Below are 54,473 nucleotides of genomic sequence, written 5' to 3' on the forward strand. Positions count from 1 at the left end.
GTGGCTCCCTGTCGCCCATCGTCCAAGCCCTGCTGATGCTGCTCCTACAGAAGGGTGGCGGCGGGTTGAGCGATATCCTCGGCGGCGGCAGGGGAGCGCCCGAGGAGCGCGAGCAGGGCCGGCGCGGTCCCCCCGAACCCTACGACGACGCTGACCAGGGCGGCTTCAACCAAGACCGCGACCGGGGCGGCTATAGCAGCGGATCGGGGGGATCATCGCCTGAAGGCGATTTCAGCGATCTGTCGGGGATGCTCGATGGACCCGGCGGTGGTCAGGGCTACCAGGGCTCTCGCGATCAGGGACATTCATCCGGCGCGGGGCCCTATAGCCGCCCCGATCAGGACCAGGGCGATGAACTCGGTGGGTTCGATGGGTTGTTCGACCGGCTTCATCGCGGCGGCCTCGGCGACGCCATCGGTTCCTGGATCGGGCATGGACAGAACCAGCCGGTGGAGCCCAACCGGCTCGCCGATGCGCTCGGCTCAGACACCGTGAACACGCTGCAGAGCCGCACCGGCCTGTCCCGCGACGATCTGCTGTCGCAGCTTGCTCAGGCACTTCCCGGCGTCATCGACGGTCTGACACCGCAGGGGCGTAAGCCCGATCCAGAAGAGCGTCGCGGCTGGTAGCGCGGCCTCAGGCCCGGCGGCTCGCAAGGCTGCCCGGCTTGGCGGGCTGGCAGTTGGCACAGTAGAAGGTCGAGCGCCCCGATTGCACGATCCGCGCGACGGTGCCGCCGCAGCCTTTCGCCGTACAGGGCTCGCCCGTGCGGTCGTAGACCCGGAACGCATGCTGGAACGAACCCGACCCGCCATCGGTATGGGCATAGTCGCGCAGGGTGGACCCGCCGGCAGCGACGGCCTCGGTGAGCACATCGCGGATCATTCGCGCCAGCAATCGTGCCTTCACCGTCGGCCGCCCATCCTCCTTTGCCAGGGTTCCCGCTGGCAATTCGGGATGCAACCCGGCACGGTGAAGCGCTTCGCAGACATAGATGTTGCCGAGACCGGCGATCAGCCGCTGATCGAGGAGTGCCGCCTTCAAGGGCGTAATCTTGTTACGGAAGAGGAGCGCCAGGCTTTCCGGGCTCATGGCTTCGCTCAGCGGCTCGATCCCTATCGCGGCGAAATGCCTGCAGCCGGCAAGGTTCAGGGTCGGCACGAGGTCCATGAAGCCGAAGCGGCGCGCGTCGTTATAGGTGACGGTGGCTCCGTTCGACATCGCCATCACCACGTGGTCGTGCTTGGCGTTGCCGAGCGCCCCTTCGAGGTAGAAATCTCCTGGCGAGACGTTGCGACCATCCGGCAACGCCACGTCGAATCGCCCACTCATGCCGAGATGCAGGATCAGTGTCTCCCCGGTGTCGAGGCCGGCGGTAAGGTACTTCGCCCGTCGCGCGAGATCGGTCACCGAGGCGCCTTCGAGCCGCTGGGCGAAGCGCTCGGGGAAGGGAAACCGCAGGTTCGGCCGGCGCAGGGTCACACGCGAGAATCGTGCGCCCACCATCGCGGGGGAAAGCCCGCGACGGACGGTTTCGACTTCGGGCAGTTCTGGCATGGAGGGGGGCGAGGCTCTGGATCGTGGGATGGTGCCTGCATGACGAGGGCCGGCATCTGCCGCCGATCGTCATGCACCTGTCTAACCCGGCACATGGCGATCCTGGCCGGCTTTCGCTATGACGCTCGCGCAAGAGGATGGTGACATGAGTTCGGCCGAGCGTTCGAAGGACGAGACCAGCACGCATTTCGGGTTCGAGCAGGTTGCGCTCGACGAGAAGCAGGGGCGTGTCGACGACGTGTTCCGCTCCGTGGCGAAGCGCTACGACCTGATGAACGACCTGATGTCGGGCGGGCTTCACCGCGCCTGGAAATCGCATCTCATCTCGATGCTGCGGCCGCCGCGCAACCGACCTTTCCACCATCTCGACGTGGCCGGCGGCACCGCCGACATCGCCTTTCGCTGCCTGGAGGCGGGTGGCCCCGAGACCCATGTCACGGTGCTCGACATCAACGAGGCGATGCTGCGCGTCGGCGCCGAGCGGGCCGGCCACCGCTATGACGGTCGGATCGATTTCGTCACCGCCAATGCCGAGTCGCTGCCCCTGCCGAATGAGGCCTTCGACGCCTACACCATCGCCTTCGGCATCCGGAACGTCCCCCGGATCGACCTCGCCCTCGCCGAGGCGCGCCGCGTCCTGAAGCCCGGCGGACGCTTCCTGTGCCTGGAATTCTCCAAGGTCGATCTGCCGGTCCTCGACCGGATCTATGACGCCTATTCGTTCCACGTGATCCCGCGCCTGGGCGCCAGCGTGGCCGGCGACGCGGAATCCTATCGCTACCTCGTGGAATCCATCCGCAAGTTCCCCAGTCCGGGTCGCTTTGCCGGCATGATAGAGGAGGCCGGGTTCAAGCACGTCACCCACCGGCCCCTGTCCGGCGGGATCGTGGCGATCCATTCCGGCTGGAAGATCTCGTGACGCCGGATCGATCTGCTCAAATCGGTGCCTTAATGCACCACCTCAGGATGAGGGGCATGGGTGGACTGAAGCGGCGTTTAGCCTTGAACGCCCGCCTTGAAAGCACTCCATGCTAGGCGCCATCGTCTACCTCATCCGCGGCGCCGGGGTCGGCTTCGTGCTGGCGCGCGAAGGTGGGCTGTCTTTCATCGACCCCACCGAATTGCCGCCGCACCTGCGCTTCGCCCTGAAGCTCGGGCGAATGTTCGAACGTCCGGGCCTCGGCGCCGGGGCGGGGCCGCTGCAGCGCGCTCTGACCCGGCTCGGCCCCTCCTACGTCAAGTTCGGCCAGTTCCTGGCGACGCGGCCCGACATCGTCGGCATGAACGCCGCCCTCGATCTCGAGAAGCTGCAGGACCGGGTGCCGCCTTTCCCGCAGGAACAGGCGATCCGCGTGGTCGAGGCCGCGTTCGGCAAGCCGGTGCGCGAACTGTTCCTGTCCTTCAGCGAGCCCGTGGCCGCTGCCTCCATCGCCCAGGTCCATAAGGCCCAAATCCTCGATGCGAACGGCGTCGAGCGGGTGCTGGCGGTGAAGATAATGCGGCCGGGCGTGCGCGAGCGGTTTCAGCGCGATCTCCAAGTCATGCGGTTCATGGCCCGCGTGGTCCATGCCCTGTCGCCGAAGGCCGAGCGCCTGCGCCCGCGCGACGTGGTCGAGATCCTCGCCCGCTCGGTGATGATGGAGATGGATTTCCGGCTCGAAGCCGCGGCCATGTCCGAGCTCGCCCAGAACACCAAGGACGACACCGATTTTCGCGTGCCGAAGCCCGAATGGGAGCTGACCGCGCGGGACGTCCTGTCGAGCGAATGGATCGAGGGCATCCGCCTCAACGACCGCGCCGCCATCGTCGCCGCCGGCCATGACCCCAAGGCGCTTGGCCTCGCGGTCATCCAGTCCTTCCTGCGGCAGGCGATCCGCGACGGTTTCTTCCACGCCGACATGCATCCCGGCAACCTGTTCGTCGATGCGAGCGGCACGCTGGTTGCGGTGGATTTCGGCATCATGGGCCGGCTCGGCATCATGGAACGGCGCTTCCTCGCCGAGATCCTGCTCGGCTTCATCCTGCGCGACTACAAGCGCGTGGCGCAGGTGCATTTCGAGGCCGGCTACGTGCCGGCACACCACTCGGTGGAGGATTTCGCCCAGGCCATCCGTGCCATCGGCGAGCCGATTCACCAGCGCAGGGCCGACGAGATCTCGATGGCCAAGGTGCTGACCCTGCTCTTCGACATCACCGCTCTGTTCGACATGAGCACGCGCACAGAGCTGGTGATGCTGCAGAAGACCATGGTGGTGGTGGAGGGCGTCGCCCGTTCCCTCGATCCGCAGCTCGACATGTGGACCGGGGCGGAGCCGGTGGTGCGCTCCTGGATCGCGCGCAATCTCGGGCCTCTCGGGCGAATCGAGGGTGCGGGACGCGCCGCCCTGACCCTGTCCGACGTCGTCACCGACCTGCCCGATCTCGCCCAGCGCCTGCGCCGTATCCTCGTGCGTCTCGACGAAAGCGGAACCGGCGACCGCAAGGCGCTGGAGAGCATCGCCCGCAAGGAGCGCCGCCGGGCGCTCTGGTCCACGGCTGCGCTCTGGGCCATCGCGGCAGGGGCACTGGTGATGGCGTTCCGGTAGGACCGTAATGAACGGGATGGCGAGCATGTCGCTGTTCGTCGTTCCGTGCCGGACCCGTCCGCGGTGGACGATCACGACGAGCGGGAGTAGCCCTCCATCATGACCCTCCCCCTCCAGAACCGACGCATTCTGCTGATCATCGGTGGCGGCATCGCCGCCTACAAGTCGTTGGACCTGATCCGTCGCCTGCGCGAGCGCGGGGCGCGGGTGCGCCCGCTGCTCACGGCAGGTGCGCAAGAATTCGTGACCCCCCTCGCTGCCGCTGCCCTCGCCGGGGAGCGCGCCCATACCGACCTGTTCGACCGGGCGGAGGAAGCCGATATCGGCCATATCAAGCTGGCGCGCGATGCGGATGCCATCGTGGTCGCGCCCGCCACTGCGAACCTGATGGCGCGGATGGCGAGTGGCGATGCGTCGGACCTCGCCTCTACGGTTCTCCTGGCGACGACGCTGCCGATCCTGATCGCTCCGGCGATGAATGTCCGCATGTGGCAGCATCCGGCGACGCGACGGAACCTCGCGACCCTGAAGGCCGACGGTGTCCGGGTGGTCGGACCCAATGACGGCGCCATGGCCGAAGCCGAATTCGGGCCGGGCCGCCTCGCCGAACCCCTGGAAATCGCCGACGCGGTCGAAGCTCTGCTCGGTGACCACGCGAAAGCGACCTTGGCGACGGTCAGCGGATTCGGCTTCCTCGCGGGCCGGTTGCCGCAGAAGCCCCTCGCCGGCCGGCACGTCCTCGTCACCTCCGGCCCGACGCACGAACCGATCGACCCGGTGCGCTATCTCGCCAACCGTTCGTCCGGGCGGCAGGGCCACGCCATCGCCGCGGCCGCCGCAGAGGCGGGCGCGGAGGTGACGCTGATCTCCGGTCCCGTGGCGATCGCCGATCCGAAGGGCGTCACGGTGGTGCGCGTGGAAACCGCGCGGGAGATGCTGGCGGCGGTGGAGGCCGCCCTCCCGGCCGACCTCGCCATCTTCGCCGCGGCGGTGGGTGACTGGCGCCCTGCGCAGGACCGCGCGTCCAAGATCAAGAAGGATGGCGCGGCCGTGCCGCCCCTCGCCCTCGTGGAGAATCCGGACATTCTCGCGACCATCGCCAACCGCAGCGAGGGGCGCCCGACCCTGGTGGTCGGCTTTGCTGCCGAAACCGATTCGGTGATCGCCCATGCCCGCGCGAAGATCGCCCGCAAGGGCTGCGACCTGCTCGTCGCCAACGACGTCTCCGCCGAGGGCGGCGTCATGGGCGGCACTGCCAACACCATCCATCTGCTCGACCGGGAGGGCGGGCTGGAGACATGGCCGACCCTCGACAAGGACGAGGTCGGGCGACGGCTGGTGGAGCGCTTCGCCGCACGGCTCGCATCGTGATGCGGATCGATCTCGCTTATGCGACGTTAAGACTTGACGAACCCTTCGCACCGCATCATGTGGTCGCAACCGCCTTCGCTCGGCACCTGCTCGGCTCGGTGGATCACAGGAACTTTCGAACCCAATGCCCAGCGACAGTAGTCGATGGACCGCGCCGACTTCGGCCGACAGCGTGTTGAGCGCCTGATCGCTTGATCGGGTTCATCCGCGATCGGCCCTGACGGCCGGTCGAACGAGGTGAGCCCATGACCTTCCAGACCCTTGCTTTCCGCCGTGCCCGCTCGCGCGCCGCCTCCCCGTCCCGCGACAACAGCGTGGCGTTGATCCTCGTGGTGATGATGACACTGGTCTTCGGGCCCGTCATCGGCATGCATCTCGTGGCGGCCTTCGCCCCCTCCTCGCTTCCCTCGACGTTGATGACGCGCTCGACCGGCGGGGCACTTCCGCCGGGCTGAGTCCGGCGGCTACAGCACTCCTCCTAGGATTGCGGTGGAATGGCTGCCGGATCCATGTGCATCAGCTCCCAGACATGACCGTCGAGGTCCTGGAACGAGCAGCCATACATGAAGCCGTAATCCGTGTTCGGCTTCCAAGGCTTGGCGCCGGCCGCCAGCGCCTTGGCCAGGGTATCGTCGACCTCCTGACGGGATTCGCAGGAGAGACAGGTCAGCACTTCGGTGGCCTTCGTCGCGTCGCTGATGTCGCCGGTGATGAAGTCCCGAAAGCGCGGTTCCGTCAACAGCATCACGAAGATGCTGTCCGACACCACCATGCAAGCCGCGGTCTCATCGGTGAAGGCCGGGTTGAAGGTGAAGCCGAGGGCACCGAAGAACGTCTTTGAGGCTTCGAGATCCTTCACCGGCAGATTGATGAAGATCACCCGCATGTCTGACGCTCCTTGGTTTGGACATGAATGGAGAACCGGCGTGCCGAGCCGCTCAGACGGCTTCCTGCTGCCGGTCGGCGAGAGCCGCTTCCTCCGCCTGCATCTTGCGGAAGGCGGGGCGATCCTTGATCCGTGCGACATAGGCTACGATCACGGGCTCTTCCGGGACGAGTTTGAACGCGGTCATCCAGGCGAGTGCGGCACCCCAGAGGATATCGGCGGCGCTGAACCGTTCGCCCAGAAGATACGGCCCCGTCGCCAGACCCGCGACGAGGCTATCGAGAACCGAGTCGAAACTGCCATAGGGTGACATCGCCATGGGGCCTGGCTCTCTCTCCAGAGCGCGGTCGATCACCGCGGGCTCGAAGCACGATCCGTAGAGGATCATCCAGCGCAGATAGGGCCCGCGCAGCGGGTCTCCGATCGGCGGCGCGAGGCCCTTCTCGGCGAACTCGTCGGCCAGGTAGAGATAGATGGCCGGCTGCTCGGTGATGACCGCATCCCCGTGCCGGATGGCGGGGACCTTGCCAAGGGGATTGATCGCCAGATAGGCGGCCTCGCGCTGCTCCCCCGCCCGCATATTGAGAACGTGTAGGCGATAGGGCGCCTGAAGCTCTTCCAGCAGGATCCGGACGCCGGAAGAGCGCGTGTTGGGTGAATGATAGAGCGTAATCTCGGAGGTCATATACCCGGCTTCGGTTGCGAATCGTGGAAGGACATTCTCGCTTATGCGCAGTCCCGGTCAAACGTCGTTTCATCGCCGGGCAGAAAAAGACAAGGACCCGACCATCGTGCCGTTACCGAACCGGTTGTATCGGGGCGCCCCGTTTGACTGTCAAAGTCATGGATGGTCCGCCCGTATCCGGATACTATACTTGGTGTCAGGTCTCAGCTTGTCCCGATCAGGGTGGTCCATCGGAAACGTCGGTTGCAGAATCGAAGGTTCAGCAGCATCGGCGGGACGGACATTCGCGTCGGTCGCGTTGACGGAATGCCGGGGCGTGTCTATAGAGCGCGCTTCGCCGACAGGCCGCGTTTACGCAGCCCGTCGGCTTCGCCATTGCCCGAACAACCTTCGCGCGTAGACCGACACACCAAGCCCGCGGGCTCGTCGGCATCGCCCTACATGAACGAGGATGCCCCATGGCCAACACCGTGTCGGCCAAGAAAATGACCCGCAAGATCGCGAAGCGGACCGCTGTGAACCGCTCGCGCCGCAGCCGTATGCGTACCTTCCTCCGCAAGGTCGAAGAGGCGATTGCCGGCGGCGACCAGACCGTTGCGCTGACCGCCCTGCGGGCAGCCGAGCCCGAGATCATGCGGGCCGCTCAGCACGGCATCGTTCATAAGAACAACGCCTCCCGGAAGGTTTCGCGCCTCGCGGCGCGGGTCAAGGCTCTCGCAGCCTGATCCCTCTCTTCCTTGGATGACGCGAAAGAAGCCCGGCCTCAGTGCCGGGCTTCTTTCGTTTCAGGCTCCGGTTTCTCGTCCCAGTTCCGCTGCTCCCGCAGCGAGAGCCTGCCGGATTTTTCGTCGCGGGCGCCGGCCATCTCTGACCGGCCCGTCTAGTTGGTTGAGGCTCCAATCCGAGTCGAACCGTTAACCCTACTGGCGAATCTGGCATGTTGCGGAGTCTAGAGGGGCTGTGTAGATTAATGATCTCTCGCCAAAAGCGAGAAAATTCACACTTAATTCAAACCTATCCGAATCGTCCGCAAGACTTCGGACGGTTCTGGACTCGGCGCGGATCAGCGAGACTCTCGCGGCATCTCACACTGCTTTCCCCGCAACCCCCGTTGTTAGGAGAACCGTAGCTTATTGTTGATAGGGTCTCCTCATTGGCAAAAGCCTGCGGTGGGGGTGTTGACTCCGCCGGATCTCTATGGGTTCCGCGAATTCCTTGCGGGGCGTGATCTCAGTCAAGTGTGCGTACGTTCCGGGCGGCGGCTTCCGTCCTCGGCGCGAGGAGAGCGATGATGCATGTCGATGGTAGCGTGGCGGGCAACGCCGAGACCGGCATGGGTGGCGCAAGCGGATCGGACACGGTTGCGGCCTGGGCTCGCGTGAAGCGGCGCCTGCGGGCGGAACTGGGCGAGGACGTTTTCGCCAGCTGGTTCGCGCGTCTCGAACTGGTCGAAGTGGTGTCCGGCACCGCTCGTCTCAGCGTGCCGACTCGGTTCCTCAAGAGCTGGATCGAATCCCACTATCTCGACCGTGTCCTGGCCACGTTCCGCAGTGAGGTGGAGAGCGTCTCCCTCATCGAGGTGGGCGTGCGCGGAGCCGGTGCTCCCCCCCGTGTCGTTTCGGGGGCGGTCAAGTCCTCCGCTCCGGCAAGCCCCCTCGCCCGTCTCCAGGCCGCCAGCAGCGTGCAGCTGTCATCCGGCGAGATGAGCTTCCCGGCAGAGGTTGAATCTGCGTCGCAGCCACGCGGCGAAGCCTCCGGCGACCTCAACGGCGCGCCCCTCGACAATCGCCTCACCTTCGCGAGCTTCGTCGTCGGACGCTCCAATGCCCTGGCACACGCTGCAGCCGAGCGTGTGGCCCGTCATGACGGACAGGGTGCCCTCTACAATCCGCTCTATTTCCATGCCGGCGTCGGCCTGGGTAAGACCCACCTTCTCCACGGCATCGGCCATGCCGCCCGCGAATCCGGTCGCCGTGTGATCTACCTCACCGCCGACCGCTTCATGTACGGCTTCGTCAATGCCCTGAAGACCCAGAGCGCGCTCGCCTTCAAGGAGAAGCTGCGCGCCATCGATCTCCTCATCCTCGACGACGTCCAGTTCATCCAGGGCAAGTCGATCCAGGCCGAGTTCGGGCACACGATCAACTCCTTGATCGATGCGGGACGCCAGGTCGTCGTCGCCTCGGACCGTCCGCCCACCGAACTCGAAGCCCTGGAAGAGCGGGTGCGGTCGCGCCTGGCCGGCGGCCTCGTGGTCGAGATCGGCACGCTGGACGAGCAGCTGCGCATGTCGATCCTGTCGGCGCGGCTTGCGGCCGTGCGGGTGGCGCATCCGAATTTCGAGGTGTCACCCACCGTGGCCACCTATGTGGCCCGCGCGATCACCGCCAATGGCCGCGATCTCGAAGGGGCCGTGAACCGGCTTCTCGCCCATGCCACGCTCACCGGCACCGCCGTCACCATGGAGACGGCCGAGACCGCGATCCGCGACCTCGTGAAGAACCGCGAGCCCAAGCGCATCAAGATCGAGGACATCCAGAAGCTGGTCGCCTCGCGCTATAACGTCTCGCGCTCCGACATCCTGTCGGAGCGGCGGACCGCCGCCGTGGTCAAGCCACGCCAGATCGCGATGTATCTGTCGAAGGTGCTGACCCTGCGATCGCTGCCCGAGATCGGCCGCCGCTTCGGAGGCCGCGACCACACCACCGTCCTCCATGCGGTCCGCAAGATCGACAAGCTGATCGGCGAGGACAACGTGCTGAACGACGAGGTCGAGCTGCTCAAGCGGATGCTGCAGGACTGACGAGCGGGATCGGGGCAATGCGGGTGACGTCCCTCCCGCATTGCCCTGGATAGAGCGTACCGCGCTCTTGCGTTCGGACAGGGCCTTCGCCAAGTTCACCGGCCAAGCCGCCGGCTCCATCCGTCATCGTTTTCGGGGTGGGCGACGTTTTTTAAGAATGACGACGAGTTGTTGCGATGAAAGTCACTGTCGAGCGCGCGGCTCTCCTTCGATCGCTCGGCCACGTGCATCGTGTGGTGGAGCGGCGCAACACGATTCCGATCCTCTCCAACGTGCTCCTGCGCAGCGGGCCCGACGGATTGGAGCTGAAGGCGACGGACCTCGACATCGAGGTGACGGAATCCGTACCTGCCGACATCGTTGATCCGGGCGCCACCACGGTGCCCGCCCACGTGATCTACGACATTGTGCGCAAGCTTCCCGACGGGGCGCAGGTCTCGCTGGAGACCAGCGGCGAGACCGGGCAGATGACGATCCGTTCCGGCCGCTCGCGCTTCTCGCTCGGCGCCCTTCCCGAGGGTGACTTCCCCGACCTTGCCGCCGGCGAACTCGGCACCAGCTTCGCCATTGGGGCAAGCGACCTGAAGCGCCTCATCGACAAGACTCAATTCGCCATCTCCACGGAGGAGACGCGCTACTATCTCAACGGCATCTACCTCCACACGATCGAGGTCGACGGTGCGCTGAAGATGCGCGCGGTCGCCACTGACGGCCACCGCCTCGCCCGCGTCGAGATCGATGCCCCCGAGGGCAGCCGTGGCATGCCGGGCATCATCGTGCCGCGAAAGGCCGTGGCCGAGATCCAGAAGCTGGTGGAGGATGGCGGCGAGACCGTCGAGATCGACTTGTCGCCCGCCAAGATCCGCTTCCGCTTCGCGAGCGGCGTGACGCTGATCTCCAAGCTCATCGACGGCACCTTCCCGGATTACCAGCGGGTAATCCCCACGGGGAACGACAAGTTTCTCACCGTGCAGCGCGACCAGTTCGCCCGTGCCGTGGATCGCGTCTCGACGATCTCGTCCGAGCGTGGGCGCGCGGTGAAGCTCGCGGTGCAGGAGGGCCGCCTTGCCCTCTCCGTCAACAACCCGGATTCAGGCAGCGCCACGGAAGAGCTCGACGTCGATTACGAGGCCTCCGCCCTCGATATCGGCTTCAACGCCCGCTACCTCCTCGACATCACCGGCCAGCTCGAGGGCGACACGGCACTGTTCAAGCTTGCCGATCCGGGCTCGCCGACGTTGATCCAGGACCGCGAGGGCGCCTCGGCGCTGTATGTGCTGATGCCGATGAGGGTGTGATCGAGGTCGTTTCGCCGATTACCCCAGAACGTTCGGTCATCGTGGAATCATCGACCGACGGGCCGTCGGTCGCCGGGCTGCGCCTGACGCGCGTGATCTGCCGTGACTTCCGCAATCATGCCGATCTCGACCTCGCCGTCGGGAGCCGCTTCGTCGCGCTGGTGGGAGACAACGGGGCGGGCAAGACTAATTTGCTCGAATCGATCTCGCTCTTTTCTCCCGGCCGTGGCCTGCGGCGTGCGGATCTGTCGAGCATGGCGCGGAACACCGGCCCCGGTGGTTTTGCCGTCTCCCTCGCGCTCAAACAAGGTGAGGAGGACCACCGCATCGGCACGGGCTACGAGCCAGCCGTGGGCGACGGCCGCGCTGCGCGGCTGTGCCGGATCGACGGCGAGACGGTGGGCTCCCCCGTGGCCTTCTCCGAGTTCCTGCGGGTGGTCTGGCTGACGCCGGATCTCGACGGGTTGTTTCGCGGGCCTGCCGGCGACCGCCGCCGTTTCCTCGACCGCCTCGTCCTTGCCGTTGACGCGACGCATGGCGCCCGTGTCAATGCTTTGGAGCGTGCCCTGCGCTCGCGTAACCGCCTGCTGGAGGAGCGCCCGAGCGACGGGCAATGGCTCGATGCGATCGAGCGCGAGGTTGCCGAACTCGGCGTCGCGGTGGCTTTGGCGCGGCGCGAGACTGCCGAGCGGTTGGATCGGCTCATCGCAGAGACCCGCGACGACGCGCAGCCCTTTCCCTGGGCGGGGCTGAGGTTGGAAGGCGACCTCGACGATCTCGTGGCCGTCTGGCCTGCTCTGGAAGCCGAGGACCGTTTCAGGGCCGCTCTGCGCCAGGGCCGCCACCGCGACCGCGCCGCCGGCCGCACCCTCATCGGCCCGCAGGCCACCGATCTGATGGTCCGCCATGGACCGAAGGACGTGGCTGCCGCAACCGCCTCTACTGGGGAGCAGAAGGCCCTGCTGATCGGCCTCGTCCTGGCTCATGCGCGCCTGGTTCAAGCCATGTGCGGCATTGCTCCCGTTATCCTACTCGACGAAGTCGCCGCGCATCTCGATCCGCGGCGGCGGGCCGGCCTGTTCGATGCCTTGGCGGCCTTGCAGGGGCAGGTCTGGATGACGGGCGCCGATCCGGCGCTGTTCGCCGAACTCGACGGTCGGGCCGATATGGTTTCGGTCTCCGACGGACGTATCGTGCCCGCCTGACTTACCGTGCGATGAGCCGATCGAACATCTCGTAGCTAACCGGATTGTCCGGGCACAGGCCGAAGCCGCATTCGGCGAAGGTCGAGCCGGCATTGGCCAGCGCCACGACGAAAAACAACAGGACGACGGAAAGGCCGATCGCCCCGGCCCGGGTGCCGGGAAGGATTGGCGGCGCCGTTCCGATGGGCTGTCCGAGGACTGAAACCGTCTCCGGGCGCGGCATGGCGGATTCGAGCGAGAACTGCCCCTCCCACAGACACAGGATGGCGGTGACGATGATGATGCCGGTGAAGGCGATCAGCGCCCAAACGTAGAAATGGAGGCCGAACAGGTCCGAGCCATAGGTGCCGGTTCCGGGGACGATGTGTAAAGCCGTCTGACGCGCCGAGATCGCGCCCCCCACCACGGCGCTCAGGATGACGATGGCATAATGGGACGGCCTCGGCCGGTCGCAGACATTGAGGACGAGCCCGATGCCGGTCGCCGTGAACGCGGCCCGCTGAAGCACGCAGAGCGGGCAAGGCAATTCACCGAGCACGATCTGAAACCAGAACGCCACGAGCAGGATCAGGCTGCAGCCAAGAAGTCCCGCGGCATTGAGTGCGCGGGCAAGGGACGGTGCGGACATTCCGTGGCCTTCAGAAGACGAGCTGCAGGGCGTCGGTGGCGTGCTCGCGGAACAAGGCCAGCAGCACGCCCAGGGAGAGGCCCCAGAGGAGCAGGGCGAGGCCCCGTCTCCCAGCCATCGCCGCCCCAGTGGCGCCCGCGAAACCGAGGAAGGGAAGGACCATCATGGAACTGCTCGCCCGTCTTTCGTCGGCCCGTGGTCAAGTCCGACTGCCGCTTGTCTCACCTATGCAGACATCTCCTTTCGGGTGACTTAAGAGGAGAAGACTTGGTTTGCCCTCTATTGCAGCTGTCGACAGGAGCAAGCGTCATCTCCCTCGCGCATCTCGTCGTCTTCGCCGCCATCTACGCGGCCGCCGTGGCCTCGCCTGGACCGGGCATCGCGGCCCTGGTGGCGCGTGTCCTCGCCGTCGGCACGCGTGGTATCGGTGCCTTCGTCGCGGGCTTCATCGTCGGCGACCTCGTCTGGTTCGCCATGGCTGCGGGGGGATTCTCCCTGATAGCCCAGGCTTTCGCGCCGCTCCTGGTGGCCCTGAAGTATGCCGGCGCGATTTATCTCGCCGTCCTGGCGTTCAAAGCCTGGACATCGCGGGTGTACGCGATTGACGCGGCACCTCTGCGCGACGAGGGCGCATTGCGCTTGTTCGCGGGCGGCCTCGCCGTCACTTTGGGCAACCCGAAGGTGATCCTGTTCTTCCTCGCCCTTCTGCCGACGGTCGTCGATCTCGACCGGGTCGATGCTCTAGGGCTGGTGGAACTCGGTGCCACCATCGTTCTGGTCCTTGGTACCGTCCTCTCGGGCTACGTCCTGGCGGCCGAAAGGGCCCGGCGCGTGATGACCTCCGTCAGGGCGCGGCGGCTCCTCAATCGTGGAGCCGGTACGGTCATGGCCGGTGCCGCCGTCGCGATTGCGTCGCGCTGATGCGCCCGCCATCGAGGCGAGGCGGCGATCCCGCCGATTGACCTCGCGGCTTCGGGCCGTCAAAGCCACCATCCTGGCAAATGGCGGCCGCAAAGGCGTGGTTGCTGTGCCGAGGATGGCCGGCGCGACACTCGCCTGCTGTCCTCCCCTGACCGCGATGACGGGCACTTCATGACCGACCGCCTCGACGAAGCTCGACGCGCCCTCAAGACAACCTTCGGCTACGACGATTTCCGGCCCGGACAGGACGAGGTGATCGGCGCCGTCCTCGACGGGACCGATGTGTTCGCGGTGATGCCGACGGGGTCGGGCAAGTCGATGACCTACCAGCTGCCGGCTCTCGTCGAATCCTCGCTCACTGTGGTTGTCTCGCCGCTGATCGCCCTCATGCACGATCAGGTGCAGCAGATGATCGGCTTCGGCGTCGAGGCTGCGACGCTCAATTCCTCGGTGGCGGAGGCTACGTCGCGGGAGACTTGGCGCAAGATCCGCAACGGCGATCTTCGGCTCCTCTTCGTCTCGCCTGAGCGGCTGATGATGGAAGGGCTGATGGACGCCCTGCGCGGGGCCGGGGTGCGGCGGCTGGCCGTGGACGAGGCTCATTGCGTCTCGCAATGGGGGCATGATTTCCGCCCCGAATACCGCGACCTCTCCAGGGCGCGCGAGGCGTTGGGGAATGTCCAGACCTTGGCGCTCACCGCCACCGCCGACAAGGCGACGCGGGCTGACATCACCGAGCGGCTGTTCCCCGCGGGGCGCGACCTGAAGGCTTTCGTCCACTCCTTCGACCGGCCGAACATCCGGTTGACCTTCACGCCGAAGGACAACCCGACCCGCCAGATCGAGCGCTTCCTCAAGCATCGCCGCTCGGAGAGCGGGATCATCTACTGCTCGTCGAGGAAGCGCACGGAGCAACTCGCCGAGACGCTCGCCAAGGACGGGTTCAACGCCCTGCCCTACCATGCCGGCCTCGACCAGGGCACACGGATGAAGAATCAGGACACGTTCCTGCAGGAGGACGGGGTGGTGATGACCGCCACCGTGGCCTTCGGCATGGGCATCAACAAGCCCGACGTGCGCTTCGTCTGCCATGCCGACATGCCCTCTAATGTCGAGGGCTATTATCAGGAGATCGGCCGCGCCGGCCGCGACGGCCTGCCCGCCGACACGCTCACCATCTACGGCCTCGACGACATGTCCCTGCGCCGGCGCCAGATCGACGAGAAGGACGTGCCCGATGAGCGCCGTCGCGTCGAGCGGCGCAAGCTCGAGGCGATGATCGCCCTCTGCGAGGGCGCCACTTGCCGGCGTCAATCCCTGCTCGGCTATTTCGGCGAGGCGAGCGAGCCCTGCGGTCGCTGCGACCTGTGCCGCTCGGGTATCTCCCTCGTGGATGCCACGGTGCCGGCGCAGAAGCTGCTCTCGGCCATTGTTCGAACCGGCCAGCGCTTCGGCGCCGCCTATGTCTGTGATGTTGTCCACGGCAAGGAAACCGACACGATCCGGCGCAACGGCCACACCGCGTTGAAGACCTTCGGCGTCGGCGCCGACAAGCCCCTGCCGGCTTGGCGCGCCATGCTGCGCCAACTCTTTGCCGCGGGGGCGGTGGCCGAGAACGACGACGGGTTCGGCGGCCTCTCGCTGACGGAGAAGGGCGAGGCGATCCTGTTCGGCCGCGAGGCGATCCAGATGCGCCCCGACCCCGAGCCGAAACTCGCCGAACCGCGCGACCGCAAGCGTGGCAGCGCGCCTCGCGAGGACGCGACCCTCGATCTCGACGCAGCGACGGAGGCACTGTTCCAGCACCTGCGTGGCCTGCGCGCCACCATCGCCCGCACCGAGGGCATCGCCGCCTTCATGGTGTTCCCAGACCGGACCCTGATCGAGATGGCGCGGGCGAAGCCCGTCGATCTCTATGCCCTACGGACGGTCCACGGCGTCGGTGAGCGCAAGCGCGATGCCTATGGCGAGCGGTTCGTCACTGCCATCGCCGAGCACCTCGCTCAAGGGGCTGGGAGCGACGCCTGATGCGGAATCGCACTCGCACGAGGTCGACCTGATCGTGTAGGGACCGGTTCCAGCGCGTCGTTCTTTCGCACCGCCCGTCCTTTTCACCGACTGCACGGATAAACGTCCCATCGCTTCGGATTCACCGGCCACAGATCGCCTTCCGCGCCAGATCTTCTACATGCCGGGTTTCGATCCGCGTGAGCCCGAAACCTATTGGGGCTTGTTCCGGCGCGAGAGCCGGCTGACGGCGGTGAGGCGCGGCATGGCCATCGCCGTGAGCGATCCTGTGCGGTCGGAGGATGGGTTGCGCCTCGACTGGACGGTGAACGTGGACGGGGCTTCCACGCGCTACACCCTCCTGCGCTGGGATGACATCGTCCGGGCTCGCTTTCCGCGATCGAGTTGGCGGCGGCTCGTAGAAGTGCCCTCCTTGTGGTGGCGCCTCTACCGCAGCGGCTATGTTCGCAGTTTTCGCCGGGAAGCCAAGCGCTTCGCCCGCGTCATCATCGGCGTCCACCGGATCTATGCCGGCCTCGTCATCGCCTCGCTGATCCTCGCGGCGTTGCCGGCCCTCCTCGGACCGTCAGGCTGGCGGCCCTGGTCGCCCGCGGCGATCCCGGTCCTTGCCTACGCCCTCCTCACCGGTCTGATGGCGTTGACCCGGGGGAAGCCGTTCTACGTCGCTCACCTTGTGGACGACACCGCTTTCACCCACGACCATGCCAGCGGTATCGAGACGCGCATGCGCCGGCGGCTTGATGCCTTCGCCGACGAGATCCGCGCCGCTGACGGCAAGGCGAGCGAGATCGTCGTTATCGGACATTCCTCCTCGAGCTTTCTTGGCATCGAGGCCCTCGACAGGGTCCTGACGCAGGATCCCGGCTTCGGGCAGCGCGGCACACCGGTTTCTTTCGTCAGTATCGGCAGCGTGATCCCGTGGATCACCCTCGATGCGCCGGCTGGCGAGATGCGTGCGGCCCTCGCGCGGGTGGCGGCATGCCGCGCCATCCGCTGGCTCGACGTGCGCGCGAAGTGGGACTGGCTCTCCGTCCACCAGCGCGACGTGCTCAGTGCCTCCGGTCTGCCCTCTCCGCCTGCTCACCGGCCGGTGGAGATCCATGTCCGCATCACTGACCTGATTGAGAAAAACATCATCGCCCGGCGCAAGTGGAACCTGTTCCGCATGCATTTCCAGTTGCTGATGTCGAGCTTGAACCCGCAGGCGTTCGATTACGTCGCCTTTGTCGCCGGCCCCGAGCCTATCCACAGCGCGATCGATCGCCTGCGTCTTGCAGGTGAGCCCGCCTCCGAGAAGCCCGTCTGACCGCGCGTTTCCGTGAGGGCGAATGGCGGGACGCCGCTTTGATGAGTTGCCAGCACGGGCGCTTACCCTCTAGAGCCGACCGGACTTGGTGAACCTCGCAAAACCATCCTGAGATCGGGAGGGGTGCGACAGATACCTGAGCGGTCGAGAGGGGTCGCATGTTCCGTAACGATGTTCCGATCACACCGGAGCTGGTTCGCCAGCATGGCCTGACGCCGGACGAGTACGAGCGCTTCCGCGGCCTGATCGGGCGTGATCCGACCCTGACCGAACTCGGTATCGTCTCCGCCATGTGGAACGAGCACTGTTCGTACAAGTCCTCCCGCAAGCACTTGCGCGGTCTGCCGACCTCGGCGCCGTGGGTGATCCAGGGGCCCGGCGAGAATGCCGGCATCATCGATATCGGCGATGGCCTCGCTTGCGTCTTCAAGATGGAGAGCCACAACCACCCGAGTTTCATCGAGCCCTATCAGGGCGCGGCAACCGGGGTTGGCGGCATCCTGCGCGACGTGTTCACCATGGGTGCGCGGCCGATCGCGGCCTTGAACGCCCTGCGTTTCGGCTCGCCCGACCATCCGCGCACGCGTCACCTCGTCTCCGGCGTGGTGGCCGGCATCGGCGGATACGGCAATTCGTTCGGCGTGCCCACGGTCGGCGGCGCTGTCGGTTTCCATCCGCGCTACGACGGCAACATCCTCGTCAACGCCATGGCGGTGGGCCTCGCCCACACCGACGGTATTTTCTATGCGGCGGCGACCGGGGTGGGTAACCCGATCGTCTATCTCGGATCGAAGACTGGCCGCGACGGCATTCACGGCGCCAGCATGGCCTCCGCCGAGTTCGACGACGCCTCCGAATCGAAGCGGCCCACGGTCCAGGTCGGCGATCCCTTCGCCGAGAAGCTGCTGCTGGAGGCCTGCCTGGAACTGATGGCGACCGGTGCCGTCATCGCGATCCAGGACATGGGCGCGGCGGGGCTGACCTGCTCGGCCGTCGAGATGGGGGCAAAGGGCGATCTCGGCGTCGAACTCCACATCGAGAAGGTGCCGGCCCGCGAAGAGAACATGAGCGCTTACGAGATGATGCTCTCGGAGAGCCAGGAGCGCATGCTCATGGTGCTCAAGCCCGGAATGGAGGCTGAGGCCGAGGCCATTTTCGTGAAATGGGGCCTCGATTTCGCGATCATCGGGCACACTACCGACACGCTGCGCTTCGTCGTGAAGCACGACGGCGTCACCATGGCCGACCTGCCGATCAAGGAACTCGGTGACGAGGCCCCGCTCTACGACCGGCCGCATATCGCCAACACGCACCAACCGATCCTCGCCGCTGCCGACGTGCCCGCGCCGATCGGAAATGCCGAGGCTCTGAAGAAACTGGTCGGCTCCCCAGACCTGTCGTCGAAGCGCTGGGTCTACGAGCAGTACGACCACTTCATCGGCGGCAACACCGTGCAGAAGCCGGGTGGCGACGCCGCCATCGTGCGCGTCGAGGACGGCCCCAAGGGCCTCGCCCTGACCGCCGACGTGACGCCGCGCTATTGCGAGGCCGATCCGGTCCAGGGCGGTCGGCAGGCCGTGGCGGAAGCCTGGCGCAACATCACGGCGGTGGGCGCGACGCCCCTCGCCATCACCGACAACCTGAATTTCGGCAACCCGGAGAAGCCCGAAGTGATGGGTCAGCTCGTCGGCTGCCTCAAGGGCATCGGCGAGGCCTGCCTCGCTCTCGACTTCCCCGTCGTGTCCGGCAACGTCTCGCTCTACAACGAAACCAACGGCGTCGGCATTCTGCCGACCCCGACCATCGGCGGCGTCGGCCTTCTCGACGATGTCACGAGACACGCCACCATCTCGCTGAAACGCGAAGGCGACATGCTCGTCCTCGTCGGCGCCACGGAAGGCTGGCTCGGCCAGTCGGTCTATCTTTCGGTGGTCTTCGGACGCGAGGACGGTGCGCCGCCGCCGGTCGATCTTGCGGCCGAACGCCGTAATGGCGATTTCGTGCGCAGCCTCATCGTCTCGGGCCTCGTCGACACCGTGCACGATCTCTCCGATGGTGGCCTCGCCGTGGCTTTGGCTGAGATGGCCATGGCTGGCGACGTCGGTGCGACCCTGCCCGAGGCGCCTGCGGGGCTCCCGGTGCACGCCTACCTCTTCGGAGAGGATCAGGCTCGCTACCTGCTCAGCGTCGATCCGGAGAACGTGGCGGACCTCCTCTACAGTGCCAACGCGCAGGGGATTCCGGCGGCTGTCATCGGTCTTACCGGGTCTCGGAATTTGACCCTGCCGGGTGGCGAAACCATACCGGTCGCGGACCTGCGCGAAGCACATGAAAACTGGCTGCCGGCCTACATGGCCGCCCGGCCGGCAACGGTCTGAGTTTCATTCGAGAGGGATACGTCCGATGCCGATGGATGCGCGCGAGATCGAGGCCATGATCCGTGAGGCGCTGCCCGACGCCACGATCGAGATCAAGGATCTGGCTGGCGACGGCGATCATTACGCCGCTACCGTCATCTCCTCCGCGTTCAAGGGTAAGACGCGTGTGGCCCAGCACCAGCTTGTCTACAATGCGCTCCAGGGGCGGATGGGGGGCGTGCTCCACGCCCTTGCGCTCACAACCGGGGTCCCGCAAGATTGAGGGCGATCAACGGGGCGTCCCCATGGACCAGCCGAGCCTGTACGACGACGACATTGTGAGTTGGACCGAGCAACAGGCGGCCGCTCTGCGCGTGCTCGCGCGACGTCCCGATCTGTCCAAGATGCTGGACTGGGAGAATGTCGCCGAGGAGATCGAGAGCGTGGGGCGTTCGCAGGTCCAGGCGGTTGAAAGCCTCCTCGTTCAAACCCTGGCGCATCTCTTGAAGCGACGATCTTGAAATCGCCGGAAAAACACTGACCTCAACCGTCAGTGCCCCGCCTCACTCCTGAAAAGGATATTTGCATGACCGACGTTAACACCGCCATCAAGACCGAGATCGATTCCCAGGACGTCGTCGTGTTCATGAAGGGCACGCCGCAATTTCCCATGTGCGGCTTCTCCGGGCAGGTCGTGCAGATTCTCAATTACCTCGAAGTGCCGTTCAAGGGCGTGAACGTCCTCGATGACATGGCGATCCGCGACGGTATCAAGGCCTTCTCGAATTGGCCGACCATTCCGCAAATCTACGTCAAGGGCGAGTTCATGGGTGGGTGTGATATCACCCGCGAGATGTTCCAATCGGGGGAACTGCAGCAGTTCCTCACGGAGAAGGGTGTGGCGGTAAAAGCGACTGCGGTCGCCTGAAACGACCGACGATCGTTTTTCGAGATCAGGGATCGATGAGGGGCGCGCGAGCGCCCTTTTTCGTGTCGGTTGCTTCGTGACCGGTCGAAGGCATGACGGTCCGTTCCATAAGGCCTTCGGCGGTAAGTCATATGCCGGCAGGATGACGGGCGATGGACCGTCCATCGCAAGGCATCATGGACCTCCACATGGTTTGGTCGAATTTTTGTCGAAATACTGAATAAAGCTGAGTAAGAGTTCTCCGTTTCAGGAAAATATAACATCAAATAGTTTTTTTCAGGACTGGATTGGATTTTTTCTAATGATCGCGGGGTATTCTTTCGCGAGACAAAGGTTATGTGTGTCCGGTAAGCGCCAATACGTCATCGGTATATTCAGGGGCTTTTTAGAATTACAGATTAAAAATCTCAGATTTTAAGAAATATTGAATTGATTCAGGGGAAAATGATGTTTTATCGCCCAAAATTGCTTCCTGCACTGCGGAAGCTTTAATAAAATGGCGCAAATCTGTAATTAGGTGCGTTGCCGCACTGCAAAAACTTCGTGGCGATGCAAAAAGCAAATTAAGCGTAAACATTCGTGGCCGTCGGGAACTTGTTGCCGGAATCCACATTATCTGTTTATACGCACATACCGACCGATGCGAAGTTCGCACGGCTCTAGGTCTGGTGACCGCAATGCCAGTGTTCGAAGCAAAGAACCTCGATTCCGAGTTCGAGGGACAAGCCCTCCTCGCTGCCATCCTGTTTCCCACCCAGGAAGCGCAGGATCGAGCTTTGACACATGGCCGCAACCGCGCCGCGCGCGGGTGCTCCATGGCTGATCCGATCACGATCGAGGCGCGGTATCCGCACTCCCTGCGTGACCCTGAGATCGAAGTGCAGTTGTCTTGAGTCGTCGAGAGTAGGATATCGTTAGCCGGCCTACCAAGTCTGGTTAATGATCAGTCCCTGCTTCGTTGCGACAGCCCAGCTCCGTCCGCGTCTCTCTACCGAATCGACCTTGCCGACGCCTGGGATCGTGTCTCCTGGGCCGACCTCAACGAGGCGATGACGGCGGTCTTCGATGACGGCGATACCGTTATAGACCTCTCGCACAGCCCAACTCTCGATCACCGCCGGCGTGGAAGCCTTCGCCTTATCCGGCAGTGACCCGGTTTCTGTAGGTTCAGGTTGATGGGCCTTTGCGGCTTGAGGCGGCGCTACCGGAATTGCCGGAGTCGCCGCCATTGTCCGCTTCTCCAGTTGCGACGTCAGAGCCGCGATCTTTGCCGTCTGATCTCGCTCGGTCTGATCCTGCCGGTCGGCAAGGCTTGTGACTTTCGAAACGATAACCTGTTCGGACTTGCCGATCCGATCGTTGAGGGTGGCGGACCGGTTCTTCGCTTCGCTCCGGACAACCTCGGTGGCATCCTGCACCTGCGCAAGGACCTTCCCCAACTTCTCGATGTCGGCCTGGAGCTGGGCGACGTCCGCCTGGCGGATATCCAGGCGGGATTGAATCTGCGCCAGCTTCTCGGAGGATGGCTCAGCTTTCTGCGAAACGATGCTCATCGTACCTGCGCCCACGGTGACGCCGATCATGAGGGCCGCCGCCGTCACGCCGGCGAAAAGCGGGGTGAACAATGGCAGGCGCCTGCGCTTCTCTGGCACCGTCGCGGGCTTCGCCTTGGCGCCGCTGACAGCTTGTTTCAAAAGCGCTTCGGGCGACCGATCGGACTCCGCCGCCCCGATGACCTTATCCGCCATGACCCATGCATCCCGTTTGACCGTGTCATGAATGATTAAGGACGTTTGTTTACCGAAAGGTTACCGGACGGAGGATGGGAACCGGTATCGATTGTTGGCAGCGGACGGGGTATTGATGACGGTTCCGATGCAGTGGCGGGGAGCGACACGCATGATGAGGGCGACACTGCTCAGCAGCCTGATTTTCTGCGTGATCACGAACCTGACATCTCGCGCCGTAGCGCTCGAGCCGGTGCGGCCGGAGCCGAAGCAGGCGGCAAAGCCCTGCCCCAGGCACGGTTCGGGCTTCATCCGCATTCCCGGCTCGGAGACCTGCATCCGCATTGGCGGACGGGCTGCGGCGGGGCTCGACCTCCGCTCCCGCGAAGACGGCCCCGCCTCCCGACCGATCGCCAGCGGCCGCCTGGCTGTCGATACCCGCACGGAGACAGGTTATGGCCCGGTTCGGACCTATGTCCGGATCGATGCGGGTCAGCGTTGAGACGAATTCAAAAGTTGCGCGACAGCACCAGAGGTTGGCTTCGTCCCGCCGGGCCCCTGCCATAGGGTGACGGCGGCTGAGACGGGCGTCCATACACGGTGGCCGTTCTCGAGCGACTCATGTCGTCGGCCAGGGACTTGACCAAGCTCTCGGAGACCGTGCGTGCCGTCGCCAGCACGATCTGACTGGTTTCCACCACCTGGGCGAACCGCCGGTGAGCGGTTTTAAGCTCCTCGATGGACTCCGGAGCGAACCGTGCCAAGGCGATGGCATTGGCTTTGGCCACCTCCAGGCTCTGCATGTAGGACGCCCCCAGGGCAGTCTTGCGCTCGGTCTGCGACAGGCCCTGGCGAAGGCGCCCGACTCGAACGTGGCCTCCCTCTTCCAAGAGGATATCCTCCAGCGCCTGCATCGTCTGCATGATGTGGGCGATCAGCGCATCTGCGCCGGCCTTGTCCGCGATGCGCAGGGATTTGGTCTCAGTTGCGGCTTGCATTTCCAGCCTCCTGCATCTTGATCATCTCGCGGTAGACCTGATCGGCGATGCCGACCCCGCCGCTCTTTGCCATTTGGCCCGCGTATTCCTTGGTCAGCATTGAGCGATAAACCGCCCCGCCGGTGCCGTTGTCGCCGAGGGGGCCATCGGTGCCCTCCGAGGCGCTGAGCCGCTCCAGGGTCTGTTCCAGGAACATCGTTTCGAACTCGTTGGACGCCTTGCGGGCCTTGATCTCCGCAGGTGTCTTGGCAGAGGCCGCCGCAAGTCTGCTATTTGCGGACATCGACGCCGCTTTGGCCGTCTCTTCCTTGAGGCTATTGCCCACCGATTTGGCGATGTCGCCGACGATAGCCCGGCCGACCCCGAGGGCGGCTTTGGCGGCGAGGGGTGCGAACAGCATGGTCATCGCCTCTCTAGTGGAAGGAGGAAGGGAGGGAGGTGCATCACATCACCTCGATATCGGCTTGGAGTGCGCCGGCGGCCTTGATCGCTTGCAAGATCGAAATCAGGTCACGGGGGCCGACTCCCAGTGCGTTGAGGCCATCCACCAGCTCACGCAGGGTGACGCCTTCCTTGACCATGGCGAGCTTGTTGCCCTCGCCGGTGTCGACTTTGACGCCGGTGCGCGGGACCACCGTGGTGGTGCCGTTGGAGAGCGGGGCCGGCTGGCTGACTTGCGGCTGTTCGGTGATGGTGACCGTGAGATTCCCCTGAGCGATGGCGACGGTGGATACGCGCACGTCGCGGCCCATGACGATGATGCCCGAGCGCTCGTCGACGATCACCCGCGCCGTCTGGTCGGGCTCGATCTTCAGCTGCTCGATCTCGGTGACGAGGCGGATCATGTTGCCGTTGTACTTGGCCGGGATCTGCAGGGTGACGGTGGCCGGGTCGGTGGGCTCGGCGGTGTCGGCGCCCATGAAGTCGTTGATCGCGGCGGCGATCCGCTTCGAGGTGGTGAAGTCCGGATTGCGCAGGGAGAGGCGCAGGGAGCGCATGTCATTCATCTTGAACGCCGTCTCCCGCTCGATCATCGCCCCGTTGGGCACGCGCCCGTTGGTGGGCACCCCGCGCGTAATCTTGGCGGCATCGCCCTCGGCCGAGAAGCCCGCAATGGCGACCGATCCCTGCGCCAGGGCGTAGACCTCGCCATCGGCGCCGAGAAGCGGCGTGACCAGCAGGGTGCCGCCCTGGAGGGACTTGGCGTCGCCCAGGGACGAGACCGTGATGTCGATGCGGTTTCCCTGGGTCGCGAAGGGCGGCAGGCTGGCGGTGACCATCACGGCCGCTAGGTTTTGCGTGCGCATGGTGGCCCCCCGGGTGTTGACCCCGAGCCGCTCGAGCATCGCCTGGAGGGACTGCCGGGTGAACGGAATGTTGTTCAGGGTGTCGCCGGTGCCGTTGAGGCCGACGACGATGCCGTAGCCCACGAGCTGGTTCTGGCGCACGCCCTCGATGCTCGCGAGATCCTTGACCCGCGACAGGGCGAGGGCCTGGCCGCTGAGGGCGCCGAACAGCGCCAGCATCGCGGCGACGCAGCGGACGAGAGAGACGTATCGATGGGGCCGGGCGATCGCGATTGGCATGATGCGCTTTGCTGGTCGGCGGGGCATGTCGTGGTCGTTTGACATGCCGGTTGGTCTGCCAGGACCATGCCAAACGGTTCAATCCAACAAGTCTCTGAAATACAACGCATTATCTTGAACCGGCCGTTGCCCTCCCTCCTTGCGCCGACTGCGTTCCCTGCCGACCCGGCAGCTTCTGCCCGGTCGTTTACGGATGATTAACCATCGGGGGCGGATTCTGCTGAGCGGAACGATCGTCGTGCCGATGGGCGAAGCGACGCCCTGATTTTCGGAGACGGCTCATGCGCGTCGATAACCGCCTCGTCTCCCACGCCTCGGCCGCTGCCTCGCCCGCCTTGCGCAGGACGGATGCGTCCCCTTCCTTCCTGCTTGGCGGTGATGCGGCCGCAACCACCTCTTCGGCCACCACCGCACCGACCACATCGCTGGCGGGGCTCGACGCGATCCTGACCCTGCAGGGCCAGGGCGAGCAGCCCGGCGAGCGCCGCCGTCGCTTCGCCAAGCGTGGCCACGACCTTCTCGACGGCCTCGATCGGCTGAAGGCTTCCCTGGTGATGGGAAGGGTTTCGACGCGGGAACTCCAAGCCATCGCGAGCCGCCTCTCGGAGCGTGCCGAGTCCAGCGGCGATCCGCGCCTCGACGGGCTGATCGCCGATATCGAGCTTCGCGCAGCGGTGGAACTCGCCAAGCTGTCGGCCGCTCAAGCCAGCTGACCGGGCCTGCCGTCGGAAGCGAGGGCCTTCCGCCGCGTCAGGTTTCCATCATCTCGCGGATGCGCCCGGCCAGAACCTCCACCGGGAACGGCTTGGTGATCATCTGCATGCCCGGATCGAGCTGACCGTTGCCGAAAATGGCATTCTCAGCATAGCCGGTGATGAACAGCACCTTCAGATTGGGGCGGGTTTCGCGGGCCTGATCGGCGAGTTGGCGGCCGTTGAGACCGGGAAGACCGACATCGGTCACGAGCAGGTCGATACGCTCCTGGGTGAGCAGGATCTTGAGGCCGGACAGGCCGTCCGCCGCCGAGATTGCCCGGTAGCCGAGGTCTTCCAGCACGTCGACGATGAGGTCGCGCACCACCCCCTCGTCCTCGACCACGAGGACGGTCTCACCCGCGCCGATGCGGGCGACCCCCGCGAGGGTGTCCGCCGGGCCTGGCTCCGTCACCGCTTCGACGGAGCGGGGCAGGTAGAGCTTCACCGCCGTACCGTGCCCGACTTGCGAATCGATCTTGGCATGGCCGTCCGATTGCCGGGCGAAGCCGTAGATCATCGACAGGCCGAGGCCGGTCCCCTGCCCCAGGGGCTTCGTGGTGAAGAACGGGTCGAAGGCCCGGGCGATGACGTCGGCCGGCATGCCGGTGCCGGTATCCGACACGACGATGCAGACATACGCACCCGGCTCCACCCCCGGATGCAACCGGGCATAGGCGCGGTCGAGTTCGGTGTTGCCGGTCTCGATGCGGAGCCGGCCGCCATCCGGCATGGCATCGCGGGCGTTGATGGCGAGGTTGAGGATCGCATTCTCGAGCTGGTGTGGATCGCACAGGGTCGGCCACAGCCCCTCCCCCATGGCGATGTCGAGGGAGATCGTCTCGCCGATCGTCCGACGCAGGAGGTCTTCGAGGGATGCGATCAGGGCGTTGGCGTCGACCAGCTTCGGATCGAGGGGCTGGCGCCTGGCGAAGGCGAGGAGCCGGTGGGTCAGCGCCGCGGCCCGGTTGGCGGAGGACATCGCCGCCTTGGCGTAGCGCTCGATATTGTCCATCCGGCCTTGCGACAGACGGGTCTGCATCAGGTCGAGGGAGCCGACGATCCCGGTGAGCAAGTTGTTGAAGTCATGGGCGATCCCGCCGGTGAGCTGGCCCACGGCCTCCATCTTCTGGGCCTGACGCAAGGCGTCCTCGGCGACTTCGAGGGCGGCGGCCTGTTCGCGCTCAGCCGTGGTGTTGCGGCCGCTGGCATAGATCCGCGCGTCCTCGAACGCGCCGGTCCAGGCGAACCAGCGGTAACTGCCGTCGGCGTGGCGCAGCCGGAACTCGAAGGGTTCGGTGAGCGGATCGGCGACGATGGCCGAGAAGGTCGAGCAGACGGCGCCGCGGTCATCGGGATGGGCGAGATCCGCGAAGGATCGACCGGCGAGATCGTCGGAGGTCCAGCCGAGAAGCGTCGTCCAGGCCGAGTTGACGGCCGCGATCCGGCTGTCCGCTTCGGTGACCATCAGCAGATCCTGCGACAGGCGCCAGGCCCGGTCGCGTTCCTGAGTCCGCTCCTGGACCTCCTGGGTCCGGGCCTGGACCTGCTGTTCCAGCGTCTCGTTCAGGCGTCGCAGGGCGTCTTCGGCGAGGGCGCGGTCGGTGACGTCGTGCCCCTCGGCGAAGATGCCGGTGACGGTGCCGTCGGCCTCCGTGATCGGCTGGTAGACGAGGTTGAGGATGCGCTGTTCGAGGCCGCCCTCGCGTCCGGACTGGATCGTCACCGGCATGTTTCGGCCGATGAAGGGTTTGCCCGTCGCGTAGACCTCGTCGAGAAGCTCGAAGAAGCCCTGCCCCTCCACCTCCGGCAACGCCGCGCGGACGCCGATCCCGATGATGTCGCGATGACCGATGAGCTGGAGATAGGCCTCGTTGGTGTACTCGAACACGTGCGAGGGTCCGCTCAGGACGCACATGAAACCGGGTGCGTCCTGGAACAGCGTGCGCAAGCGGTCGCGCTCCGCCGTCCTCTGCCGGACTTCCGAGAGGAGGGCATCGTTAGCCTGTCGCAGAGCTTCGGCCGCCTCCTGCCGCATGCGAACGGCTTCGGCGAGGACCGCGTTGCGCTCGCGCTCGGCCTCGTAGGCCGAGACGCTGGCGAGACTCGACGAGATCTGTCCAGCCAAGAGCTTGAGGAAGCTCAGGTAATCGGCGTCGATGGGCCGGTGCGGGTTCAAGCCCACCGTGAGGCTGCCCAGCGGCGCGCTACCCCCCTGTCCGACCAGGGGCAGGGTCACCGCCTGCGCGGGCGGCCTCGACCAGTCGCCGGTCGGCCAGTCCTGCGCCGGATCGAGATCGACGATCGCCTCGCCTCCCATGCCGCCGAGCCAGCCCGCAAGGGGGGCGGCGGGATCGGTGATGCCGGGCCGGGCGGCATGGTCCGCCGACATCCCGGTGGTGGCGACGAGGCGGGCGAGGCTGCCCCCGTCGTAGAGATGGATGGCACTGAAGGGCAGATCGCGGCGGGCCTCGCCGAGGCTGGCCTCCACCGCCCGCAGGACGTCGGAGCGGCTCTCCGCCCGCGCCAGACTCTCGCCGAGGAGACGCAGGATTCCGAGGCGCCGCTCGCTGATGACGCGGTCCGTCTCCTCGCTGACCGCACAGAACAGGCCACCCACCGTTCCGTCGTCGTCGATGACCGGACTGTAGGAAAACGTATGATAGGTTTCCTCGGGATAGCCGTTGCGCTCCAACAGCAGCAGCAGCCCGCGATCCCACGTCGCCTCGCGATCCTCGTAGACGCTGCGAATGCGCGCCTCGATGTCGTCCCAGATCTCGGCCCAGAGGATTTTGGTGGGTTTCGCGAGCGATTCCGGATGCTTGAGGCCGAGGGTCGGGCGGTAGGCGTCGTTGTAGAAGAACGCGATGTCCGGCCCCCAGCCGAGCCACATCTCGAACCGCGAAGTCAGGAGGATGCGCAAGGCGACCTTCAGCGCCTCCGGCCAGCCTTCCGGCGGCCCGAGCGGGGTCTGCGACCAGTCCTTGGCCCGCATCAGGGCCGCCATCTCGCTTGCCCCGACGAAGATCTCCGAAGGTTCGGCAAAGGGCTTCGACAAGGATCGGCTTTCCGGCACTCTCAGGGCCTCGGTTGCGGGCGGCGGGCGGGATCAGGCGGCCGGTCCACGGACCGATGTGAACCGACCCTATAGGTCACGGCGGACCGGCCGCAAACCGGCCCATCTCGTCCGTCCGACGGCCTTCGCAAGGGGTCGAACCACCGCCATCCGATGTGATTTCGACCGCCATCGGACGGTCCTTGGCACCGCCATCCGGCCGCGTTTCCGCGCTTGGGCGAGGCCGGCGCGTCCGACGGCACGAGCGTCGCATGAGGGATGCATCCGTTGCGTGTTTGTCGCAGGGGCCGCGCAACACCACATCCGGACGGGGTAGGACCATCGGGTGCGTTGTAGTGTCGGGCGCCCTCAAGTATAGGCACGCGAAACATCGCCGCGTACCGGCTGTGACGGACTTGCGAAGGGGCGAGGATGGCGACAGTCAAGATCGACGACGGTTACGTGCCGTCCGAGGACGAGCCGTTCATGAACGAGCGGCAGCGTGAGTATTTCCGCCGTAAGCTGGTGGGATGGAAAGCCGACATTCTGCGCGAAGCGCAGGATACGCTGGTGGCGCTTCAGACCGAAAACGAGAATCATCCCGATCTGGCCGACCGCGCCTCGTCGGAGACCGACCGGGCCATCGAATTGCGGGCCCGCGACCGCCAGCGCAAGCTCACCGGCAAGATCGACGCGGCGTTGGCCCGGATCGAGGACAGAAGCTACGGATATTGCGAGGAGACCGGCGAGCCGATCTCGCTGAAGCGCCTCGATGCCCGGCCCATCGCCACCTTGTCGCTGGAGGCGCAGGAGCGCCACGAGCGGCGCGAGCGCGTCTATCGCGACGAGTAGCGTCGGCGGCGTGGCGCGCCGAACGGACCTGCCGCGACCGCCGGTGGTCGCAGCGGGTTTCGGCGGCAGGTTTCAGCGGGCTTGCCTGAAGTTGTCGATCCTGATTGTCTCGCCGAGCATTCAATAGAAGCTTGGCTTTAAACGATGCTTGACCGTCCGGAACCTTCGTCCTGTTGTCACGATTACTGATACGACGTCGCGTCGATCAAGGATCCCGACATGGACAATGAAGTACTGATCCTCGTGCTTGCCCTCGCCACCTTCGCACTCGTGGTCGGGGTAGCGTTGTGGCAGCGCGCCCGCGTCGCGAAACTCAAGAAAGACCCCGAACGCTCGGCTTTCGTCGACAATCACGGAACCGCCCCGCGCCCCAACCGGCCCGGCACCGAGCATTGACCGGGACCGTCCGTCCCAGCTTGTCTGCGGGATTTACACATCCGCCCGACGGTTGTTCCTCTCTCCAAAAAGGTTCGACGTGAGGCGCGACGGCCCCCCTCTCGTTCCAGGAGAGGGGACCCGAGCGGCCCGCAAGATCTTTGAAAATCGTAGCCCGGCATGCAGGTTCCGAGACGCAGAACCCGTCACCGCTCGGGCAAGCCCCTTAGCCTCAGAACGGCAGCAGGATGTCGACGAGCTGCTGGCCGTAGCGGGGCTGCTGCACGTCGGTGATCTGGCCACGGCCGCCATAGGCGATGCGGGCCTGGGCGATCTTCGAGGAATCGATCGTGTTGTCGGATTCGATGTCCTCCGGCCGCACCACGCCGGCGACGATGAGCTCGCGCACTTCGAAGTTGATGCGGATCTCCTGCTTGCCCTCCACCACGAGGTTCCCGTTGGGCAGGACCTGATTGACGATGGCGGCGATGTTGGTCGTCACCGTCTCGTTGCGCTGGACCGACCCCGAACCATCGCTCGACGAGGTCGAGGTCCCGGCGATGAGCTTGTCCGGGCTGATCCCGGCGGCGGCGATGGCGGCGCTGCTTTCCAGGCCGAACGCGTTGGGGAGTCCGAGGCCTTCGGCGTTGGAGCGGGAGCGCTTGGTCTCGTTGTTCAGATTGGCCCTGTCGGTGACATTGACCTTGATCGTCACGAGGTCGCCGATCCGGGCGGCGCGCTGATCCTTGAAGAAGGCGCGCGATCCCGTCCGCCACAGGGAATTGGGCGCGTAGGAGACGGGCTGCACGTCCGGCATCGGCAGGCGCACCGGGCGGTAGCCCGGCTGCGAGGTCGGATCCTCGATGGAGGAGAGCGCCGGGGTGGCGCCGACCTGCGACAGCCGGTCCACCGTGTTGCAGGCGCCCAGGGCCGAGCAGGCCAGCAGGATCGCCGCGAGGGAGAGCGGCGTCTTGGTGAGGCGATTGGAACGGTTGGTCATGGGAGCCGGTCTTTCTCGTGAGGATCGGGGCGGTGTCAGCGGCCGGCGTCGAACGCCGCACTGGCCTGGCGGCCGATGCTGGCGGAGGAGCTGACCGAGACCCGGCCGGGGCCGATCACGGTGGCGGCGAGGGTCTTCTTGGAGACGGGATTGGTGACGGTGATCGCCGCGCCGAGACGTCCGTTCTCGTTGGCCTGTCCACGCAGGGAGAGGTTGAGGCCGGGCGCATCGAACACGATGGTGACGGCCTCGCCGCGCTGGACCAGATCCGCCGGAGCGATGTCGCCGGAGCGGAGAATGGAGCCGGCGCTCAGGCTGCGCTGGGCGACCTGACCGATGGAGACGGTAGACCCGGCCTGGGCATCCGGGGGGGTCGCCTCGCGGGGGCGGCGCTCGACGGTGACGTCGCCGGCGCTCACCGTGTCGCCGCGGTTGAGCGTGCGGGAGATGATCTGGACCTCGCGGATTTCCTGCACCTGCCCGGCGACGCGCAGGGAGGCCTGACGCTTGCCCAGGGTGATGAGGGCCGCGACCCGCTTCAGGCGCGGATCGAAGGTGACGTCGAGGGCCGCCGCCTGCCCGTCGAGATCGAGCGGCGCCAGGAGGACGGTGTTCTCGCCGTCGAGACGGAGGGCGAGGTTGCGCGGGTCGAGGCCGTAGGCCGTCTCGAGCACACGCTTGATCGCGGCCTCGATCTCGGTGGGGCCGACGCGCCGGGCGGCGCGCTGCACCGAGACCTGGTTCCGGCCGCCGGTCTCGATCTCGCCGAGGCCGAGGGGCGCCACCGCATCGGCGATGCGGCGGGCCTGGATCGTTCCCGACGCGCCGAGCGCCGGAGCGCGGAACAGCGGGCGTCGCGCCAGATCCGCCGGCGCCCCTTCCACCAGATCGCCCAGCGTCAGGATATCGCCGCGTGCGGTGACGTCGCCGCGCAGGCGCAGCCGCTGGCCGGCCTCCTCGGCGAGAACCTGGACCGTCATGAAGCCGAGGGCCGCGAGCGCGAAGAACGTGCGCACGACGATGCCGGGCGTGAGCGTGCCGGCGCGGCGCGGCTGGGCTTTGGGGATCTGTCTCAGGGCGTACATGGCGCGACGCTTTCGGAGGCGGGCTGAAACGGAGAGGCGAAGCGGGGACGTCAGGACGGACGAACCGTCAGGCGCGGAACATCTGCGAGGTCGTGGACAGCATCTGGTCGGCCGCTGTGACAACCTTCGAATTCATCTCGTAGGCGCGCTGCGCGGCGATCAGCGACGAGATCTCGGTGACGGCGTTGACGTTCGCCTCTTCGAGGTAGCTCTGCTGCAGGTTGCCGAAGCCTTCCGTGCCCGGCAGGCCGTTGATGGCGGGGCCGGAGGCGGCGGTCTCGATGAACAGGTTGTCGCCGATGGATTCGAGGCCGACCTTGTTGACGAAGCGGGCGAGCTGGAACTGGCCGAGATTCTGCGGCGCGGTCTGCCCCGGCACCGTCGCCTGGATCGAGCCCTGCGCGCTGATCGTGACGCTCGTGGCGTTGTTGGGCACCGTGATGCCCGGATCCACGAGATAGCCGTCGCGGGTGACGAGCTGGCCCTGGGCCGAGAGGTCGAACGAGCCGTCGCGGCTATAGGCGGTGCGGCCGTCGGGCATCGTCACCCGGAACAGGCCCTCGCCGCGGATGGCGACGTCGTATTCCTTCTCCGTCGAGGCCAGCGGCCCCTGCGACATGGTCCGGGCGGTGGAGGTGGTCTTCACGCCCGATCCGAGGGCGAGGCCGGCGGGAAGCTGGGTGTTCTGGTCCGAGGTGGACGAGCCGGCCCGGCGTAGGTTCTGGTAGAGCAGATCCTGGAAATGGGCCGTCTGGCGCTTGTAGCCGGTGGTGCGCAGGTTCGCGATGTTGTTCGAGATGACCTGGACGTTGAGTTCCTGGGCCGCCATGCCGGTGGCGGCTGCGTAGAGGGCGCGCATCGCCTGGGTTCCTTACGCGACGTCGGCGAGGCGGCGGATCGCCGTGCCCCGCAACTCGTCCAGGCGCGAGATCACGCCCGAGACCATGGTGTAGGTGCGGTTCACGTCCATCAGCCGGGTCATCTCGATGACCGGCTTGACGTTGGAGCGTTCGAGGGCACCAGATTCGAGGCGGCCGTTGATGCCGGCGGCCACCGGGGCCGCCGGCGACCCGTAGAGGTTGGCGCCCTCGTTGGTGAGCGCCTGCGGGTTGGCGAAGGTCACCATCCGCACGCGTCCGCGGATGCCGAGATTGGTGGAGACCGTGCCGTCCGGCCCGATGGACAGGCCGGTCTCCTGGGCGTTGATCTGGATCGGGCCGCCCTCGCCCTGCACGGCGTAGCCGTCGCTGTTGACGAGATTGCCCTGGGGGTCGGTCTCGAACGCACCGTTGCGGGTGTAGCGGTCGCCGTTCGGGGTGCGGACCACGAGGAACGCCTCGCCGCGCACCGCCACATGGAGCGGGTTACCGGTCTGCTCGATCGGTCCCTGGGCGAGATCGAGGGCCGTGCCCTGGTCGATGACGTAGGAGACGCGCCGGTCGGGCCGATGGAACGAGTCGGCGCTCGCCACCGGCATCAGATATTCCTGGAACCGCGAGCTGCGGCCCTTGAAACCCGTGGTGGAGACGTTCGCCATGTTGTTGGCGATCACGTCGAGTTCACGCTGCAGGGCGACCTGACTGGAGACTCCGACAAACAGCGCGTTCTGCATGGATCGAATAAGCCTTGGGCTGCGGCGACGTTAACGATACCCGCACGGCCCGTGCCAGCGCCGGCCATTCGGAAAAACGCAATCCGGTCAATGCTCTATCTGGATGTTGGGTCGATCGCGCCGCCCTGCCGCCGCATCCCCGCGGCAAGAACCACCCGGCAGGTTTTGCCGCCTTAACGAGACGTTAACCGTAACCTTGGATACATCCCGTCACGGGGTCGCGGGGGCTCAGCGCCGGCCGCACCCTGGGACGAGATTCGGAGGGGCGACCCATGGCCAAGAAGCCCAAGACGGTCCCCGCCGCCGACGGGGAGGAAGCCGGCGGCGAAGCCCCGAAGGGCGGCAAGAAGAAGATCATCATCATCGGCGCGGCCGTGCTGCTTCTGGCCGGCGGCGGCGGGTTCTTCATGATGAAGAAGAAGGGCGGCGACGATCACGCCGCCATCGAGGTGAAGAAGCCCCTGGTCTTCCTCGACGTGCGCGAGATGACGATCAACCTCACCAACGAGCCCGGCCAGGACAAGCAGCGCACGGCCAGGGTCAAGGTCTCCCTCGAGCTGAAGGACGCCAAGGTGGAGGGCGAGGTGAAGCCGCTGATGCCGCGCATCGAGGACACCTTCCTGGTCTACCTGCGCGAGTTGCGCCCGAGCGACCTCGCCGGTTCGGCCGGTTTGTACCGGCTCCGCGAGGAACTGCTCCGCCGGGTCAACGTCGCGATCCACCCGGCACGGGCCGAGGCCGTGCTCTTCAAGGACGTGATCGTCCAGTAACCCCCATCGGTGTCGAGACGGTCATGGCAGGTCCCGAAGACGAGGTCGAAGAGGACGATTGGGCAGCCGCCCTGATCGCGCAGAACGCCGAGGTCGGCGAGACCTCGCTGGCCGACGAGTGGGGCGCGGCGCTGGCCGAGCAGGGCACGAGCACGCATGCCAGCGACGTCGCCGCCGAATGGGCGACGATGATCGAGGACGGGGAGACCGACAATCTCCCCGAACTCGCCGGCAACGACCGCATCCTCAACCAGGACGAGATCGACGGCGTCCTCGGCTTCTCCTTGCGCGAATTGTCGGCTTCGGGCGCCGGCGGCGTCCGCGCCATCGTCGATTCGGGCGTCGTTCAGTACGAACGCCTGCCGATGCTGGAAATCGTCTTCGACCGGATGATCCGGTTGTTGTCCACCAGCCTGCGCAACTTCTTCCAGGACAATGTCGAGGTCACCCTCGACAACATCACCTCCGTGCGCTTCGGCGATTATCTCAACGCCATTCCGCTGCCGACCCTGCTCGGGGTGTTCCGGGCCGATGCCTGGGAGAATTCCGGCCTCGTCACGGTGGAATCGAACCTCGCCTACTCGACCCTCGACCTGCTGCTCGGCGGCAAGCGCGGCGGCTCCTCGACCCGCCTCGACGGGCGTCCGTTCACGACGATCGAGATGCAGCTGGTGCGGCGCCTCGTGGAGATCATCCTCAGCGACCTCGAACTCTCGTTCCAGCCGCTCTCCCCGGTCCGCTTCGGCATCGACCGGATCGAGACCAACCCGCGCTTCGCCACGATCACCCGGCCGGCCAACGCCGCCATCCTGATCAGCCTCAAGCTCGACATGGACGGCCGCGGCGGCCAGCTCCAGATCCTGTTTCCCTACGCCACGATCGAGCCGATCCGTGAACTGCTCATGCAGAGCTTCATGGGCGAGAAGCTCGGCCGCGACCACACCTGGGAAAGCCACCTCGCCACCGAGATCTGGCAGGCCGACGCCACGATGGAGGCGGTCCTCCACGAGATGATGCTGCCCCTGAAGAGGGTGCTGTCCCTGAAGGTCGGCGATACGCTGATGTTCGACACCAAGCCCACCGACCTCATCAACGTCCGCTGCGGCGACTGGGCCCTGACGCAGGGGCGCATCGGCCGGGTGGACGACAACATCTCGGTGCAGCTCACGCGACCGCTGCGGCGCTCCCGCACCACGCTTCAGGCCTTCGAGGCCTCCATGAACAACCGCAACGACGGGTGACCGCGCCATGAGCCTCCTCGTCACCCTCGCCGCCGACGTCCTCGTCGCCATCCTCCTCGTCGCCAGCATCGTCACCTCGGTGCGCCTGAGCCGGCGCATCACCCGGATGAAGGCCGACGAGGCGGCCCTGCGCCAGACCATCGGCGATCTCGTGGTGGCGAGCTCCACCGCCGAGCGGGCGATCATCGGCTTGCGCGCCACCCTCGACGAGTGCGACCGGACGCTGGCCGACCGCCTCGGCACGGCGGAGCGCTACGCCGCCGACCTCTCCGCCCATGTCCAGGCCGGCGAGACCGTGATCGCCCGTATCTCCGCCATCGTCTCGCACTCGCAGCCCGCGCGGGTGGCCGTGGTGCCGCCCGTCGAGATCCGCCCCTCCGAGATCCGCCCCTCCGAGATTCGTCCCTCCGAGATCCGCGCCGCCGCTGTCGAGGTCGGGGACGCCCCGAAGGCGGCACCGTCGAGCCCCAACGGTGAGCGCCTCGGCGCCGCCGCCGCCGCCGCCCTCGCCATGTCCGAGCGTGCGCTTGGCCGCCTGCGGAGCCGCGCCGCATGACGACGCCCGGCTCCCTCGTCCGCGCCGGGCAGACCCGCCTGGGCAAGCTCCGCTCCGGCCGGCCCGGCGCCGCACAGGCGCGCCCCTACAAATTGCGGCTGATCGATGCGGTGACGCTGGCGGCGGCGGGTCTTCTGGTGCTGAAGCTCGGCGCCATCGCCGTCGACGATCTCGGGCCGAGCCCGGCCTCGGCCGAGGCGCAGCTGCCGGATTTCGCGCGGGTCCTCGCCAAGGCCCGGACCAATTACGAACTGCCGGACCCGCAGACCACCGGCTCGGTGACACCGAAGGAGCCGGAAAAGCCCGCGGCCGAACCGGAGCCGCCCGCTCCCCGCCCCCCGCCTCCCCCGGAGCCGATGCCGGCCAGCGAGCGCGCCATCCTCGAAAAGCTCTCCGCCCGGCGCGACGCCCTCAAGCAGCGCGACGAGACCCTGAGCCTGCGCGAGCAGATGCTCGGAACCGCCGAGCGCAAGCTCGAGGAGGGCGTCAAGGATCTCAAGCGCAACGAGGACAGGCCCGACGGGGCCGCTGCGCAGCAGGCCGAGGCCGAGAGGACGGGCCTGAAGAACATCGTCACCATGTACGAGACGATGAAGCCGAAGGATGCCGCCCGCGTCTTCGATCGCCTCTCCCTCGACGTGCTGGTGCCCATCGTCCTGGCGATGAACCCGCGCAAGATGGCCGACGTGCTGGCGCTGATGCAGTCGGAACCGGCCGAGAAGCTCACCGTGGCGCTCGCCAACCGCGCGCGTGGCCAGACCCCGACGCAGCAGCCCGTCGTCATGGGCCTCGGCCCCAACGAATTGCCGGCCATCGACCAGGGCGGCCAGGACAAGCGCCGCTGACCCGGGCGGTCGAGGGTAAGAGACGGGGCCGGCGGGCGGATGCGGCAATGACGGCCGGGTCGGATTGCCGGTGGGCGATGAATCGCGATGCCGGCGGGTCCATTGCGCTCGCGGGCCGGGAGGGCTAGGCGGCAGGTCTGATTTCGTTCGAACGCCGGATGCCCGCTCGATGCGTTGGAGACATGTTTTGCCCGTGGTCGGCGTGATGGCGTTCGCCGCCACGATCACCGCCTGGAACGGCGCTTCGGCGCAGGAGGCTGCGCCGGAGCAGGACGCACCGGCTGCTTCCGACGCGCCGGCAAAGCCCAAACCCAAGCCGAAGCCGAAGCCCGCGCCGAAAGCCCCCGCGCCGGCCGCCGCTGCGCCCGTCGCCGCCGCCCCGGCCAAGGCGGTCTGGCCGGAAGGCGCCAGCGCCCTGAGCGAGAGCTACGGCGATTGGAGCATCAATTGCTCCCGCGAGAACCAGGTCTCGATCTGCTCGGTGGTGCAGGCCCAGGGGTCGAAGCGCGAGAATCGCCGCGAATTCGCCATCGAGCTGAAGCCGCCGGCGAACGATCGCACCGATGGGCTGATCCTGATGCCGTTCGGGTTCCAGATCGAGGCGGGGTTGAGCTTCAAGATCGACGAGGCGGTTCTCGGCAAGGGCGCCCCCTACTACACCTGCAGTTCGGAAGGCTGCCTCGTGCCGGTGAGCCTGCCGACGCTGGCCACCGACACGATGAAGACCGCCAAGAACCTGCTCATCCTAGCCCCGAAGCAGGACGCCACCGAACCGACCACGATCACCGTGCCGCTCAATGGCTTCGGTGCCGCCCTCGCGAGGGCCAGCGCACTCTCGCACTGACGGTCAACGATCGGGCGAGGGGACAGACAGGTAGGAACACGCCATCCATGAAGCCGATCTTCATTGCCTCGCTCTTGTTCGGAGGCCTGACGCTCCCGCTCGCCGCCCAGCCCGCGCCGGATGCGGCCCCGCCGCCGGACACCAAGGAGGAGCGGCAGAAGAACACTGCCGCCAAGCTCGCCGGGCTGCTGCAGTTCGTTTCGGCCTCCTGCCCCGAATCGAAGCCGAACTACGAGACGTTCAAGACGGTGGTGCGGGGCCTCGGCATCGAGCCGGACGCCCTCGCGGGCGGCGAGCTGATCCTGCGGGTCAAGGCCTATGCGAACGTCTACGGCAAGGACGTGCCGGCCAATTGCGCCAAGGCCGTCGCCAATTTTGGAGAAAGCGGCACGATCATTCCCGGGCTCGTCGTCAAGCCGTGAGACAGTGGCGGATACTATGCGGTTGCTTGTCCAAGTCAGCACCCATTCTCAGGGAGCATCGACTGTCGGAAGGACATCGATCGCCCGCGAAAGTTCGAACTTCACTGACGCGACGATAAAATTAGCCGGAGATTCATCGATCCGCGGTAGGAGCACGGGCTGCAGAATAGCCCCTGATTGGGATCAGCCCAATGCCGACCATCGACGTAACCCTCAGCGCTGATTTCGACGAGCTTGATACCATCACGCTCTTACCGACGTTCCTCTTCAATGATGACCCGGCAGAGGACATTTTAGTCTTCTTCGATCTCGACACGAGCCGCTACATCGTCGAAGGTAGTGGCGGACGGAGTGCCGCCATCTACTATCTCGGCGCATCCGGGCTCGTCGATGTCACGCCGGAGACGGGGGGGTACTTCTTCGACTTCTCCGATCGGACCGGGACGGTGACGATACAGGGCGGTGATTTCGCCGACGTCATCACCGGCGGGTCCGGCGTGAACACGCTCACCGGCGGAGGCGGGAACGACGTCCTCAGCGGAGGCGCGGCCAACGACGTGCTGCATGGCGGGGCCGGGGCCGACACGCTCAACGGAAACGGGGGAAACGACACGGCTTCCTATGCGGGATCGTCCTCCGGGGTCACGGTCAATCTCGAGACCGGCGTCAACACCGGGGGAGATGCGGAAGACGATACGCTGACCGGAATCTCGCGGATCATCGGCAGCGCGCATCAGGACATCCTCACCGGGGATGGCGCAGCCAACACGTTGATCGGCGGCAGCGTCTACGATTCCCTCTTCGGCGGGGGCGGCAACGATCGCCTCGTCGTTTCGGGGACACCCACGATCGTCGACGGGGGCACCGGCACCGACATCATGATCGTCACCGGTCCGTCCCTCTTCGCGGACCAGACCTTCGAGAATATCGACAAGGTCTACGTGCGGAACAGCGGATCGGCCGACTTCTCACTCGTCACCAGCGCCCAGACCATCGTGTCGCAAAGCACGGCCGGCAACACCGCGACCATCATCGGCTCGCAGGCTGGCGACAGGATCTATGGCGGAAGCGGAGCCGACAATCTCGTCGGCGGCGCGGGCAAGGACAAGATGTTCGCCGGCTCTGGCTCCGACGAATTCACCTACCTGGGCGATCTTCCCGGCGGTTTCGGCCGCGACAACATCTATCGGTTCGACGCGGCCCACGATCGGTTCAACCTGGACGGGGTCGTCGACAGCTTCGACGAGGTGAACATCCGCTCGATCAACAAGAACCAGGATACCGAAATCACCTTCGCCACGAGCACCAACCCGGCCGACAAGATCATCCTGCACGATGTCCTGTCGTCCACCCTCACGGTGGACAACTTCCTGATCTGAACAGGATCGGTGAACATGGTCGCCGGTTTCGCGTCCCGAAACCTGTGACACGCCAAGCGCAATCGGCCCGTCACCCGATTGCGCAGCATCGGCTCTCCGGCCGTCGGCAGGCGTCAGCGCTTCTGCGTCGCGGTGATGGACGCGTCGGGGCAATTCGGCAGGATCGCCTTGCCGACCGTGTTGTTCGGATCGCAGGCGGGAACGGCGGGGGCACCGCCATTCTCGGCCCGTTCGGTGCGAAGCGCCTCGAAATTCCATACGCCGACCCAGATCACCGCGAGGATCGCGACCAGACCCAGCAGCACCAGGGGTATCAGGCGGCGCATCAGCGGGGGGCCGTCTGCTGGACGGGCGCGGTATGGGCCGTGTCGCCGTTGCGGACGAAGGCGTACAGGATCCCGACCGCGAGAATCGCGACGACGGCGATGAGGACGGGGAAGTAACGGTGCATGGGTCTTCCTGCCTGAAGGTAGCGCTATAACGACGGACACCGTGGAAACGGTTCAGCCCGGCGGATTAGAAAATCGTCACGAGGGCGACGCCGCCGATCATCAGGAGACCGCCGGCGATCCGCCACAGGGTGGCCGGGTGGCGCTCGAAGCCGACCCAGCCGAAATGGTCGAGCAGGATCGAGGTGATGACGCCCGCCGTCACCAGCATCCCGAGGAACGGGGCCGCCCCGATCTGGCGGGCCACCATGAGCTGCGTCACAACGATGCCGCCCCCGAGCACGCCGCCGAACCAGGCCCACCACGGCACGTCCAGGGCCTGGGCGGCGGATGGCAGGGTCAGCTTGCCCGAGACGAGGCCGGCGACGGTGATGCAGGTGGCCGTTCCCGCCGCGACGACGAGGCCGGCGCTGAGGGATCCGCCGAGGCTCTTGGCCAAAGCTCCGTTCTGTCCCGCCTGCACGGCGTTCGCGATGCCCGCGAGAAGAACGGCGCCGTACAGATACCACATCGGTTTCCGGCTCCGTCGGTGAGCCTTCTCATCTAGGGCGGCCACGGCCCCAGGTGGTGCGACATCTGCGGCCTGTCCGTGTTGGGGATGATTTTGCCGGGGTCGGGCGTCTATCCCATACCCTCCGCCCCGAGGGGGATTGTGTGACTTCGCCCCGTCCGGTTCGCGCCGGGCGGGGTCTTTACTGTCGCAATCTTGGTTCTCTCGTCAGGGATATTCCGGGTGGTTCTGGCGTTGGCTCACCGGATCGACAGGAGAATTCATGAAGACCTTGGCCCTCACCTTGTGCGCGCTCGCCGTCTCGTCCCTCGCCCTCGCGCAGATGACGACCTCCGCCGATGCGCGGTCCCGCCATTCCAAGCGCGGTCTTGGAACGCCCAGCCTGTCGAACAACACCGGCGGCCGTCGCGGTCGTGACAGTTCGGCGGCGGGCGGCAATTCCAGCCAGCCCTCGCGCCGGTCCGGGGCCGGAAGCGCCGGCGGCGGCAGCGGTGGAACCGGCGGGATGTAGGCCGGAACCACACCCTCGCTCGGCGGCCGTCATCGGACGGGCCGGCCTCCACCTGGCCCGCGACATCGTTGCCGGGGCGGCTTCGGCGGTGGAAATGTCCGTTTCCCGATGTGGTAAATGTGGGATGTCACATGGTAAAGTTGCGGCCTTCCTCCCAAGGAAGATCCTTCTGAACACTTCCCCGCCCGGCCTGAGCCGGCGCGGGGCTTTTTTGTTCGGGCATCGGCGGAAGGCTATCTTTCCGAGCGGGACCCCAGGGGCGAGCAGTTTCGAGACATCGCGCCAAGCGGGCGTTAGGCGGGCGTTAGCCTCGATCGTGGACAGTCACCGGTGGTGTAGCGTGTTGGGGGAATCCGTTTCGGATCCTCCGCACAATCCGGTGTGGCGTGACCTGCGATGGGAATGGGGGCCGAAATCGCGAGACGTCGGCGCCGGCTCATGGCGGGCTTCGTCGCGACCTCGATCCTCGGCGGGACGCTGGTTACGGCCAGCGAGGCCGAGGCGGCACGCCTCCTCACCGTGAAAGCCAACCAGATCGGGCGCTATGCCCGGATCGCCATGACCTTCGATTCGGCGGTGCCGGTGAAGGCCCGAATCTCCGGCCTCGTCCTGCTGGTGAATTTCGGCGAGCCCAGCACCTCCGCGCCCGAGAAGATCACAAGCGAGATCCCCGATTTCGTCACCATGGTCCGGCGGGACCCCGACGGGACCGGCCTGCGCCTTGCCCTGCAGAAGCCGTATCGCCTCAACGTCCAGACGGCGGGCGAACACGTCTTCGTGGACCTGCTGCCCGAAGACTGGTCCGGGCTCCCCCCTCCGCTGCCGCCTGAGATCGTGGCCGAACTCGTCCGCCGGGCCCAGATCGCGGAAGCCGCCATGCGCGCGGCGAGGCCCGTCGTCGAGCCGAAGCGCCTGCCCCTCGAACTGTCGCGCCTGCCGACCCTGACCCGCCTCAGCCTCCGACTGGCGCCGGACACGATCGCGCGGTTCGACGAGGCCGGATTGGCGACGCGGCTGACGATTCCCGGCGCCTGGCGCATCGACGACCTCGCGCCCCGTGGGCGGACGAAGCCCGCCATCGAGGCTTTGACCGTCGAGAACGACGGTGACGGTGCCCGCCTGCTGGTGACGCCCGCCGCCGGCTACGAGATCCGGACCGGACGCGACGAGGACGGCGTGACGCTGGACGTCGTCCGCAGGGCCGCGCCCTCGGATGCCAAGACTTCCGATGTCAAGGCCGCGGCGGCGGAGGCATCGTCCAAACCCGTGACGGCGCCGGTGAGCGCCGCGCCGCCAAGACCCGCCGGCACCCCCGCGCCCGCTGTCCCGCAGAAGACCATCGTCCTGCGCCCGGCCGGACCCGGCCTCGCCTTCCCGTTCCAACGCCAGCCGGCGGCGGCCCTGTTCGAGCGGGCCGGCATCGCCACCCTGGTCTTCGAGACGCCCGAGACCATCACCGTCCCGCCTGGAGATCCGGTCTTCGAGCTCGCCAGCCAGCCCCGGCGCCAGGGTGCCTTCGTCGCCGTGAGCTTCAAGGTTCCCCGCGAGCGGCTGCTCGATCTCGTCCCCATCGGCGATGCGGATGCGCCCACCGGCTGGGAGCTCGTCGCCGGAGAGAACCTGTCGGCCAGCGAAACGCTGTCCGCGATCCGCAACCCGGAGGCCAGCGGCCGCATCGGCATCGGCATCCGCCTGCCCAACCCCGGCGGGGCGACCTGGATCGAGCGGGGCGGCGAGCGGATCGGCGTGGTGACCGGCTACGGCCCGAAGCCCGCCGGCATCCCCAAGCGGCAAGCCTTCGTGGATTTCGAATTGTTGCCCAGCCGCCAGGGCGTGGCCGTCCTCGCCAAGGCCGACGATCTCCTGGTGCGGCCGGACATGGACGGCGTCGTGATCGGCCGCGAAGGCGGCATGGCCGTCTCCGGGGTGGCGCGCCCGGCCGAACCGGCCCTCACCGCCGTGAGCGATCTCGCCATCGAACGCCAGCCCTGGGACGCGGCGCGGAGCGGCAATATCGGCGAGAATCTGCGCGAGCACTTGAACGCGGTGGTCGATGCGGCGCGGCCGGCGCGCGGGCCGCTGAGGCTGGCCCTGGCGCGGAGCATGCTCGCCAACGGCCTCGGCCTGGAAGCCCTCGGCGTCCTCAAGGTGGCGGCCAGCGAAGATCCGGTGATGGCCGGACAACGGGAACTCGCGATCCTCACCGCCGTGGCGAACACCCAGATGGCCCGCTACGCCGATGCGCGGAAGGCCCTCGACACCGAATACCTGCGGGCCGACCCGGAGGCGCGGCTATGGAAAGGTTATCTCGATGCCAAGGCGGGGCGCTGGCCCATCGCCGATACGGCGTTCCGGGACACGGCCGGGATCATCGAGCGCTATCCCGACGACCTGCAGAGCCTGCTTCGCTCGGTTGCGGCGGAGGCCGCCATCGAGACCGGCGACTGGGCCACGGCAAGCCAGCAGATCACCACCGCGCTGGCGCGCGCGGCGGACCGCTCGGTCACCGACCGCCTGGCCTTTCTGCGCGCCCGGATCGACGAGGTGACGGGCCAGACGAGCGCGGCGCTCGATACCTATCGGCGATTGTCCGACACGGCCGACCGGCCGACCGCCGCCGTGGCGACCCTGCGCGGCACCATCCTCGCCCATGCCCTCGGCAAGATGCCGGTGGCCGAGGCCATCGAACGGCTGGAAACGCTCCTCCTCACCTGGCATGGCGACGAGATCGAGCAGAGGACGATCGCCGGGCTCTCCAAGCTGAACATGGAAGCCGGGCGCTGGCGCCAGGCTTTCGCCGCCTCGCGCAAGGCGGATGCGCTGGCGCCCGGATCGGCGATCAGCCGCGAGCTCCATGACAGCGCCCAGGACCTGTTCGACGACCTGTTCCTCACCGAGAAGGGGGCGCGGATGTCCGGCGTGGAGGCGCTGGCGCTGTATTTCGACTTCAAGGATTTCGCGCCGATCGGCCGCCGTGGCGACGAGATCGTGCGCCGCCTCGCCGACAAGCTGGTGGAACTCGACCTGCTCGATTCGGCGGGTGAACTGCTCCAGCATCAGATCGATCACCGGCTGTCCGGTCCGGCCCGCTCCAGCGTCGCCGCGCGACTGGCGACCATCCGGATGATGGACGAGAAGCCGCTCCAGGCGCTCCAGGTCATCGACGCCACCTACCTGCCCGAACTGCCGGACGATCTGCGCCGCGCCCGCGCCCTCATCCGGGCACGCGCCCTGTCCGACCTGTCGCGCACCGATCTCGCCCTGGAGACCATCGAGGCGGAGACCGGCGCCGACGCGGAACGGCTGCGCGCGGACATTCTCTGGAGCGGCCGCCGCTGGCGCGAGGCGGGGGAGGCGCACGAGGCCATGGTCGGCGAGGCCTGGCGCCTGCGCAGACCCCTCGACGACGCCATGCGCTCCGACATCCTCCGCTCGGCCATCGCCTACGGCCTGTCGAATGAATCCCTCGGGCTGGAGCGCCTGAGGGCGAAGTTCGCCGAACCCATGGCCGAGAGCGTCGACGCCCGCACCTTCGCCCTGCTCACCCAGCCGAACGCGGTGCGCAGCCTGGCCTTCCGCGAGATCGCGCAGCGGGCCACCAAGGCGGAGACGCTCCAGGCCTTTCTCAAAGAATATCGCAAGCGCTACCCGGAGATGTCGGTGCCGCAACCGGCGAATGCCGGTGGCGTGCAGGCCGAGGCCCAGGCTGCCGAAGCTCAGGCCGGCGAGCCCCCGCCCTCACCCAAGGGCTGAGACCCGCCTTCCCACCCCGGGATGAGGCGTCAGCGCCGGAACGCGACGGGGCCGTTCATGCCCGGCCAGTCGGAATAGCCGTTGGCGCCCCCGCCATACCAATAGGCTTTCGGAGCCTCGGCGAGCGGTGCGCCAGTGCGGAGCCGCTCGACGAGATCGGGATTGGCGATATAGGGCCGGCCGAAGCTGAAGAGGTCCGCCCTCCCCTCGGCGAGGTCCTTCTCTGCGAGGTCGAGCGTGTACTGGTTGTTGCCGATATAGGCGCCCTTGAACCGCTCGCGGATCTGTCCGAAATCGACCTCGTCCGGCACGTCGCGGGTCTGCTGGGTCACGCCCTCGATCGTGTGAACGTAGAGCAGGTCGAACCCGTTCAGGGCGTCGATATAGGCGCCGAAGGTCGCCTTCGGATCGCTGTCCAGCGGCGTCTTGCCCGGCTCCGTGGTGGCGGGCGACAGGCGGATGCCGACGCGCTTGCCGCCCCAGACCTCCGTCACCGCTTTCACCACAGCGAGGGGAAAGCGCAGGCGGTTCTCGATCGAGCCGCCATACTGGTCGGTCCGCTTGTTCGTGGAATCGCGCACGAACTGTTCGAGCAGGTAATTGTTGGCGGAGTGGATCTCGACACCGTCGAACCCGGCGCGCTTCGCATTCTCGGCCGCCCTGCGATAATCCTCGACGATGCCCGGGATCTCGTCCGTCTCCAGGGCACGGGGCGTCTCGTGCGGCTTCATGCCGGATTTGGTGAAGGCCATGCCCTCGGGCTTCAGGGCCGACGGGGCCACCGGCGACTGGCCGTTCGGTTGCACGTCGGGATGCGAGATGCGACCCGTATGCCAGAGCTGCAGGAAGATGCGCCCGTCATTGGCGTGAACCGCCGCGGTGACGGGCTTCCAGCCTTCCACCTGCGCATCGGTCCAGATGCCCGGCGTCAGCGCGTAGCCCACCGCCTGGGGCGAGATGTTCGTCGCTTCCGAGATGATGAGGCCGGCATTGGCGCGCTGGGCATAGTAATCGACCGCGAAATCCGGGGGGATGCCCTCGTCGAACGACCGGCTCCGGGTCAACGGGGCCATGACGACGCGGTTCTTGAGGGTGAGGTCGCCGAGGGTGAAGGGTTCGAGGATCGGGCTCATGAGGTGCGTGCTGTCCTTAACGGGGATGAGACAGGCCCCCCGACCGGGAGGCTTCGCGTTCACCCGTTCACGCAACCGAGCCGTCCCGATGCCATGAGGGAGACGGGATGGGGCCAGTGCGGGTGAAGCGCTATGGGCGGGCAATCCCGCCGCCCGATCCCTTGTTCCCGCACCCCTCCCCCGATTGCGCCGGGTGCGCATCCCCTCGCCCCGCTTGCGGGGAGAGGGACGCGACGACCCCGTCGTCGGCGCGTCGAGGCGGTAGCCGACGGTGAGGGGGCGATTTCGGATGAGACACCTTCGGAATCGCCCCCTCACCGTCGGTGGGCTTGGCCTCCGCTCATCGCGGACACGACAAGGTGTCCGCGATCCTCGCCCCGCCTGCGGGGAGAGGGGGGCTCTCTCCGCCGTTCATGGAAGAGATGACCTGCCTCAATACCCCCTGGCGGCGATGGAATCCGACCAGTTCACCGCGCGGCGCGCCATGCTGATATGCTGGCGCTCGTACATGCGGCCCTCGACCTTGATGGCCCCGCGCTTGGCGTTCTCCGGCTTGTCGAAGGCCTCGATCACCAGGGTGGCGCGGCGCACCTCTTCCTCCGTCGGGGCGAAGGAGGTGTTGGCCGGTTCGAGCTGGTTGGGATGAATCAGCGTCTTGCCGTCGAAGCCGAGGTCGCGCGCCTGGCGGCATTCGGTGCGGCAGCCTTCGATGTCGCCGATATCGTTCCACACGCCGTCTAGGATGGTGAGGCCTTCCGCACGCGCGGCGGCCAGGGTGAACATCATCCACGGCAGCATCGGCACCCGGCCGGGCACGAGCTGCGCCCAGGTGTCCTTGGCGAGATCGTTGGTCCCGAGGACGAAGCAGGTGAGCCGGGTGCGCCGGTCGCGCCGCGCCTTGGCGATGTCCTGGATGTTGAGGATCGCTGCCGGGGTCTCGATCATCGCCCAGACGTCGATGCTCTCGGGGGCGTCGAGGGCTTCGAGATGGTTGGCGATGCTCTCCAACACTGCGGGCGAGGACACTTTCGGCATCAGGATGGCGTCGGGCCGGGCCTCGATCGCTGCCTTCAGGTCGGCTTCGCCCCAGGGGGTCTGCGGAGCGTTGACGCGGATCACGAGCTCGCGGTCGCCGTATCCGCCGCCCTTCACGGCCGCGCAGACCTGCTCCCGGGCCAGCACCTTCTCGTCCGGTCCCACCGCGTCTTCGAGGTCCAGGATCAGGGCATCGGCCTGCAGGGTCTTCGCCTTGTCGAGGGCTCTCTGGTTCGAGCCGGGCATGTAGAGGACGCTGCGGCGCAGGCGAAGATCGGACATGAACGCATTCCAGTGGCGATGCGGAGGAGCTTAATGCAACACGACGGCCGGGACAGCCCTGCGGATCTAAAATGCGTGTCGATGATCCGCGTTTGACCGGCGCGGGCGTGGCCTTTGCAGCGAAATGCCGATCATACCGCATCGCCGCGAGGGCCTCGCGGATATCCACCGGGTTCGACGCAACCGGGCCCAGCCCATAAACGGAGTGGATTGATGCCGCCCTCGACGGAAACCCGTCCGTACACGGCGACGCCGGAGGGCGTCCGGCTCGCCGTGCGCCTGACGCCGCGCGCGAGCCGGACCGGGCTCGACGGCCTCGTGGAGGGCGCCGACGGACGCGTCTGGCTCCAGATGCGGGTCGCCGCACCACCGGTGGAGGGGGCGGCCAACACGGCGCTGATCGCCGCCCTCGCGGACACCCTGCACCTGCGCCGGTCCGACATCCGCATCGTTAGCGGCGATACGGCGCGACAGAAGATCCTGGCGCTCGGCGGCGACCCTTCGCTGCTGGCCGCGCGCCTCGACGCCTGGATCGCCGGGGCGGCCACACGGCGGTGAGGTCAGAACAGGCGGCTTCCGTCCGGCACGGCATGGTCGGGGCGGAACAGGACGACGGCGCCGCCCGCATCGGCGAAACCCAGGGTCAGGACTTCCGAGAGGAACTTGCCGATCTGGCGCGGGGGGAAGTTCACCACCGCGGCAACCTGCCGGCCGACCAGATCCTCCGGCCGGTAATGCTCGGTGATCTGGGCGCTGGAACGCTTGGTGCCGATGGACGGCCCGAAATCGATGGCGAGCTTGAGCGCCGGCTTGCGCGCCTGCGGGAAGGGCTCGGCGGAGACCACCGTGCCGATCCGGATGTCCACGGCCAGGAACTGGTCGAAGCTGATCGGGGCCGCCGCCGGGGCCGCCGCATCGTGGTTCACATGCATGGCCCGCCTCCCCGGTTCACGCCGTCCGCAGGGTCCGCCTTTTGTCGGCCGACGACCATTGCATGAGAGCGACCATGACCAGGATCGTGCCGAGATAGACGATGACCTGCAGCCCCGTCGGGCGGTCGGTATAGCCGACGAGGGCGTGGAGCACGCGCCCGACCAGGCTGCCCTCGGACAGGATGTTGGCGGTGTTCCAGAGCGGCCGGTCGAGCACCGTGATGAGGCCGGCATTGGTGAGGAACTGCGCCGCCTGCGCGGCGAGGCCGGCGGCGAGGAAGATGATGAGCGCGCTGGTGACCGAGAAGACGTAGCGGGTCGGGATCGCGGACAAGCCGAAATAGCTCACCGCCGACATCAGGATGCCCGCGCCGACCCCGGCCAGCGCCCCGATCTGCAGGTCGGGTCCGGACGTGCCCGAGGCCACGAGGCCGTAGAGGAAGAGGACGAGCTCCGCGCCCTCGCGCAGGATCGCCGCGCCGACGACGAAGGCCAGGGCGGCGGATGTGGTCTCGCCCCTGCGCACGGATTCTCCGGCGGCCTTCAACTCGCCCGCGAGCTCGCGCCCGTGGCGGCTCATCCAGGTGTTGTGCCAGATCAGCATGAGGACGGCGGTGGCGAGGACGGCCGCGTTGAGGATGTCCTGTCCCGCGCCCTCGAACGCGTCGGAGATCGCTTCGGCGAAGAGCGCCACGAGGCAGGCGCCGGCAAGCCCGCCGAGCACGCCGAGGCCGATCCAGCGGCCGCGCCCGGCGATGCCCCGCGTGGCCGCCAGCACGATGCCGATGATGAGGCCGGCCTCAATGACCTCGCGGAAGGCGATGACGAATGCTCCGATCATGCGGAGATTTCCTTCGATGTCGCGGGCGGGCTGTGGGGGCGCCCTACCAGATCCAGAACAGAAGCACCCAGCCGGAGACCGACAGGGAAGCCGCGGCGGCGATGCAGGCGGTGGCACCCGCCCGGCGCCATCCGCCGACGGTGAGCCCCGCCACCTGCCAGGCGAGCCACGCGCTCCACAGGCTCGCGCCGATGAGCAGCCCGGCACGCATCTCGGCGACGTAGGGCGGGGCGAGCCCCTCCCCGCGCAGGAAGGTGACGGTGAGGGCCGAGAGGCCGAGGAACACGCCGCATCCCGCGATGGGGATCAGCGTCTGCGTCAGGTGGTGGAAGCGCGCCGACGACCAGGGGCCGAGGCAACGGGTGGCGAGGGCCACGAGGGCGGACAGGCCGACCCCGAGGATGACCGTCGCGGCCCCGATATAAGCCAGCAGCAGGCCGCCATCGAGGAGCGTCATGACGTCGTTGTGCTCGGGGTAGTTGGTGAGCACGAACCACGGCAGCGTGGTCTCCAGCGGCCAGACCATGCCGTGTTCGATGAACCAGGTGGCGAGCCATTGCTTGGCGTCGATGAACCAGGGGCTCGACGACCATTGGAAGGCGCCGGCCGCCAGACCCATCATCCCGAACAGGATCAGGACCGTCTGTTCGAGGCTCGGCTCGGAGCCGGCCACATGGACGATCTCGTAAGCGGGGGAGCGCCGGGCGAGGCGGACCGCGCCGCGATAGCCGCTGCAGCGCCCGCACATATGGCAGGAGCCGGCCCCGCGCATGGTCTTCACCGGCACCAGGGGCGCGCAGTTGAAGGCGGCGCCCTGCGGTTTGTCGGAGGCGGCCCAGGCGGGGCGGTCCACCTGGAAACTCACCGGGGCGAGCTTGGCCAGCACCGCGAAGACGCCGTTCACAGGGCAGAGATAGCGGCACCAGACGCGCTTGTTGCGGCCATAGACGAGGCCCACCGCGATCGCCGCCACGGTGGAGCCGCCGAGCACGGCGAGAACCGGCTTCGGGTAGCCATAGACGCTGACCATCTGGCCGTAGACGGTGGTTCCGGCGAAGGCGATGAAGGGCCAGCCGCCCCAGGTGATCCAGCGCGGCACCGCGCGGCCGAGGCTCCAGCGGCTGGCAAATTCCGTGAGCGTGCCCTCGGGGCACAGAACCCCGCACCAGGCCCGGCCGACGAGGACCATGCTCACGAGGACGAACGGCCACCAGATGCCCCAGAACGCGAATTGCGCGAGGACGGTCAGGTTGTTCCAGAGATGGGCGGTCCGGTCCGGCAGCGGCAGGACGGCGGGCACGGCCACGAGGACGAGATAGATCGCCACGACAGCCCATTGCACGCTGCGGATGATGCCGCCGTGGCGCTGCAGCCAATGGCCGAGTTCCGCGAGGCGCTGGTCGATCCAGGCTTCACGCAGGTCCGTCGAGACGTTCGCCGCCATCGGGCTACTTCGCCACCAGCTTGGCTTTGGCTTCCGGATGGAAGTCGTCGAACACGTCGTAGGTGCCGGGGTCGAGGGTGCGGAAGACGATTGCCGAGGTGGAGCCGGCGGCCAGGGCCTTCTCGCGCTTCAACTCCATGCTCTCGAACTCCACCGGCGAGGTGCCGGTATTGGTGATCTCCAGCTTGAAGCGGGTATTGGCCGGCACCTCGATAATCTCGGGGATGATCACGCCGTCCTTCATCTCGACCTTGATCACCGGCATGTCGTTGGCCCATGCGGCGCCGATGCCCGCTGCCAGGAAGGCACAGGCGAAAGCGAGGACGAAGCTGCGGACGTGCTGGATCACGATGCTCAATACGCGCCCTTCTTGCCGGTGCCGGCGAAGGTGAAGTCCTGGATCAGGTCGAACGGCTTGAACCATTCGGCGACACCCGTCTCCTTGTCCACGTGGCGGCCGAAATGCTGGTTCTTGCCGGGAGGCGCCACCGTGAGCTTGAGCCGGTAGCGGCCGGGGCCGCTCAGCTTGACGTTGTCGCCGTAATGCGGGCCGTCATTGGCGACCATCGGCATCAGCGAGCCGCTCACTTTCGGGCCCGTGGCGGCCTCGCCCTCCAGCTTCGTCAGCTCGAAGCTCACGTCGAGGGAGGGAAGCCAATCGCCCTCGGCGAAGCCGTTGCGGTTGTCCTTGGCCGCGCGGATATCGGCTTCGAGGTGGATGTCGGATTGCGCGGCGGCGCGCATCATGTCCGGCGGGTCCATCTCGATCGGCTGAAGATAGACCGCCGTCACTTCCAGGCCGTCCTTCAGCATGGGAGGGCCGATCGGCGTCTCCTTGGCCGAGGCGAAGCCGGTGCCCAGGGCCGCGAAGGCCAGCAGGGAGGCGGACATCAGTGCGGAGTGAGTGGTTTTGCGCATCGTCTCTAGCGCGTAAACCAGCGCTCCGCCGATGCAAAGGCGCTTCTTTGCCGAATCGATATATCAGAACAATTCCAAGGTGTTGCGGCCGCTCCTGAAACGACGGTCGATGGGTCCTCCGACGGCCTCTATGCCGCACCGGCTGGCCGAACGGCGAACGGCCCGCCGGTCACGCTGGCCGGACAAACCGTCCGTTAACGGTGACGCGACCAATGTCGTGTCCCCGTAGTTCTGCTGGTAGGCAAGGTCGGCCGGAGACATCAGTGCCCAAGGCGACCGCCCTCGTGGCCCTCGTTCAGCAACTCGACCGCACCATGGCGGGAGCTTCGACGGAGCGCCGCGAGTCGATCCTGCAGAATCTCACGTCACTGTTTTCCGAATACGCACCGCGCCTCGGCTCCGACCACGTCCACGCCTTCGACATGGTGATGTTGCATCTGGCGCGGTCGATGGAGGAGGTCGCCAGGAGCGACCTGTCGCGTCGCCTCGCCCCGATCGCGAACGCGCCGCCGCGCCTGATTCGCGACCTCGCCTTCGATCCCGCCGCCTCCGTGTCGGTCCCGACCCTCGAAGCGGCGATGCTGCTCACAGTGGAGGACCTGAGCGCCATCGCGCGGGTTTGCGGTCAGCCCCAGCTTCTGGCCCTGACGCGGCGGAAGACCCTCGTTGAACTCCTCACCGACATCATCGTCGAGCGGGGCGACGCTGTGGTCTCGCGCGCGGTGGCGGGCAATCCCGGCGCGCGATTCTCCCTCGACGGCTACCGGCAGCTCTTAGGCCGCAGCCTGTCCGATCCGGAGCTCGCCGCGCGGCTTCGCGGCCGCGACGACGCCCCGGACATCCTGGCGCAGGAAGACGCATTATGGGACGACATCGCCCCACCCTCACCGGACGATCCGGTCCGCGCGATCTTCGCGGCCGAGGTGTTCGTCGGCGCCCAGTTCCGCCAGGGCGAGATCACCGAAACCGTCATCGTCGGCTGGCTCAATTCGGGCCGCGAGACGGAAGCGCTCGTGGCGCTCGCCCGCCTCGCGGGCGTTCCCAGCGCCATGGCCATCGAGGCCTATCATGCATCCTCCTACGAGCCGCTGCTCTACCTCGTCCGCTCGGTACGGTTCGGTTGGAAGATCCTGAAGCTGTTCATGGCCTCGACATCCGAGCGGGAGCCGCCGCCCGAAGTGATGCGCGGGATGATGGAGGCGTTCCAGGCCCTCTCCGTCACCACGGCGCAGCGCGTCGTCCGGATGAACGCGGCCCGACGGCAGATCGACGCCGACCCGGCCTGACCGGCCGGCATGCCGTGTCCTGCGGTTCGTTCAGCGGGAGACGGGATCGCCCGCGATGGCCTTGGCTTCCGGCAGCAGGGGCGATGCGGGAGCGGGGGACGGCAGGCGGCTTCGCAGGGCCGCGGCCGCGCGGAGCACGACGAGGACGAGGGACGCCACGCGGATATGGCGGGGCAGCTGCTTCGGCCCGAGGGGGCGATAGACCAGTCGGGGGCTGACACGCTCGATCTCGGCGACGGCGAGACCGACGAGGGGCTGCTGGGCGATTCGGCCCGCATCCGCCGCCGGGATGTCCAGTTTGCGGGACCAGGCCCGCGTGGTCGCCAGGCGCCCCGTGGCGTGGAGGCGGCGCAGGCGACGACGCCACAGGTACCGGTAGAGCGCCCGCGGCACCGCTTCCATGCGGGCGTCGCAGAGGCTGTCGGGGATCTCGCAGCGTGCCCGGATCGTATCGGCGACGCCGCCGGGCGCCCGGCCGACCAGACGCCCCGACACGGTGACGACCACGTCCTTGGCGTGACGGACCCGGAGCCCGTGCTGGAGCAGGGCCGCCACGAAGGCACCGTCCTCGCCGAGCGGGATCATCGGCATGCCGCCCACCAGCCGGTAGGCCGAGAGCCGTACGGAGAGCGTGGCGCCGATCGTCGTGCGGTGGCAGGGCCAGGGATCGTGCGGATCGTGGTCGAACCGTGCTTCCAGCTCCGTGAGGAGGTCGCTGTAGGCATCCTCGAGCTTGCCGCGCGCGCGCAGGGATTTGGGCAGAGCCGCCCATTCGGCCTCGTCGATCTGGATGCGCCCGGCGACGGCGTCGGCGCCGGCATCCAGGGCCGCGAGGTTGCGGGCCACCCAATCCGTGGGAACGCGGCTGTCGGCATCCGAGGTCAGGATCGTTCCGGCCGTGCCGTCGGGGCCGATCCATTCGGCGGCGGCATCCATGGCGGCGCGCCGCGCCCAGCCGGCATGGGCACCGTCGAAGGTCACGCAGCGGATGCGGACGGGAATCGACATCGCCTGGACGAGGTCCGCGACGATCCGGTCCGTGCCGTCGGTGCAGTTGTTGAGGAACAGGTACAGGCCGAGGCTGCCGGGGCGTACGCCCTCCTGCGCGTCGATGGCGCGAAGGCAGGCCTCGATCCGCTCGGCCTCGTTGCGGACCGGGATGGCGATCACGGTGTCCGGTGCCGCCGAGGGAAAGCGGGGCGACGTATCGATCCCGGGGGCGACGTCGGCGAGGGTCGAGTAGGGCACGGGGGACTCCGATGGGACGGCGCGGGCGGACCCGCTTCCGTTTCCCGGCAGGTGAGAGGGCCGGACCTTATCGATCGCAAGCTGAACGGCAGCCGTCCGGTGCGACGATCAGGCGGCCAACGGTTTCGCGAAGGTCCGCCGGGCGAGGCCGGGATAGGCCAGGGCCTGGCTGGCGCCACGTGCGGCGAGCAGCGTGAGGAAGGCGAGCCAGAGGCCCATATTGCCGAAGCCGCCCGCATGGGCGAGGCCGATGGCGACGGCATAGATGCCGGTGGCCGCGATCATCAGGTTGCGCATCGCCCGCGTCCAGGTCGAGCCGATATAGATCCCGTCATAGGCGAAGGGGACCGAGGCCACGAGGGGCGCGAGGGCGGCGGGGACGAGATAGGCGCGCGCCGTCTCGCGCACCTCCGGGCTGGTGGTCACGGTATCGATGAAGGCCGCGCCGAAGGCCAGGAACAGCGCCGCCACCG

General features: G+C 67.0%; 58 protein-coding genes (1 of these 58 running past the window's edge). 32 read left to right on the plus strand and 26 right to left on the minus strand.

The window, feature by feature from the left end:
* Positions 1 to 629: YidB family protein (locus tag FPV16_RS17470; protein ID WP_227439650.1), on the plus strand; the 629-nt coding region annotated here is incomplete at its 5' end.
* A 7-nt stretch (positions 630 to 636) separates the two neighbouring features.
* Here FPV16_RS17470 and mutM read toward each other — a convergent pair.
* Entirely contained in the window at positions 637 to 1,557 is a 921-nt protein-coding gene (gene mutM / locus FPV16_RS17475; RefSeq protein WP_227439651.1) for a bifunctional DNA-formamidopyrimidine glycosylase/DNA-(apurinic or apyrimidinic site) lyase, read from the minus strand.
* Between the two features lie 145 nt (positions 1,558 to 1,702).
* Between mutM and ubiE the strand changes: the two genes are divergently transcribed.
* The 4 genes from ubiE (at position 1,703) to FPV16_RS17495 (ending at position 5,968) form a co-directional block, all read left to right on the plus strand.
* On the plus strand, positions 1,703 to 2,476 hold the full coding sequence (ubiE, locus tag FPV16_RS17480) for a bifunctional demethylmenaquinone methyltransferase/2-methoxy-6-polyprenyl-1,4-benzoquinol methylase UbiE (protein WP_227439652.1): 774 nt from the start codon (positions 1,703 to 1,705) through the stop codon (positions 2,474 to 2,476).
* Positions 2,477 to 2,585: 109 nt separating this feature from the next.
* On the plus strand, positions 2,586 to 4,142 hold the full coding sequence (gene ubiB, locus FPV16_RS17485) for a 2-polyprenylphenol 6-hydroxylase (protein ID WP_227439653.1): 1,557 nt from the start codon (positions 2,586 to 2,588) through the stop codon (positions 4,140 to 4,142).
* Between the two features lie 99 nt (positions 4,143 to 4,241).
* Positions 4,242 to 5,513, plus strand: coding sequence for a phosphopantothenoylcysteine decarboxylase (locus tag FPV16_RS17490; protein WP_227439654.1), 1,272 nt, complete (start codon positions 4,242 to 4,244; stop codon positions 5,511 to 5,513).
* 245 nt (positions 5,514 to 5,758) lie between these two features.
* Entirely contained in the window at positions 5,759 to 5,968 is a 210-nt protein-coding gene (locus FPV16_RS17495) for a hypothetical protein (RefSeq protein ID WP_227439655.1), read from the plus strand.
* A 23-nt stretch (positions 5,969 to 5,991) separates the two neighbouring features.
* On the opposite strand, the gene FPV16_RS17500 is transcribed toward FPV16_RS17495, so the two are convergent.
* Together FPV16_RS17500 and FPV16_RS17505 are read right to left on the minus strand one after the other, a co-directional pair.
* A complete protein-coding gene (locus FPV16_RS17500; RefSeq protein WP_227439656.1) occupies positions 5,992 to 6,399 on the minus strand; it encodes a VOC family protein in 408 nt (135 codons plus the stop codon).
* A 52-nt stretch (positions 6,400 to 6,451) separates the two neighbouring features.
* Complete coding sequence (locus FPV16_RS17505) at positions 6,452 to 7,084, minus strand: glutathione S-transferase family protein (protein WP_227439657.1); 633 nt, start codon at positions 7,082 to 7,084, stop codon at positions 6,452 to 6,454.
* A 458-nt stretch (positions 7,085 to 7,542) separates the two neighbouring features.
* On the opposite strand from FPV16_RS17505, the gene rpsT reads away from it, so the two are divergent.
* The 4 genes from rpsT (at position 7,543) to recF (ending at position 12,390) form a co-directional block, all read left to right on the plus strand.
* Positions 7,543 to 7,809: a 30S ribosomal protein S20 gene (gene rpsT, locus FPV16_RS17510; RefSeq protein WP_019907046.1), complete on the plus strand. Its 267-nt coding sequence runs from the start codon at positions 7,543 to 7,545 to the stop codon at positions 7,807 to 7,809.
* A gap of 566 nt (positions 7,810 to 8,375) precedes the next feature.
* On the plus strand, positions 8,376 to 9,887 hold the full coding sequence (gene dnaA / locus FPV16_RS17515; RefSeq protein WP_227439709.1) for a chromosomal replication initiator protein DnaA: 1,512 nt from the start codon (positions 8,376 to 8,378) through the stop codon (positions 9,885 to 9,887).
* A 176-nt stretch (positions 9,888 to 10,063) separates the two neighbouring features.
* Complete coding sequence (gene dnaN / locus FPV16_RS17520; protein ID WP_227439658.1) at positions 10,064 to 11,185, plus strand: DNA polymerase III subunit beta; 1,122 nt, start codon at positions 10,064 to 10,066, stop codon at positions 11,183 to 11,185.
* Between the two features lie 41 nt (positions 11,186 to 11,226).
* The gene (recF, locus tag FPV16_RS17525) at positions 11,227 to 12,390 is read left to right on the plus strand and encodes a DNA replication/repair protein RecF (protein WP_227439659.1); all 1,164 of its coding nucleotides are present in this window, start codon (positions 11,227 to 11,229) and stop codon (positions 12,388 to 12,390) included.
* Between the two features lies 1 nt (position 12,391).
* On the opposite strand, the gene FPV16_RS17530 is transcribed toward recF, so the two are convergent.
* Together FPV16_RS17530 and FPV16_RS17535 are read right to left on the minus strand one after the other, a co-directional pair.
* The gene (locus FPV16_RS17530; RefSeq protein ID WP_227439660.1) at positions 12,392 to 13,018 is read right to left on the minus strand and encodes a disulfide bond formation protein B; all 627 of its coding nucleotides are present in this window, start codon (positions 13,016 to 13,018) and stop codon (positions 12,392 to 12,394) included.
* A 10-nt stretch (positions 13,019 to 13,028) separates the two neighbouring features.
* Positions 13,029 to 13,184, minus strand: coding sequence for a DUF5993 family protein (locus FPV16_RS17535; RefSeq protein ID WP_227439661.1), 156 nt, complete (start codon positions 13,182 to 13,184; stop codon positions 13,029 to 13,031).
* 116 nt (positions 13,185 to 13,300) lie between these two features.
* On the opposite strand from FPV16_RS17535, the gene FPV16_RS17540 reads away from it, so the two are divergent.
* The 8 genes from FPV16_RS17540 to FPV16_RS17575 all read left to right on the plus strand — a co-directional run bounded on the left by FPV16_RS17540 (position 13,301) and on the right by FPV16_RS17575 (position 21,451).
* Positions 13,301 to 13,939: a LysE family translocator gene (locus tag FPV16_RS17540; RefSeq protein WP_227439662.1), complete on the plus strand. Its 639-nt coding sequence runs from the start codon at positions 13,301 to 13,303 to the stop codon at positions 13,937 to 13,939.
* Between the two features lie 171 nt (positions 13,940 to 14,110).
* On the plus strand, positions 14,111 to 15,967 hold the full coding sequence (gene recQ / locus FPV16_RS17545; RefSeq protein WP_227439663.1) for a DNA helicase RecQ: 1,857 nt from the start codon (positions 14,111 to 14,113) through the stop codon (positions 15,965 to 15,967).
* A gap of 160 nt (positions 15,968 to 16,127) precedes the next feature.
* Positions 16,128 to 17,273 (plus strand): hydrolase, encoded by a 1,146-nt coding sequence (locus FPV16_RS17550; RefSeq protein WP_227439664.1) that lies wholly within the window; start codon positions 16,128 to 16,130, stop codon positions 17,271 to 17,273.
* A gap of 158 nt (positions 17,274 to 17,431) precedes the next feature.
* On the plus strand, positions 17,432 to 19,651 hold the full coding sequence (gene purL, locus FPV16_RS17555) for a phosphoribosylformylglycinamidine synthase subunit PurL (RefSeq protein ID WP_227439665.1): 2,220 nt from the start codon (positions 17,432 to 17,434) through the stop codon (positions 19,649 to 19,651).
* Positions 19,652 to 19,676: 25 nt separating this feature from the next.
* Positions 19,677 to 19,913 carry a BolA family protein gene (locus FPV16_RS17560; protein WP_227439666.1) on the plus strand — a complete coding sequence of 79 codons (237 nt, stop codon included), beginning with the start codon at positions 19,677 to 19,679 and terminating at the stop codon, positions 19,911 to 19,913.
* A 22-nt stretch (positions 19,914 to 19,935) separates the two neighbouring features.
* Positions 19,936 to 20,151 carry a DUF29 family protein gene (locus FPV16_RS17565; protein ID WP_227439667.1) on the plus strand — a complete coding sequence of 72 codons (216 nt, stop codon included), beginning with the start codon at positions 19,936 to 19,938 and terminating at the stop codon, positions 20,149 to 20,151.
* A gap of 65 nt (positions 20,152 to 20,216) precedes the next feature.
* The gene (gene grxD, locus FPV16_RS17570; protein ID WP_227439668.1) at positions 20,217 to 20,558 is read left to right on the plus strand and encodes a Grx4 family monothiol glutaredoxin; all 342 of its coding nucleotides are present in this window, start codon (positions 20,217 to 20,219) and stop codon (positions 20,556 to 20,558) included.
* 677 nt (positions 20,559 to 21,235) lie between these two features.
* A complete protein-coding gene (locus tag FPV16_RS17575; RefSeq protein ID WP_227439669.1) occupies positions 21,236 to 21,451 on the plus strand; it encodes a hypothetical protein in 216 nt (71 codons plus the stop codon).
* 30 nt (positions 21,452 to 21,481) lie between these two features.
* Here FPV16_RS17575 and FPV16_RS17580 read toward each other — a convergent pair whose 3' ends face one another.
* Complete coding sequence (locus tag FPV16_RS17580; protein WP_227439670.1) at positions 21,482 to 22,306, minus strand: hypothetical protein; 825 nt, start codon at positions 22,304 to 22,306, stop codon at positions 21,482 to 21,484.
* A 151-nt stretch (positions 22,307 to 22,457) separates the two neighbouring features.
* Between FPV16_RS17580 and FPV16_RS17585 the strand changes: the two genes are divergently transcribed.
* A complete protein-coding gene (locus tag FPV16_RS17585) occupies positions 22,458 to 22,787 on the plus strand; it encodes a porin (protein ID WP_227439671.1) in 330 nt (109 codons plus the stop codon).
* A 7-nt stretch (positions 22,788 to 22,794) separates the two neighbouring features.
* Here FPV16_RS17585 and FPV16_RS17590 read toward each other — a convergent pair whose 3' ends face one another.
* From FPV16_RS17590 to FPV16_RS17600, 3 genes are read right to left on the minus strand one after another with little or no spacing between them, the layout of a single operon-like run.
* Positions 22,795 to 23,283, minus strand: coding sequence for a hypothetical protein (locus FPV16_RS17590; RefSeq protein ID WP_227439672.1), 489 nt, complete (start codon positions 23,281 to 23,283; stop codon positions 22,795 to 22,797).
* Positions 23,267 to 23,683, minus strand: a complete 417-nt coding sequence (locus tag FPV16_RS17595) for a rod-binding protein (RefSeq protein WP_227439673.1) — start codon at positions 23,681 to 23,683, stop codon at positions 23,267 to 23,269. The genes FPV16_RS17590 and FPV16_RS17595 overlap by 17 nt, the downstream gene beginning before the upstream one ends.
* Positions 23,684 to 23,726: 43 nt before the next feature.
* The gene (locus FPV16_RS17600; RefSeq protein ID WP_227439674.1) at positions 23,727 to 24,869 is read right to left on the minus strand and encodes a flagellar basal body P-ring protein FlgI; all 1,143 of its coding nucleotides are present in this window, start codon (positions 24,867 to 24,869) and stop codon (positions 23,727 to 23,729) included.
* 281 nt (positions 24,870 to 25,150) lie between these two features.
* On the opposite strand from FPV16_RS17600, the gene FPV16_RS17605 reads away from it, so the two are divergent.
* Positions 25,151 to 25,582 carry a flagellar assembly protein FliX gene (locus FPV16_RS17605; RefSeq protein WP_227439675.1) on the plus strand — a complete coding sequence of 144 codons (432 nt, stop codon included), beginning with the start codon at positions 25,151 to 25,153 and terminating at the stop codon, positions 25,580 to 25,582.
* Between the two features lie 37 nt (positions 25,583 to 25,619).
* Here the strand turns inward: FPV16_RS17605 and FPV16_RS17610 are convergent, their stop codons facing one another.
* Positions 25,620 to 28,628 (minus strand): PAS domain-containing protein, encoded by a 3,009-nt coding sequence (locus FPV16_RS17610; RefSeq protein WP_319802251.1) that lies wholly within the window; start codon positions 28,626 to 28,628, stop codon positions 25,620 to 25,622.
* 480 nt (positions 28,629 to 29,108) lie between these two features.
* On the opposite strand from FPV16_RS17610, the gene dksA reads away from it, so the two are divergent.
* Both dksA and FPV16_RS17620 read left to right on the plus strand, forming a co-directional pair.
* Complete coding sequence (gene dksA / locus FPV16_RS17615) at positions 29,109 to 29,528, plus strand: RNA polymerase-binding protein DksA (RefSeq protein ID WP_018042608.1); 420 nt, start codon at positions 29,109 to 29,111, stop codon at positions 29,526 to 29,528.
* A 219-nt stretch (positions 29,529 to 29,747) separates the two neighbouring features.
* Positions 29,748 to 29,924, plus strand: coding sequence for a hypothetical protein (locus tag FPV16_RS17620; RefSeq protein WP_018042607.1), 177 nt, complete (start codon positions 29,748 to 29,750; stop codon positions 29,922 to 29,924).
* A 211-nt stretch (positions 29,925 to 30,135) separates the two neighbouring features.
* On the opposite strand, the gene flgH is transcribed toward FPV16_RS17620, so the two are convergent.
* From flgH to flgF, 4 genes are all read right to left on the minus strand, one after another.
* Positions 30,136 to 30,903, minus strand: coding sequence for a flagellar basal body L-ring protein FlgH (gene flgH, locus FPV16_RS17625; protein ID WP_227439677.1), 768 nt, complete (start codon positions 30,901 to 30,903; stop codon positions 30,136 to 30,138).
* A gap of 35 nt (positions 30,904 to 30,938) precedes the next feature.
* Positions 30,939 to 31,988 (minus strand): flagellar basal body P-ring formation chaperone FlgA, encoded by a 1,050-nt coding sequence (gene flgA, locus FPV16_RS17630; protein ID WP_227439678.1) that lies wholly within the window; start codon positions 31,986 to 31,988, stop codon positions 30,939 to 30,941.
* 67 nt (positions 31,989 to 32,055) lie between these two features.
* The gene (gene flgG / locus FPV16_RS17635; protein WP_227439679.1) at positions 32,056 to 32,847 is read right to left on the minus strand and encodes a flagellar basal-body rod protein FlgG; all 792 of its coding nucleotides are present in this window, start codon (positions 32,845 to 32,847) and stop codon (positions 32,056 to 32,058) included.
* 12 nt (positions 32,848 to 32,859) lie between these two features.
* On the minus strand, positions 32,860 to 33,600 hold the full coding sequence (gene flgF / locus FPV16_RS17640; protein WP_227439680.1) for a flagellar basal-body rod protein FlgF: 741 nt from the start codon (positions 33,598 to 33,600) through the stop codon (positions 32,860 to 32,862).
* Positions 33,601 to 33,872: 272 nt separating this feature from the next.
* Between flgF and fliL the strand changes: the two genes are divergently transcribed.
* The 7 genes from fliL to FPV16_RS17675 all read left to right on the plus strand — a co-directional run bounded on the left by fliL (position 33,873) and on the right by FPV16_RS17675 (position 39,657).
* A complete protein-coding gene (fliL, locus tag FPV16_RS17645) occupies positions 33,873 to 34,370 on the plus strand; it encodes a flagellar basal body-associated protein FliL (RefSeq protein WP_227439681.1) in 498 nt (165 codons plus the stop codon).
* Between the two features lie 23 nt (positions 34,371 to 34,393).
* Positions 34,394 to 35,611, plus strand: coding sequence for a flagellar motor switch protein FliM (gene fliM / locus FPV16_RS17650; protein WP_227439682.1), 1,218 nt, complete (start codon positions 34,394 to 34,396; stop codon positions 35,609 to 35,611).
* A gap of 7 nt (positions 35,612 to 35,618) precedes the next feature.
* Entirely contained in the window at positions 35,619 to 36,167 is a 549-nt protein-coding gene (locus FPV16_RS17655) for a DUF6468 domain-containing protein (protein ID WP_227439683.1), read from the plus strand.
* Positions 36,164 to 37,012 carry a MotE family protein gene (locus tag FPV16_RS17660; protein WP_227439684.1) on the plus strand — a complete coding sequence of 283 codons (849 nt, stop codon included), beginning with the start codon at positions 36,164 to 36,166 and terminating at the stop codon, positions 37,010 to 37,012. The genes FPV16_RS17655 and FPV16_RS17660 overlap by 4 nt, the downstream gene beginning before the upstream one ends.
* 169 nt (positions 37,013 to 37,181) lie before the next feature.
* Positions 37,182 to 37,856, plus strand: a complete 675-nt coding sequence (locus tag FPV16_RS17665; protein WP_227439685.1) for an invasion associated locus B family protein — start codon at positions 37,182 to 37,184, stop codon at positions 37,854 to 37,856.
* 47 nt (positions 37,857 to 37,903) lie between these two features.
* Positions 37,904 to 38,278, plus strand: a complete 375-nt coding sequence (locus FPV16_RS17670) for a hypothetical protein (RefSeq protein WP_227439686.1) — start codon at positions 37,904 to 37,906, stop codon at positions 38,276 to 38,278.
* A gap of 191 nt (positions 38,279 to 38,469) precedes the next feature.
* Positions 38,470 to 39,657 carry a calcium-binding protein gene (locus FPV16_RS17675; RefSeq protein ID WP_227439687.1) on the plus strand — a complete coding sequence of 396 codons (1,188 nt, stop codon included), beginning with the start codon at positions 38,470 to 38,472 and terminating at the stop codon, positions 39,655 to 39,657.
* A gap of 113 nt (positions 39,658 to 39,770) precedes the next feature.
* On the opposite strand, the gene FPV16_RS17680 is transcribed toward FPV16_RS17675, so the two are convergent.
* The 3 genes from FPV16_RS17680 to FPV16_RS17685 form a co-directional block, all read right to left on the minus strand.
* Positions 39,771 to 39,983, minus strand: coding sequence for a hypothetical protein (locus tag FPV16_RS17680; RefSeq protein WP_227439688.1), 213 nt, complete (start codon positions 39,981 to 39,983; stop codon positions 39,771 to 39,773).
* On the minus strand, positions 39,983 to 40,108 hold the full coding sequence (locus FPV16_RS26135; protein WP_018042593.1) for a hypothetical protein: 126 nt from the start codon (positions 40,106 to 40,108) through the stop codon (positions 39,983 to 39,985). Before FPV16_RS26135 ends, FPV16_RS17680 begins: the two co-directional genes overlap by 1 nt.
* 65 nt (positions 40,109 to 40,173) lie before the next feature.
* On the minus strand, positions 40,174 to 40,617 hold the full coding sequence (locus tag FPV16_RS17685) for a DMT family transporter (RefSeq protein WP_227439689.1): 444 nt from the start codon (positions 40,615 to 40,617) through the stop codon (positions 40,174 to 40,176).
* A gap of 262 nt (positions 40,618 to 40,879) precedes the next feature.
* Between FPV16_RS17685 and FPV16_RS17690 the strand changes: the two genes are divergently transcribed.
* Both FPV16_RS17690 and FPV16_RS17695 read left to right on the plus strand, forming a co-directional pair.
* Positions 40,880 to 41,128, plus strand: a complete 249-nt coding sequence (locus tag FPV16_RS17690; protein ID WP_227439690.1) for a hypothetical protein — start codon at positions 40,880 to 40,882, stop codon at positions 41,126 to 41,128.
* 438 nt (positions 41,129 to 41,566) lie between these two features.
* Positions 41,567 to 44,881, plus strand: a complete 3,315-nt coding sequence (locus tag FPV16_RS17695; RefSeq protein ID WP_227439691.1) for a hypothetical protein — start codon at positions 41,567 to 41,569, stop codon at positions 44,879 to 44,881.
* Positions 44,882 to 44,910: 29 nt separating this feature from the next.
* Here the strand turns inward: FPV16_RS17695 and FPV16_RS17700 are convergent, their stop codons facing one another.
* Positions 44,911 to 46,014 carry an alkene reductase gene (locus tag FPV16_RS17700; RefSeq protein ID WP_227439692.1) on the minus strand — a complete coding sequence of 368 codons (1,104 nt, stop codon included), beginning with the start codon at positions 46,012 to 46,014 and terminating at the stop codon, positions 44,911 to 44,913.
* A 432-nt stretch (positions 46,015 to 46,446) separates the two neighbouring features.
* Complete coding sequence (locus tag FPV16_RS17705) at positions 46,447 to 47,331, minus strand: HpcH/HpaI aldolase/citrate lyase family protein (RefSeq protein ID WP_227439693.1); 885 nt, start codon at positions 47,329 to 47,331, stop codon at positions 46,447 to 46,449.
* A gap of 213 nt (positions 47,332 to 47,544) precedes the next feature.
* Here FPV16_RS17705 and FPV16_RS17710 point away from each other — a divergent pair, with 213 nt between their 5' ends.
* Positions 47,545 to 47,889 (plus strand): DUF167 domain-containing protein, encoded by a 345-nt coding sequence (locus FPV16_RS17710; RefSeq protein ID WP_227439694.1) that lies wholly within the window; start codon positions 47,545 to 47,547, stop codon positions 47,887 to 47,889.
* Between the two features lie 2 nt (positions 47,890 to 47,891).
* Here the strand turns inward: FPV16_RS17710 and FPV16_RS17715 are convergent, their stop codons facing one another.
* From FPV16_RS17715 to FPV16_RS17735, 5 genes are read right to left on the minus strand one after another with little or no spacing between them, the layout of a single operon-like run.
* Positions 47,892 to 48,263 (minus strand): tRNA-binding protein, encoded by a 372-nt coding sequence (locus FPV16_RS17715; RefSeq protein ID WP_227439695.1) that lies wholly within the window; start codon positions 48,261 to 48,263, stop codon positions 47,892 to 47,894.
* 16 nt (positions 48,264 to 48,279) lie between these two features.
* Entirely contained in the window at positions 48,280 to 49,104 is an 825-nt protein-coding gene (locus tag FPV16_RS17720; protein ID WP_227439696.1) for an FTR1 family iron permease, read from the minus strand.
* Positions 49,105 to 49,147: 43 nt separating this feature from the next.
* Positions 49,148 to 50,548, minus strand: coding sequence for a 4Fe-4S binding protein (locus FPV16_RS17725; RefSeq protein ID WP_227439697.1), 1,401 nt, complete (start codon positions 50,546 to 50,548; stop codon positions 49,148 to 49,150).
* Positions 50,549 to 50,552: 4 nt separating this feature from the next.
* Entirely contained in the window at positions 50,553 to 50,849 is a 297-nt protein-coding gene (locus FPV16_RS17730) for a cupredoxin domain-containing protein (protein WP_227439710.1), read from the minus strand.
* A 53-nt stretch (positions 50,850 to 50,902) separates the two neighbouring features.
* Positions 50,903 to 51,466, minus strand: coding sequence for an iron transporter (locus tag FPV16_RS17735; RefSeq protein ID WP_227439698.1), 564 nt, complete (start codon positions 51,464 to 51,466; stop codon positions 50,903 to 50,905).
* A gap of 263 nt (positions 51,467 to 51,729) precedes the next feature.
* Between FPV16_RS17735 and FPV16_RS17740 the strand changes: the two genes are divergently transcribed.
* A complete protein-coding gene (locus FPV16_RS17740) occupies positions 51,730 to 52,752 on the plus strand; it encodes a DUF2336 domain-containing protein (RefSeq protein ID WP_227439699.1) in 1,023 nt (340 codons plus the stop codon).
* 30 nt (positions 52,753 to 52,782) lie between these two features.
* Here FPV16_RS17740 and FPV16_RS17745 read toward each other — a convergent pair whose 3' ends face one another.
* Together FPV16_RS17745 and FPV16_RS17750 are read right to left on the minus strand one after the other, a co-directional pair.
* Positions 52,783 to 53,964, minus strand: a complete 1,182-nt coding sequence (locus FPV16_RS17745) for a glycosyltransferase (protein WP_227439711.1) — start codon at positions 53,962 to 53,964, stop codon at positions 52,783 to 52,785.
* Between the two features lie 144 nt (positions 53,965 to 54,108).
* Positions 54,109 to 54,473 carry the final stretch of an MATE family efflux transporter gene (locus tag FPV16_RS17750; RefSeq protein ID WP_227439700.1) on the minus strand. The gene runs 1,003 nt beyond the window's last position, so only the last 365 of its 1,368 coding nucleotides appear in the window; its start codon lies beyond the right edge, outside the window — the gene reads right to left on this strand; its stop codon occupies positions 54,109 to 54,111.

The sequence above is a fragment of the Methylobacterium sp. W2 genome, from assembly GCF_020662345.1.
In the GTDB taxonomy this organism is placed as follows: Bacteria; Pseudomonadota; Alphaproteobacteria; order Rhizobiales; family Beijerinckiaceae; genus Methylobacterium.

Excerpts from the sequence above, each read along its gene's own strand:
- mutM (WP_227439651.1), bottom strand. The coding sequence starts at position 1,557 with ATGCCAGAACTGCCCGAAGTCGAAACCGTCCGTCGCGGGCTTTCCCCC.
- ubiE (WP_227439652.1), top strand. The coding sequence starts at position 1,703 with ATGAGTTCGGCCGAGCGTTCGAAGGACGAGACCAGCACGCATTTCGGG.
- ubiB (WP_227439653.1), top strand. The coding sequence starts at position 2,586 with ATGCTAGGCGCCATCGTCTACCTCATCCGCGGCGCCGGGGTCGGCTTC.
- FPV16_RS17490 (WP_227439654.1), top strand. The coding sequence starts at position 4,242 with ATGACCCTCCCCCTCCAGAACCGACGCATTCTGCTGATCATCGGTGGC.
- FPV16_RS17495 (WP_227439655.1), top strand. The coding sequence starts at position 5,759 with ATGACCTTCCAGACCCTTGCTTTCCGCCGTGCCCGCTCGCGCGCCGCC.
- FPV16_RS17500 (WP_227439656.1), bottom strand. The coding sequence starts at position 6,399 with ATGCGGGTGATCTTCATCAATCTGCCGGTGAAGGATCTCGAAGCCTCA.
- FPV16_RS17505 (WP_227439657.1), bottom strand. The coding sequence starts at position 7,084 with ATGACCTCCGAGATTACGCTCTATCATTCACCCAACACGCGCTCTTCC.
- rpsT (WP_019907046.1), top strand. The coding sequence starts at position 7,543 with ATGGCCAACACCGTGTCGGCCAAGAAAATGACCCGCAAGATCGCGAAG.
- dnaA (WP_227439709.1), top strand. The coding sequence starts at position 8,376 with ATGCATGTCGATGGTAGCGTGGCGGGCAACGCCGAGACCGGCATGGGT.
- dnaN (WP_227439658.1), top strand. The coding sequence starts at position 10,064 with ATGAAAGTCACTGTCGAGCGCGCGGCTCTCCTTCGATCGCTCGGCCAC.
- FPV16_RS17530 (WP_227439660.1), bottom strand. The coding sequence starts at position 13,018 with ATGTCCGCACCGTCCCTTGCCCGCGCACTCAATGCCGCGGGACTTCTT.
- FPV16_RS17535 (WP_227439661.1), bottom strand. The coding sequence starts at position 13,184 with ATGATGGTCCTTCCCTTCCTCGGTTTCGCGGGCGCCACTGGGGCGGCG.
- recQ (WP_227439663.1), top strand. The coding sequence starts at position 14,111 with ATGACCGACCGCCTCGACGAAGCTCGACGCGCCCTCAAGACAACCTTC.
- FPV16_RS17550 (WP_227439664.1), top strand. The coding sequence starts at position 16,128 with ATGCCGGGTTTCGATCCGCGTGAGCCCGAAACCTATTGGGGCTTGTTC.
- purL (WP_227439665.1), top strand. The coding sequence starts at position 17,432 with ATGTTCCGTAACGATGTTCCGATCACACCGGAGCTGGTTCGCCAGCAT.
- FPV16_RS17560 (WP_227439666.1), top strand. The coding sequence starts at position 19,677 with ATGCCGATGGATGCGCGCGAGATCGAGGCCATGATCCGTGAGGCGCTG.
- FPV16_RS17565 (WP_227439667.1), top strand. The coding sequence starts at position 19,936 with ATGGACCAGCCGAGCCTGTACGACGACGACATTGTGAGTTGGACCGAG.
- grxD (WP_227439668.1), top strand. The coding sequence starts at position 20,217 with ATGACCGACGTTAACACCGCCATCAAGACCGAGATCGATTCCCAGGAC.
- FPV16_RS17575 (WP_227439669.1), top strand. The coding sequence starts at position 21,236 with ATGCCAGTGTTCGAAGCAAAGAACCTCGATTCCGAGTTCGAGGGACAA.
- FPV16_RS17580 (WP_227439670.1), bottom strand. The coding sequence starts at position 22,306 with ATGGCGGATAAGGTCATCGGGGCGGCGGAGTCCGATCGGTCGCCCGAA.
- FPV16_RS17585 (WP_227439671.1), top strand. The coding sequence starts at position 22,458 with ATGATGAGGGCGACACTGCTCAGCAGCCTGATTTTCTGCGTGATCACG.
- FPV16_RS17590 (WP_227439672.1), bottom strand. The coding sequence starts at position 23,283 with ATGCAAGCCGCAACTGAGACCAAATCCCTGCGCATCGCGGACAAGGCC.
- FPV16_RS17595 (WP_227439673.1), bottom strand. The coding sequence starts at position 23,683 with ATGCTGTTCGCACCCCTCGCCGCCAAAGCCGCCCTCGGGGTCGGCCGG.
- FPV16_RS17600 (WP_227439674.1), bottom strand. The coding sequence starts at position 24,869 with ATGCCAATCGCGATCGCCCGGCCCCATCGATACGTCTCTCTCGTCCGC.
- FPV16_RS17605 (WP_227439675.1), top strand. The coding sequence starts at position 25,151 with ATGCGCGTCGATAACCGCCTCGTCTCCCACGCCTCGGCCGCTGCCTCG.
- FPV16_RS17610 (WP_319802251.1), bottom strand. The coding sequence starts at position 28,628 with ATGGCGGCCCTGATGCGGGCCAAGGACTGGTCGCAGACCCCGCTCGGG.
- dksA (WP_018042608.1), top strand. The coding sequence starts at position 29,109 with ATGGCGACAGTCAAGATCGACGACGGTTACGTGCCGTCCGAGGACGAG.
- FPV16_RS17620 (WP_018042607.1), top strand. The coding sequence starts at position 29,748 with ATGGACAATGAAGTACTGATCCTCGTGCTTGCCCTCGCCACCTTCGCA.
- flgH (WP_227439677.1), bottom strand. The coding sequence starts at position 30,903 with ATGACCAACCGTTCCAATCGCCTCACCAAGACGCCGCTCTCCCTCGCG.
- flgA (WP_227439678.1), bottom strand. The coding sequence starts at position 31,988 with ATGTACGCCCTGAGACAGATCCCCAAAGCCCAGCCGCGCCGCGCCGGC.
- flgG (WP_227439679.1), bottom strand. The coding sequence starts at position 32,847 with ATGCGCGCCCTCTACGCAGCCGCCACCGGCATGGCGGCCCAGGAACTC.
- flgF (WP_227439680.1), bottom strand. The coding sequence starts at position 33,600 with ATGCAGAACGCGCTGTTTGTCGGAGTCTCCAGTCAGGTCGCCCTGCAG.
- fliL (WP_227439681.1), top strand. The coding sequence starts at position 33,873 with ATGGCCAAGAAGCCCAAGACGGTCCCCGCCGCCGACGGGGAGGAAGCC.
- fliM (WP_227439682.1), top strand. The coding sequence starts at position 34,394 with ATGGCAGGTCCCGAAGACGAGGTCGAAGAGGACGATTGGGCAGCCGCC.
- FPV16_RS17655 (WP_227439683.1), top strand. The coding sequence starts at position 35,619 with ATGAGCCTCCTCGTCACCCTCGCCGCCGACGTCCTCGTCGCCATCCTC.
- FPV16_RS17660 (WP_227439684.1), top strand. The coding sequence starts at position 36,164 with ATGACGACGCCCGGCTCCCTCGTCCGCGCCGGGCAGACCCGCCTGGGC.
- FPV16_RS17665 (WP_227439685.1), top strand. The coding sequence starts at position 37,182 with ATGCGTTGGAGACATGTTTTGCCCGTGGTCGGCGTGATGGCGTTCGCC.
- FPV16_RS17670 (WP_227439686.1), top strand. The coding sequence starts at position 37,904 with ATGAAGCCGATCTTCATTGCCTCGCTCTTGTTCGGAGGCCTGACGCTC.
- FPV16_RS17675 (WP_227439687.1), top strand. The coding sequence starts at position 38,470 with ATGCCGACCATCGACGTAACCCTCAGCGCTGATTTCGACGAGCTTGAT.
- FPV16_RS17680 (WP_227439688.1), bottom strand. The coding sequence starts at position 39,983 with ATGCGCCGCCTGATACCCCTGGTGCTGCTGGGTCTGGTCGCGATCCTC.
- FPV16_RS26135 (WP_018042593.1), bottom strand. The coding sequence starts at position 40,108 with ATGCACCGTTACTTCCCCGTCCTCATCGCCGTCGTCGCGATTCTCGCG.
- FPV16_RS17685 (WP_227439689.1), bottom strand. The coding sequence starts at position 40,617 with ATGTGGTATCTGTACGGCGCCGTTCTTCTCGCGGGCATCGCGAACGCC.
- FPV16_RS17690 (WP_227439690.1), top strand. The coding sequence starts at position 40,880 with ATGAAGACCTTGGCCCTCACCTTGTGCGCGCTCGCCGTCTCGTCCCTC.
- FPV16_RS17695 (WP_227439691.1), top strand. The coding sequence starts at position 41,567 with ATGGCGGGCTTCGTCGCGACCTCGATCCTCGGCGGGACGCTGGTTACG.
- FPV16_RS17700 (WP_227439692.1), bottom strand. The coding sequence starts at position 46,014 with ATGAGCCCGATCCTCGAACCCTTCACCCTCGGCGACCTCACCCTCAAG.
- FPV16_RS17705 (WP_227439693.1), bottom strand. The coding sequence starts at position 47,331 with ATGTCCGATCTTCGCCTGCGCCGCAGCGTCCTCTACATGCCCGGCTCG.
- FPV16_RS17710 (WP_227439694.1), top strand. The coding sequence starts at position 47,545 with ATGCCGCCCTCGACGGAAACCCGTCCGTACACGGCGACGCCGGAGGGC.
- FPV16_RS17715 (WP_227439695.1), bottom strand. The coding sequence starts at position 48,263 with ATGCATGTGAACCACGATGCGGCGGCCCCGGCGGCGGCCCCGATCAGC.
- FPV16_RS17720 (WP_227439696.1), bottom strand. The coding sequence starts at position 49,104 with ATGATCGGAGCATTCGTCATCGCCTTCCGCGAGGTCATTGAGGCCGGC.
- FPV16_RS17725 (WP_227439697.1), bottom strand. The coding sequence starts at position 50,548 with ATGGCGGCGAACGTCTCGACGGACCTGCGTGAAGCCTGGATCGACCAG.
- FPV16_RS17735 (WP_227439698.1), bottom strand. The coding sequence starts at position 51,466 with ATGCGCAAAACCACTCACTCCGCACTGATGTCCGCCTCCCTGCTGGCC.